General features: G+C 70.0%; 55 protein-coding genes, 1 tRNA gene and 1 riboswitch (1 of these 57 only partly in view). Of the genes, 27 read left to right on the top strand and 29 right to left on the bottom strand.

Annotation, left to right across the window (positions count from 1 at the left end):
• Positions 1–412 precede the first annotated feature (412 nt).
• The 3 genes from FNH21_RS14475 to FNH21_RS14485 all read left to right on the top strand — a co-directional run bounded on the left by FNH21_RS14475 (position 413) and on the right by FNH21_RS14485 (position 2,958).
• Positions 413–979, top strand: a complete 567-nt coding sequence (locus FNH21_RS14475) for an SRPBCC family protein (protein WP_152816796.1) — start codon at positions 413–415, stop codon at positions 977–979.
• Complete coding sequence (locus FNH21_RS14480) at positions 976–2,346, top strand: FAD-binding oxidoreductase (protein ID WP_152816797.1); 1,371 nt, start codon at positions 976–978, stop codon at positions 2,344–2,346. The genes FNH21_RS14475 and FNH21_RS14480 overlap by 4 nt, the downstream gene beginning before the upstream one ends.
• A gap of 99 nt (positions 2,347–2,445) precedes the next feature.
• Positions 2,446–2,958 carry a DUF4190 domain-containing protein gene (locus tag FNH21_RS14485; protein WP_152816798.1) on the top strand — a complete coding sequence of 171 codons (513 nt, stop codon included), beginning with the start codon at positions 2,446–2,448 and terminating at the stop codon, positions 2,956–2,958.
• A gap of 55 nt (positions 2,959–3,013) precedes the next feature.
• Here the strand turns inward: FNH21_RS14485 and FNH21_RS14490 are convergent, their stop codons facing one another.
• The 4 genes from FNH21_RS14490 to FNH21_RS14505 form a co-directional block, all read right to left on the bottom strand.
• Positions 3,014–4,375, bottom strand: coding sequence for a DUF4032 domain-containing protein (locus tag FNH21_RS14490; protein WP_152816799.1), 1,362 nt, complete (start codon positions 4,373–4,375; stop codon positions 3,014–3,016).
• A gap of 140 nt (positions 4,376–4,515) precedes the next feature.
• A complete protein-coding gene (locus tag FNH21_RS14495; protein WP_055769448.1) occupies positions 4,516–5,604 on the bottom strand; it encodes an ABC transporter ATP-binding protein in 1,089 nt (362 codons plus the stop codon).
• 130 nt (positions 5,605–5,734) lie between these two features.
• A complete protein-coding gene (otsB, locus tag FNH21_RS14500) occupies positions 5,735–6,517 on the bottom strand; it encodes a trehalose-phosphatase (RefSeq protein ID WP_152816800.1) in 783 nt (260 codons plus the stop codon).
• Positions 6,507–8,006 (bottom strand): alpha,alpha-trehalose-phosphate synthase (UDP-forming), encoded by a 1,500-nt coding sequence (locus FNH21_RS14505; protein ID WP_152816801.1) that lies wholly within the window; start codon positions 8,004–8,006, stop codon positions 6,507–6,509. The genes otsB and FNH21_RS14505 overlap by 11 nt, the downstream gene beginning before the upstream one ends.
• A gap of 127 nt (positions 8,007–8,133) precedes the next feature.
• On the opposite strand from FNH21_RS14505, the gene FNH21_RS14510 reads away from it, so the two are divergent.
• Both FNH21_RS14510 and FNH21_RS14515 read left to right on the top strand, forming a co-directional pair.
• Positions 8,134–8,994, top strand: coding sequence for a DsbA family protein (locus FNH21_RS14510; RefSeq protein ID WP_241743289.1), 861 nt, complete (start codon positions 8,134–8,136; stop codon positions 8,992–8,994).
• Between the two features lie 90 nt (positions 8,995–9,084).
• Positions 9,085–9,161, top strand: a tRNA-Thr gene (locus FNH21_RS14515).
• Between the two features lie 58 nt (positions 9,162–9,219).
• Here FNH21_RS14515 and rsgA read toward each other — a convergent pair.
• From rsgA to FNH21_RS14535, 4 genes are all read right to left on the bottom strand, one after another.
• Positions 9,220–10,272 carry a ribosome small subunit-dependent GTPase A gene (gene rsgA / locus FNH21_RS14520; RefSeq protein ID WP_152816802.1) on the bottom strand — a complete coding sequence of 351 codons (1,053 nt, stop codon included), beginning with the start codon at positions 10,270–10,272 and terminating at the stop codon, positions 9,220–9,222.
• 206 nt (positions 10,273–10,478) lie between these two features.
• Positions 10,479–10,679 carry a hypothetical protein gene (locus FNH21_RS14525; RefSeq protein WP_206687064.1) on the bottom strand — a complete coding sequence of 67 codons (201 nt, stop codon included), beginning with the start codon at positions 10,677–10,679 and terminating at the stop codon, positions 10,479–10,481.
• A 122-nt stretch (positions 10,680–10,801) separates the two neighbouring features.
• The gene (locus tag FNH21_RS14530; RefSeq protein ID WP_338403299.1) at positions 10,802–12,130 is read right to left on the bottom strand and encodes a multidrug effflux MFS transporter; all 1,329 of its coding nucleotides are present in this window, start codon (positions 12,128–12,130) and stop codon (positions 10,802–10,804) included.
• Between the two features lie 93 nt (positions 12,131–12,223).
• On the bottom strand, positions 12,224–12,727 hold the full coding sequence (locus FNH21_RS14535; protein WP_152816804.1) for a metallophosphoesterase family protein: 504 nt from the start codon (positions 12,725–12,727) through the stop codon (positions 12,224–12,226).
• Positions 12,728–12,844: 117 nt separating this feature from the next.
• Between FNH21_RS14535 and FNH21_RS14540 the strand changes: the two genes are divergently transcribed.
• Genes FNH21_RS14540 through FNH21_RS14550 form a run of 3 tightly spaced genes read left to right on the top strand, consistent with a single transcriptional unit; the run spans position 12,845 to position 14,402 of the window.
• The gene (locus FNH21_RS14540; RefSeq protein ID WP_152816805.1) at positions 12,845–13,036 is read left to right on the top strand and encodes a hypothetical protein; all 192 of its coding nucleotides are present in this window, start codon (positions 12,845–12,847) and stop codon (positions 13,034–13,036) included.
• Between the two features lie 43 nt (positions 13,037–13,079).
• Positions 13,080–13,457, top strand: a complete 378-nt coding sequence (locus FNH21_RS14545; protein WP_152816806.1) for an SPFH domain-containing protein — start codon at positions 13,080–13,082, stop codon at positions 13,455–13,457.
• 24 nt (positions 13,458–13,481) lie between these two features.
• Positions 13,482–14,402, top strand: a complete 921-nt coding sequence (locus tag FNH21_RS14550; RefSeq protein WP_152816807.1) for an SDR family NAD(P)-dependent oxidoreductase — start codon at positions 13,482–13,484, stop codon at positions 14,400–14,402.
• Between the two features lie 133 nt (positions 14,403–14,535).
• Here FNH21_RS14550 and FNH21_RS14555 read toward each other — a convergent pair whose 3' ends face one another.
• From FNH21_RS14555 to FNH21_RS14565, 3 genes are all read right to left on the bottom strand, one after another.
• A complete protein-coding gene (locus tag FNH21_RS14555) occupies positions 14,536–16,197 on the bottom strand; it encodes a catalase (protein WP_152816808.1) in 1,662 nt (553 codons plus the stop codon).
• A gap of 106 nt (positions 16,198–16,303) precedes the next feature.
• Entirely contained in the window at positions 16,304–18,121 is a 1,818-nt protein-coding gene (locus FNH21_RS14560; RefSeq protein WP_152816809.1) for a thiamine pyrophosphate-requiring protein, read from the bottom strand.
• Positions 18,122–18,125: 4 nt separating this feature from the next.
• Positions 18,126–19,280 (bottom strand): baeRF2 domain-containing protein, encoded by a 1,155-nt coding sequence (locus tag FNH21_RS14565; RefSeq protein ID WP_191932023.1) that lies wholly within the window; start codon positions 19,278–19,280, stop codon positions 18,126–18,128.
• Positions 19,281–19,446: 166 nt separating this feature from the next.
• Between FNH21_RS14565 and FNH21_RS14570 the strand changes: the two genes are divergently transcribed.
• Complete coding sequence (locus tag FNH21_RS14570) at positions 19,447–19,656, top strand: hypothetical protein (RefSeq protein ID WP_055769480.1); 210 nt, start codon at positions 19,447–19,449, stop codon at positions 19,654–19,656.
• Positions 19,657–19,787: 131 nt separating this feature from the next.
• Here FNH21_RS14570 and FNH21_RS14575 read toward each other — a convergent pair whose 3' ends face one another.
• Entirely contained in the window at positions 19,788–19,937 is a 150-nt protein-coding gene (locus tag FNH21_RS14575; RefSeq protein WP_191932024.1) for a hypothetical protein, read from the bottom strand.
• A 125-nt stretch (positions 19,938–20,062) separates the two neighbouring features.
• On the opposite strand from FNH21_RS14575, the gene FNH21_RS14580 reads away from it, so the two are divergent.
• Positions 20,063–20,704: a hypothetical protein gene (locus FNH21_RS14580; protein WP_152816810.1), complete on the top strand. Its 642-nt coding sequence runs from the start codon at positions 20,063–20,065 to the stop codon at positions 20,702–20,704.
• Positions 20,705–20,773: 69 nt separating this feature from the next.
• On the opposite strand, the gene FNH21_RS14585 is transcribed toward FNH21_RS14580, so the two are convergent.
• Positions 20,774–21,865 (bottom strand): alkene reductase, encoded by a 1,092-nt coding sequence (locus FNH21_RS14585; protein WP_191932025.1) that lies wholly within the window; start codon positions 21,863–21,865, stop codon positions 20,774–20,776.
• A gap of 324 nt (positions 21,866–22,189) precedes the next feature.
• Between FNH21_RS14585 and FNH21_RS14590 the strand changes: the two genes are divergently transcribed.
• Entirely contained in the window at positions 22,190–23,674 is a 1,485-nt protein-coding gene (locus FNH21_RS14590; RefSeq protein ID WP_152816811.1) for an MFS transporter, read from the top strand.
• A 93-nt stretch (positions 23,675–23,767) separates the two neighbouring features.
• Here FNH21_RS14590 and FNH21_RS14595 read toward each other — a convergent pair whose 3' ends face one another.
• The 3 genes from FNH21_RS14595 to FNH21_RS14605 form a co-directional block, all read right to left on the bottom strand.
• Positions 23,768–24,220: a hypothetical protein gene (locus tag FNH21_RS14595; protein WP_152816812.1), complete on the bottom strand. Its 453-nt coding sequence runs from the start codon at positions 24,218–24,220 to the stop codon at positions 23,768–23,770.
• Positions 24,221–24,322: 102 nt separating this feature from the next.
• Entirely contained in the window at positions 24,323–25,177 is an 855-nt protein-coding gene (locus FNH21_RS14600) for an NAD-dependent epimerase/dehydratase family protein (protein WP_152816813.1), read from the bottom strand.
• On the bottom strand, positions 25,177–26,181 hold the full coding sequence (locus tag FNH21_RS14605; protein ID WP_152816814.1) for an aldo/keto reductase family protein: 1,005 nt from the start codon (positions 26,179–26,181) through the stop codon (positions 25,177–25,179). The genes FNH21_RS14600 and FNH21_RS14605 overlap by 1 nt, the downstream gene beginning before the upstream one ends.
• 148 nt (positions 26,182–26,329) lie before the next feature.
• Between FNH21_RS14605 and FNH21_RS14610 the strand changes: the two genes are divergently transcribed.
• On the top strand, positions 26,330–27,403 hold the full coding sequence (locus tag FNH21_RS14610) for a lipid II:glycine glycyltransferase FemX (protein WP_152816815.1): 1,074 nt from the start codon (positions 26,330–26,332) through the stop codon (positions 27,401–27,403).
• Between the two features lie 45 nt (positions 27,404–27,448).
• Complete coding sequence (locus FNH21_RS14615) at positions 27,449–29,167, top strand: threonine/serine exporter family protein (protein WP_338403300.1); 1,719 nt, start codon at positions 27,449–27,451, stop codon at positions 29,165–29,167.
• Between the two features lie 18 nt (positions 29,168–29,185).
• Here FNH21_RS14615 and FNH21_RS14620 read toward each other — a convergent pair whose 3' ends face one another.
• Positions 29,186–30,010 (bottom strand): uracil-DNA glycosylase, encoded by an 825-nt coding sequence (locus FNH21_RS14620; RefSeq protein WP_152816816.1) that lies wholly within the window; start codon positions 30,008–30,010, stop codon positions 29,186–29,188.
• A gap of 110 nt (positions 30,011–30,120) precedes the next feature.
• On the opposite strand from FNH21_RS14620, the gene FNH21_RS14625 reads away from it, so the two are divergent.
• Positions 30,121–30,423 (top strand): DUF3263 domain-containing protein, encoded by a 303-nt coding sequence (locus tag FNH21_RS14625; protein ID WP_055769498.1) that lies wholly within the window; start codon positions 30,121–30,123, stop codon positions 30,421–30,423.
• Positions 30,424–30,461: 38 nt separating this feature from the next.
• The gene (locus tag FNH21_RS14630; protein ID WP_152816817.1) at positions 30,462–31,112 is read left to right on the top strand and encodes a LytR C-terminal domain-containing protein; all 651 of its coding nucleotides are present in this window, start codon (positions 30,462–30,464) and stop codon (positions 31,110–31,112) included.
• Positions 31,113–31,222: 110 nt separating this feature from the next.
• On the opposite strand, the gene FNH21_RS14635 is transcribed toward FNH21_RS14630, so the two are convergent.
• A complete protein-coding gene (locus FNH21_RS14635; protein WP_191932026.1) occupies positions 31,223–31,456 on the bottom strand; it encodes an NINE protein in 234 nt (77 codons plus the stop codon).
• A gap of 75 nt (positions 31,457–31,531) precedes the next feature.
• Positions 31,532–31,867, bottom strand: coding sequence for a hypothetical protein (locus FNH21_RS14640; protein ID WP_152816818.1), 336 nt, complete (start codon positions 31,865–31,867; stop codon positions 31,532–31,534).
• Between the two features lie 352 nt (positions 31,868–32,219).
• Between FNH21_RS14640 and groL the strand changes: the two genes are divergently transcribed.
• Complete coding sequence (gene groL / locus FNH21_RS14645; protein WP_152816819.1) at positions 32,220–33,854, top strand: chaperonin GroEL; 1,635 nt, start codon at positions 32,220–32,222, stop codon at positions 33,852–33,854.
• A 120-nt stretch (positions 33,855–33,974) separates the two neighbouring features.
• Here groL and FNH21_RS14650 read toward each other — a convergent pair whose 3' ends face one another.
• From FNH21_RS14650 to FNH21_RS14675, 6 genes are all read right to left on the bottom strand, one after another.
• On the bottom strand, positions 33,975–34,265 hold the full coding sequence (locus tag FNH21_RS14650) for a WXG100 family type VII secretion target (RefSeq protein WP_152816820.1): 291 nt from the start codon (positions 34,263–34,265) through the stop codon (positions 33,975–33,977).
• Between the two features lie 63 nt (positions 34,266–34,328).
• Complete coding sequence (locus tag FNH21_RS14655; RefSeq protein WP_338403301.1) at positions 34,329–35,870, bottom strand: sensor histidine kinase; 1,542 nt, start codon at positions 35,868–35,870, stop codon at positions 34,329–34,331.
• Between the two features lie 51 nt (positions 35,871–35,921).
• Positions 35,922–36,632, bottom strand: coding sequence for a response regulator transcription factor (locus FNH21_RS14660; protein ID WP_055769509.1), 711 nt, complete (start codon positions 36,630–36,632; stop codon positions 35,922–35,924).
• Positions 36,633–36,691: 59 nt separating this feature from the next.
• Positions 36,692–38,347, bottom strand: a complete 1,656-nt coding sequence (locus FNH21_RS14665; RefSeq protein ID WP_152816821.1) for a DNA repair helicase XPB — start codon at positions 38,345–38,347, stop codon at positions 36,692–36,694.
• Complete coding sequence (locus FNH21_RS14670) at positions 38,340–40,754, bottom strand: helicase-associated domain-containing protein (RefSeq protein WP_152816822.1); 2,415 nt, start codon at positions 40,752–40,754, stop codon at positions 38,340–38,342. The genes FNH21_RS14665 and FNH21_RS14670 overlap by 8 nt, the downstream gene beginning before the upstream one ends.
• A gap of 105 nt (positions 40,755–40,859) precedes the next feature.
• Positions 40,860–41,159 carry a hypothetical protein gene (locus FNH21_RS14675; protein WP_152816823.1) on the bottom strand — a complete coding sequence of 100 codons (300 nt, stop codon included), beginning with the start codon at positions 41,157–41,159 and terminating at the stop codon, positions 40,860–40,862.
• A gap of 172 nt (positions 41,160–41,331) precedes the next feature.
• Here FNH21_RS14675 and FNH21_RS14680 point away from each other — a divergent pair, with 172 nt between their 5' ends.
• The 3 genes from FNH21_RS14680 to FNH21_RS14690 are packed head-to-tail and all read left to right on the top strand — an operon-like array spanning position 41,332 to position 43,732.
• Positions 41,332–41,715, top strand: a complete 384-nt coding sequence (locus FNH21_RS14680; RefSeq protein WP_055769517.1) for a cold-shock protein — start codon at positions 41,332–41,334, stop codon at positions 41,713–41,715.
• Positions 41,716–41,724: 9 nt separating this feature from the next.
• Positions 41,725–42,420: a DUF3027 domain-containing protein gene (locus FNH21_RS14685; protein ID WP_241743290.1), complete on the top strand. Its 696-nt coding sequence runs from the start codon at positions 41,725–41,727 to the stop codon at positions 42,418–42,420.
• Positions 42,421–42,454: 34 nt separating this feature from the next.
• On the top strand, positions 42,455–43,732 hold the full coding sequence (locus FNH21_RS14690; protein ID WP_152816824.1) for an MFS transporter: 1,278 nt from the start codon (positions 42,455–42,457) through the stop codon (positions 43,730–43,732).
• 67 nt (positions 43,733–43,799) lie between these two features.
• Here FNH21_RS14690 and serC read toward each other — a convergent pair whose 3' ends face one another.
• Positions 43,800–44,924 carry a phosphoserine transaminase gene (serC, locus tag FNH21_RS14695; protein WP_152816825.1) on the bottom strand — a complete coding sequence of 375 codons (1,125 nt, stop codon included), beginning with the start codon at positions 44,922–44,924 and terminating at the stop codon, positions 43,800–43,802.
• Positions 44,925–45,173: 249 nt separating this feature from the next.
• Here serC and FNH21_RS14700 point away from each other — a divergent pair, with 249 nt between their 5' ends.
• The 7 genes from FNH21_RS14700 (at position 45,174) to FNH21_RS14730 (ending at position 51,009) form a co-directional block, all read left to right on the top strand.
• The gene (locus tag FNH21_RS14700; RefSeq protein WP_152816826.1) at positions 45,174–45,872 is read left to right on the top strand and encodes an iron-dependent transcriptional repressor DtxR; all 699 of its coding nucleotides are present in this window, start codon (positions 45,174–45,176) and stop codon (positions 45,870–45,872) included.
• A gap of 280 nt (positions 45,873–46,152) precedes the next feature.
• Positions 46,153–46,321: riboswitch (cyclic di-AMP (ydaO/yuaA leader) on the top strand.
• Between the two features lie 5 nt (positions 46,322–46,326).
• Positions 46,327–47,208 (top strand): NlpC/P60 family protein, encoded by an 882-nt coding sequence (locus FNH21_RS14705; protein ID WP_338403302.1) that lies wholly within the window; start codon positions 46,327–46,329, stop codon positions 47,206–47,208.
• A gap of 23 nt (positions 47,209–47,231) precedes the next feature.
• Positions 47,232–48,125 carry an NlpC/P60 family protein gene (locus FNH21_RS14710; protein ID WP_152816827.1) on the top strand — a complete coding sequence of 298 codons (894 nt, stop codon included), beginning with the start codon at positions 47,232–47,234 and terminating at the stop codon, positions 48,123–48,125.
• A 227-nt stretch (positions 48,126–48,352) separates the two neighbouring features.
• Positions 48,353–48,850, top strand: coding sequence for an HNH endonuclease (locus tag FNH21_RS14715; protein ID WP_152816828.1), 498 nt, complete (start codon positions 48,353–48,355; stop codon positions 48,848–48,850).
• Entirely contained in the window at positions 48,847–49,452 is a 606-nt protein-coding gene (gene mobA, locus FNH21_RS14720) for a molybdenum cofactor guanylyltransferase (RefSeq protein ID WP_152816829.1), read from the top strand. Before FNH21_RS14715 ends, mobA begins: the two co-directional genes overlap by 4 nt.
• Positions 49,453–49,468: 16 nt before the next feature.
• Positions 49,469–49,753 carry a DUF6457 domain-containing protein gene (locus FNH21_RS14725; RefSeq protein WP_152816830.1) on the top strand — a complete coding sequence of 95 codons (285 nt, stop codon included), beginning with the start codon at positions 49,469–49,471 and terminating at the stop codon, positions 49,751–49,753.
• Positions 49,750–51,009 (top strand): molybdopterin molybdotransferase MoeA, encoded by a 1,260-nt coding sequence (locus FNH21_RS14730; RefSeq protein WP_152816831.1) that lies wholly within the window; start codon positions 49,750–49,752, stop codon positions 51,007–51,009. Before FNH21_RS14725 ends, FNH21_RS14730 begins: the two co-directional genes overlap by 4 nt.
• A gap of 75 nt (positions 51,010–51,084) precedes the next feature.
• Here the strand turns inward: FNH21_RS14730 and FNH21_RS14735 are convergent, their stop codons facing one another.
• Positions 51,085–53,409, bottom strand: a complete 2,325-nt coding sequence (locus FNH21_RS14735) for an FdhF/YdeP family oxidoreductase (RefSeq protein WP_191932027.1) — start codon at positions 53,407–53,409, stop codon at positions 51,085–51,087.
• An 88-nt stretch (positions 53,410–53,497) separates the two neighbouring features.
• Between FNH21_RS14735 and fdhD the strand changes: the two genes are divergently transcribed.
• Positions 53,498–54,325 carry a formate dehydrogenase accessory sulfurtransferase FdhD gene (gene fdhD / locus FNH21_RS14740; RefSeq protein WP_152816832.1) on the top strand — a complete coding sequence of 276 codons (828 nt, stop codon included), beginning with the start codon at positions 53,498–53,500 and terminating at the stop codon, positions 54,323–54,325.
• A gap of 353 nt (positions 54,326–54,678) precedes the next feature.
• On the opposite strand, the gene FNH21_RS14745 is transcribed toward fdhD, so the two are convergent.
• Together FNH21_RS14745 and FNH21_RS14750 are read right to left on the bottom strand one after the other, a co-directional pair.
• Positions 54,679–55,443 (bottom strand): amino acid ABC transporter ATP-binding protein, encoded by a 765-nt coding sequence (locus tag FNH21_RS14745; RefSeq protein WP_152816833.1) that lies wholly within the window; start codon positions 55,441–55,443, stop codon positions 54,679–54,681.
• On the bottom strand, positions 55,430–55,698 hold the final stretch of the coding sequence (locus FNH21_RS14750) for an amino acid ABC transporter permease (RefSeq protein ID WP_152816834.1). The gene runs 391 nt beyond the window's last position; the window shows 269 of its 660 coding nt (coding positions 392–660); its start codon lies off the right edge, out of view; the stop codon is at positions 55,430–55,432. The genes FNH21_RS14745 and FNH21_RS14750 overlap by 14 nt, the downstream gene beginning before the upstream one ends.

Below are 55,698 nucleotides of genomic sequence, written 5' to 3' on the forward strand. Positions count from 1 at the left end.
CACAGCGCCGATGGTACTGCACCCGAGAGAGTGTGGGAGAGTAGGACACCGCCGGACAACACTTCACAGGCTGAGGCCCCACACCACCAGGTGCGGGGCCTCACCCCATTAACCCCACAACCCCACCCCCCACCCCACCGCCAGCCACCACGCGCCAAAGGCCAACCCACCAGCCAGGCCCGGCACCGCCGCCGGGCGGCACCGCCAGCGCGGCCAGCACCAGCCCGGGTCAACCCGGGCAGGCCACGAGGCCGGCCAGCACCAACACGGCCAGGCCCAAAGGCCCACGGCCGGCCAAGCACGCATGCCAATGCCGCCGAGCCGGGCAGGATACGGCACTCGCTCCCTCCCGGGCGATGCTGTGCCGCGGGAAGGTGCTGTCGAGGTGGGCGAGCGGCGGTAGGGTCGGGGCATGAGTGGATTGTTCTCGCACGCCTCCGCCGACGGCGATGCGCCCTCGGACCGTCCGGACATCCAGGCGACTGTCTCTGTGCCCGCCTCCGCCGACCACGCCTGGGCGGGACTCGTCGAGCACCTGCACCTCTGGTGGCCGGCGGATCTGTTGAGCCGGTGGGGAACCGACAGCTTCTTCGACCTCGAGGACAACGCGCTCGTGGAGACGTCAGCTGAGGATGATGAGAACGTCTGGGGCGAGGTGACGGACAGTGCTTCCGGGCAGTGGATGCTGCTCAGATGGCGCGCTGCCGGCTCGACGACGATCACGGACCTTCGCCTGGGTGTGAGGGAGGACGCCGGTGTCCTCCATAGGGCGCGTATCGAGGCAGCCGCTGAAGGCACATCCGGGTCCGGCGGAGCTGGGGTCGTCGACCAGGCGGAGGGGAATGGGCCTGTCGAGACGACGCTGGGCCTGACCCACAGTGGATGGACGAGCGCCGATCCGCATGATCTCTACGACTTCTACCGCCAGTTCTGGCCCGAAGCCCTGGCGCGGTACCGCCGCTTCATGGGGGGATCATGATCGATGCATCCGCGCTGCGGGATCTCGAGGACATTCTGCCCGGTCGCGTGTCCACATCTGCCGCCGATCTGACGAGCTACTCGCGCGATCAGGGGCCGGTGCTCGAGCCGGCCCTTCCCGTCGCGGTGGTCCGGGCAGGATCCGTGGCCGACGTGCAGGAGGTGCTGCGGTGGGCCACTCGCCACAGGGTTCCGGTCATCAGCCGTGGAGCCGGGTCGGGCGTGTCAGGCGGCGCCCATGCGACGACAGGGAGTGTCATCCTTTCGCTGGAGCTCATGACGCGCATCCTCGAGATCAATCCCGATGACGAGACCGCCGTCGTCGAACCGGGCGTCGTCAACGCCGCCTTGAACGATGCCGTAGCCGGTCATGGTCTAATGTATGCGCCGGATCCCGCCAGCTATCGGTGGTCGACGATCGGCGGGAATGTCGCCACCAACGCCGGTGGCCTGCGATGCGCCAAGTACGGGGTGACGCGTGACTCGGTCCTCGCACTCGACGTCGTGCTGGCGGACGGGACGCTGGTGAGAACCGGGCACCGGACGTTCAAGGGCGTGGCAGGCTACGATCTGACGGCCTTGATGACGGGCTCCGAAGGAACGCTCGGGGTGATCGTCGGTATCACCGTCCGGCTCCGGTACCTGCCGACGTCCGTCCACACCGTGGCGGCCTTCTTCGAGGACTTCACGAGCGCTGCGGCCGGGGTGCTAGCCATCGGACGAGCCAGGGTGCAGCCTGCGATCCTGGAACTCCTCGACGGCAACACTCTCGAGGCGCTCGACGGCGCCCACGGTTCCGACCTCCGCCGTCGTGGGGGTTCCCTGCTCCTCGCGAGGACGGACGGGTACGGGGCGGCCGCGGAAGCCGAGCAGATCCGCGCAGTGCTTCTCGGGCTGGGTGCCCGCGTGAGCGACGAGGGTTCCGAGGAAGCGGACCGGTTGATCGATCTCCGGCGGCACAGCCGTGGCGACGAGGTCGACGACCTGTACAGGGTGGGGGAGGACGTCGCCGTCCCCAAGTCGCAGCTGGTCGGCTACGTGGCCGCACTGGAGGCGATGGCATCACGTCATCAGGTGCAGCTGAAGGTCGTGGCGCACGCCGGGGACGGCAACCTGCATCCCACCTTCTGGGTGGAACGACGGGAGGGGCCTCAGGCGCAGGAACGGCTGGAGTCGGCGCTGGATGAATCGGTCCGCTGCGCGTTGGACCTGGGCGGCACGATCACGGGGGAGCACGGCGTGGGACAGTACAAGCGACGGTGGCTCGCCTGGGAGCAGGCGCCGAAGATCCTCGCGCTGCAGGCAGAGATCAAGCGGGTCTTCGATCCCCTCGATATCCTGAATCCGGGAAAGGCGATCGTCTCCTGATCGTTGCCTCGGGCTTCCGGAGAGACGCCGGGACGCGGTGATACTGTTCAGGAAATTGGCGGAACACACCGTCATTTTCATCGCGCCACGGGGAGCAGCATGTCTGACAACAATCCAGGATCGCAGGGTAGTTCGCCCTACGGTCAGCAGAACCAGCCGCAGTACGGCCAGAACCAGCCGCAGTACGGTCAGAACGCACCGCAGTACGGTGAACAGAGTCCCACTGCCTACGGGCAGCAGCAGGGACAGTCGCCCTACGGCCAGCAGGGCGGGAACAACTACCCGGGGCAGCAGGGCTACCAGGGGCAGGTCACCGAGAACCCGGGCAGGACTCTCGGCATCGTGGGCTTCATCCTCGCGATCCTGATCGCGCCGGTGGGACTGATCATCAGCATCGTGGCGTTCGTGAAGTCACGGAGGGCCAAGATGGGCAACGGGTTCGCCCTCGCCGGCATCATCATCGGCATCCTCTTCACGATCATCGGTACGATCCTGATCATCGTCATTGCCAGCTTCACGGCCGAGCTGACACAGCAGCTTCTCGACGCGTGCCAGGGCCAGCCCTCAGGTACACCCGTCACCATCCAGGGTCAGTCCACCAGCTGCCCCTGACGAAGAGTGATGAAGGGCCGGCAGCCGATGGCTGCCGGCCCTTCGTCGTTGCAGCCTAGTTGTCCCCGTACTCGGAGTCCTCATCGATGCCGATGGTGCGCGCGTCGGCGGTCAGCATGATCTCCGCCTCGTCACGACGGTGCCGTAGCTCGTCGTCGAGGTAGGACTGCACGGCCTCCGCCATCGGGACATTGCGGTCCTCGCGCTCCGACATGTACCAGCGGTGCTCCAGGACCTCGTGCACCACCTCCGCGGGCTCGAGCTTCCCGCCCAGCTCCCGCGGGACCGCCCGGACGATCGGCTCGAAGACCTCGTTGACCCAGAGGTGGGCGCTGAACTCCTCGTCGAGGGTCGGATTGTTGTCCGCCCGGTAGGCGTCCATGTCGTTGAGCAACCGCCGCGCCTGGTTCTCCTGTGCATCGAGGCCGGTCAGCCGCAGCAGCCGGCGACTGTGGTGCCCGGCGTCCACGACCTTGGGCTGGAGCTGGATCTGCGTCCCGTTGACGGCCGTCTTGATGGCGTACTCCTCGACGTCGAAGCCGAGCTCGTTGAGGCGCCGGATGCGGGCACCCACGCGCCAGCGCTCCCCGAGCTCGAAGGACTCCTTCTCGGTGAGCTCGGTCCACAGGCGGCGGTAGCTGTCCATGATCAGCTCGCTCGTCGCCAGCGGATCCACCTTCTCCTCGATCAGCCCGCCCTCGGCGAGGTCCATCAGCTCACCGGCGATGTTCACGCGGGCGATCTCGAGGTCGTATTCGCGCTGACCCGTCGACAGTTCGGGATACAGTTCGCCGGTCTCCGCGTCGACCAGATACGCGGCGAAGGATCCCGCGTCGCGGCGGAACAGGGTGTTGGACAGGGAGACGTCCCCCCAGTAGAAGCCGATGAGGTGCAGACGGACGAGGAGGAGCGCCTGGGCGTCGATGAGGCGCGTGAGGGTATCGCGGCGAAGCGTCTGGGAGAACAGTGCGCGGTAGGGAAGCGAGAACTTCAGGTGCCGTGTGACGAGGACGGGATCGAGTTCGTCGCCGTCGGGAGTGGTCCGGCCGGAGATGACGGCGACGGGCTCCACGCAGGGAACATCCAGCCGCTGCAGCTTCCGCAGCATGTGGTACTCGTGCCGGGCGATGTGCTCGCTCGTCTCCTTGACGGCTATCACCGATCCCCCCAGGTGTGCGAAGCGCACGATGTGCCGGGAGATCCCTCGGGGAAGGGCTGCCAGTGCACTGGCGGGCCACTGCTCCAGGGCGATGTGCCAGGGCAGGTCGAGCAGTTCGGGATCCGTGGCAGCGGCCGTGATGTTGAGTGACCCGAGGCTCGGGCTCTCCGACGACGCCGGGCGGAGCCTCGGGAGCTTGCCGGCCTGCTCGTAGTCGGTCGGCTCGTCATGCCATTGGGCGTTCGAGGTCTCGCTCATGGTGTTGCCTCCGGGTCGGGGCGGGAAGGGGCCTGCGTCAAGCGTAGTTGCCACCGACGCGACGATGGCGTCCGCCGAGCCCCAGAGGGTACCCGGCGGACGCCACCGTCGTCGTACGTGGTTGCTGGTCCGCGGAGGGACTAGACCGTCTCGGCCAGGCGGAGGCCGCTGCTCGTGTCGAACAGGTGTACGTGTCCCTGCTCGGGGCGGACGAACACGCTGTCACCCTTCATCGGCGGGCGGCGACCGTCGACGCGCACGACCATGTCGTGGTTCTTGCCGTCGAGCGTGGTGTGCCCGTAGATGTAGGCGTCGGCGCCGAGTTCCTCGACGACGTCGACCTCGACGGGCAGCCCCTCACCGGTCGCGGACACCACGAGGTCCTCGGGGCGGACACCCAGCGTGACGGTGTTTCCGGCCGCGGCGTCCAGGACGCTGCCGGGGACCGGGTAGACGATGCCGCCGAAGATGACGCCGCCGTCGGCCACGGGCAGTTCGAGGAGGTTCATCGCGGGAGAGCCGATGAAGCCGGCCACGAACACGTTCTTGGGACGCTCGTAGAGGTTGCGCGGGGTGTCGACCTGCTGCAGGATGCCGTCCTTCAGCACGGCGACGCGGTCACCCATGGTCATGGCCTCGACCTGGTCGTGCGTGACGTAGACCGTGGTGACGCCGAGGCGGCGTGTGAGCGACGCGATCTGCGTGCGGGTCTGCACACGGAGCTTGGCGTCGAGGTTGGAGAGGGGCTCGTCCATGAGGAACACCTGCGGGTTACGCACGATGGCGCGGCCCATGGCGACACGCTGCCGCTGGCCACCGGAGAGTGCCTTCGGCTTGCGGTCCAGGTAGTCCTCGAGGTCGAGGAGCTTGGCGGCCTCGCGGACGCGCTCGGCACGCTCCTCCTTGGAGACGCCCGCGATCTTCAGGGCGAAGCCCATGTTGTCGGCGACCGACATGTGGGGGTAGAGCGCGTAGTTCTGGAAGACCATCGCGATGTCGCGATCCTTCGGGGGGACGTCGGTGACGTCGCGGTCGCCGATGAGGATGCGTCCGGAGTTCACGTCCTCGAGGCCGGCGAGCATGCGCAGCGAGGTGGACTTCCCGCAACCGGAGGGGCCGACAAGGACGAGGAATTCGCCGTCGGCGATGTCGATGTCCAGCTTGTCGACAGCGGGCTTCTCTGTGCCCGGGTACAGGCGCGTGGCCTGGTCAAACGTTACCGTTGCCATGGTGGTGTTTCCTTTTCACGGGCAGGTACGTGCCCGACGATCCGTAGTGAATGGAAGAGTATTCAGTTGTGGTGCGTGACCCGCCAGCAGTACCGGTGACGTTGGTCACGCTGGGAGCAGTATGACACGTTCAGCGGGTCGGCGCACGGGATGTGCGCAAGGACACCAGTTCCTCGAGCACCTGGGAGAAGTCCTCGGGCGTCGCGACGGTGAAGGGCGCGGACGTCCGGCCCGGACCGATCCTGATGCCAACGTCGCCCGGGCGGAGGGTGCGTTGGGCGTGCTCGTCCGTGACGTCGTCGCCGGCGAACAGGAGTGCGGTCGCCCCCGTGGTCTCCCGGAGAAGAGCCAGGCCCTGGCCCTTGTCCGCTCTGATGACGGAGACCTCGAGCACGCGCTTGCCGTCGGTGACGCTGATGTCCCCGAGCGGCGCGAGGCCGGCACGCGCAGCTGCCACGGCAGCATCGGCGACGTCGTCGGCCGCTGTTCTCGTATGGAGGACGACCCCGGCGGGCTTGAACTCGATGCGGGTACCCGGATGCGTTGCGACGGTGTGTTCGACGACGTCGACGGCCCGGGCGAGAAGCTCGGCCTGATCCGCGGTCAGGGCGAGGGCAGCGCCGTCGGGCCCCGTCCAGGTCTCCGCCCCGTGGCTGCCGATCAGCAGCATGTCCTCGGGCGGTTCTGCCACCACGCGCAGGCTGTCGAGGGCGCGGCCCGAGATCAGTGCCGTCGTCGTGCCAGGCAGGCCGGCCAGCGCTCGCAGCGCAGCGGCCGACGCCGGGAGGGCGCGTGCGTCCTCGGCCCGCTCGACCAAGGGTGCGAGGGTCCCGTCGAAGTCGAGGGCGACGAGGAGCCGGGGCGTGGCGGCGAGCGACGCGAGGGCGGAGAGCAGCTCCGGTTCAAGCGCCATGGCCCGCACTTCCCGTGTGCAGGGCGTTGAGGAAGGCCTGCGACCAGCGTTCGACGTCGTTGTGGACCACCTGGCGGCGCATCAGCCGCATGCGCCGCATCGCCTCCGTCTTCGGCATGGAGATCGCCGTGACGATGGCGCTCTTCAGGCCGTCGATGTCGTGCGGATTCACGAGGATGGCCTGGCGGAGCGTGTCCGCGGCGCCCGCGAATTCGCTGAGCACCAGCATGCCGGTGTTGTTCGTGCGTGCCGCCACGTATTCCTTGGCGACGAGGTTCATGCCGTCCCGCAGGGCGGTCACCAGCATGACGTCGGCGGCGAGGTACAGGGCCACCATCTCCTCGACGGGATAGCTGTGGTGCAGGTAGCGGATGGCGGTGTTCTTCATGGTGTCGTGCGTGCCGTTGATGCGGCCGACGGCGCCCTCGATGTCCTCGCGGAGGAGACGGTACTGCTCCACCCGCTCGCGGCTGGGGCTCGCGACCTGGATGAGTGCGGCGTCCTCGACCGTGATCGCGCCGTCCTCGAGCAGCTCGCCGTACGCCTTCAGCCGATGGCCGATGCCCTTCGTGTAGTCGAGGCGGTCCACGCCGAGGAGGATGTGCTGCGGGTCGCCGAGCTCGCGCCGGATCTCGCGGGAGCGTTCGATCACGTCGGGGCGCTGCGCGAGTTCCGTGATCGACGCCGTGTCGATCGAGATGGGGAACGCCTCCGCGCGGGAGACGTAGGCGGGGGTGCCGTCGTCGCCCTCGGGGACCTGTACCTGCTGGGCCTTGATGGTGTGGCCCTTGAAGCGGCGCACGCACCGCAGGAAGTTGCTCGCGTCGCTGGGACGCTGGAAGCCGATGAGGTCGGCGCCGAGGAGACCCTCGATCACCTGTCGGCGCCACGGGAGCTGAGCGTAGATCTCGAGCGGCGGGAACGGGATGTGGTTGAAGAAGCCGATCTTGAGGTCCGGCCGGGCCTGCCTCAGCATCTTGGGTACGAGCTGCAGCTGGTAGTCCTGGACCCAGACGGTGGCGCCCTCGGCCGCGACGGACGCCGTCGCCGCAGCGAAGCGCTCGTTCACCTTCCGGTAGGAGTCCCACCAGGTGCGGTGGAACTCCGGCGAGGCGATGACGTCGTGGTAGAGCGGCCAGAGCGTCGCGTTCGAGAAGCCCTCGTAGTAGAGCTCGACCTCCTCGGCGCTGAGCGGCACGGGCACGAGGCGCATGTTCGCCTCGTCGAAGGGCTCGAGCGTCTCGTCGGACGCACCGTGCCAGCCCACCCAGGCGCCGTCGGCCTTCGCCATGACGGGCGCCAGAGCCGTCACCAGACCCCCGGGGGAGCGGCGCCAGGAGCTTTCCCCGTGCTCGTCCACCACGCGATCCACGGCGAGCCTGTTCGAGACGACGATGAAGTCGAAGTCCCCGAACCGGCCGTCGGTCGGGAAAGAGGGCTTCACGCCGGGTGTCGTGGACGGTTGTGCTGCGCTCAAAACTGGCTCCATCGCAGAAGGGGGATCTCCCGCCCGACTCTATCGGGTCGGGCAGGAGTCGGCCGGGGACGTGAGCTGGGCGGAACCGCTCAGGTGCGGTCGATAGCATGGCCTCCCAGCACACCGACGAAGAGGACCGATGGCGCCCGCACCCAGACACAAGCCGACCAAAGCCCAGCGCACCGCCGCGACCCGTGAGCGGGAGCGGGTGGCCGCCGAGGAGCAGCAGCGGAAGGACCGCCGCAACGGGATGCTCGCGAAGTGGGGTGTCGTGGTCGCGGGACTGATCGTCGTCGCCCTCATCGCGGTGGTGGTCATCAACACTGTGCGCGGCCGGATCCCCGACGCCGGGCCGGCGCCCCAGGGCGGCAACGCCCAGGGTGGCATCACGCTCCTGTCCAGCACCGACACGGCGCCGACGGGGACCGACATGGTGGACGTCGCGACCCTTCCCGCCGAGCCCGCAGCGGAGGGAACAGTCCCGGAGGGCATCACCTCCGTCACCAACGGCCCCCTGCAGGTGGTGGCGTACGTCGACATCAACTGCGTGCACTGCGCGGACTTCGAGGAACGACATTCCGAGCAGATCCTCTCGTGGCTGGACGCCGGCGAGATCACGTTCGAGTACCGCACCGTGGCCTACCTCGACCGCAACAGCAGTACCGAGTACTCCTCCCGCGCCGCGAACGCCGTCGCCTGTGTGGCCGACTCCGCACCCGAGGCGTACTTCGACGTCAACCAGCGCCTGTTCGCACACTACGAGCAGGGAGAGCTCGACGACGACGGCCTCGTGGCGCTCGCCGCGGACGCAGGCGCGGGGGACATCTCCGCGTGCGTGGAGGAGGGGACCTTCCGCCCATGGGCGGCGTTCGCCACGGCTGCGGCTCAGGCGGCAGCTGTCGGCGGCACGCCGACGGTGTTCGTCAACGGTGCCGCGGTCCCGAACGCCGTCGAGGACTTCGAGACGACGGTTCAGGAGGAACTGGACGCCCGCAGCTGATTTCCGGCGGTGGCGGGCCTGGGCTACCCTTATTGAGCGCTCGACTGCCCTCCAGCCAGGGGCGACGGCGCCCGCTGGCCCGGCCAGTTCGCCTCCTTAGCTCAGTTGGCCAGAGCACCGCTCTTGTAAAGCGGGGGTCGTCGGTTCGAATCCGACAGGAGGCTCCATCCACTCTCCTGCTGTTCCTCCCGTGAACGTGACCGATGCGCGGAACGCCGCCGGCTCTCACCCCCAGCCCTGCCGGTGCTCCTTGCCCCGCACGGCGTCGCGGACTGCACGCTTGGGGGACCGGTCATGGGACCGTCGCTCGGGCGGGTTCTGCCGGCGGTGGAGGCTCTCCAGTTCACGCTGCATCTTCCGGTAGCTCCGCCACCGCCGCTCCCCGAGTGCCCCGGACAGGAGGGCGAGCTGGACGGCGCAGCCGGGCTCGGCGTCATGCGCACAGTCACGGAACCTGCAGGAGGCGAACAGGTCCTCGATCTCGCCGAAGACCGCGGCCAGGCCGTCCTCCGCGTCCCAGAGGGCGAACCCCCGGAGCCCCGGTGTGTCCATGAGGACGGCGCCGTCGCCGATCGGTACGAGCTCCCTCGCCGTCGTGGTGTGCCTGCCGCGGCCGTCACCCGCCCGGACCCGACCCGTGTCCTGCATATTCCGGCCGATGAGCGCATTGACGAGGCTCGACTTGCCGGCACCCGATGGCCCGAGGAGGGCGAGTGTCTGCCCCGCACCGACGCGGGCTCGCAGGTCATCGAGGCCGTCCCCCTCCTCGGCAGACGTGGTGAAGACCTCCACACCCCGCGCACGTTCCACCGTGTCCGCGACGACGGCATCGAAGCGGGAGCTGAGGTCGGCCTTGGTGAGCACCACGAGGGGGACGGCGCCAGAATCCCGGGCTGCGACCAGCGTCCGTTCCAGACGGTTCACCGACAGCGCCCGGTCCAACGGGACGACGACGCCCACCAGATCGACATTGGCGCCGAGCAGTTGCGCCTCCGGGAGCGGATCGTGGGCGCGTTTGCGCTGCAGGACCGCCCAGCGCGGAAGGACGCCGACGATGCGCGGATCCTCCCCGCCGGTGACCGCGACCCAGTCGCCGGTCACGAGGACCTCGTGCGACCGCACCCGGAGCAGGCCCTGTTCAGTGGCCAGGAGCAGTCGCGTGCGGTCCGCGCGGACCACCCGGGCGGGAGAGGCGGCCGGTGCAGCTGTGGTCGGGGGATGGAGGGAGAAGAGACGGGCGACACGGTCCGTGTAGCCGTACTGCTGAAGAGGGTTCAACGGAGGTCCTCCAGGGAAGCCTCCCGGGCGCGGCTCGCCTCAGGGCTGGGGCGCAGGAACCGGGGAGGTGACGACGAGGGGGGTGGGGGCGGTGGTCGACACGCCGACAGTGACGTTCTCCATGACCCACCTCCTGTCGTTCCCGAGGGACCCGTCCGGGCCCGCAAGAGCCCAGTGTAATCCGTTGCCGATCCGGACGACAGACGTCAGGCCGGTGTCCTGTCGGTCTTCTCCACCGACCGGCGCGCGGTCCTGCGCCTCGCGTCGCCGAGGTCCCGCCGGAACTTCTCCTCGTCCACGGCGGCGTTGCGGCTCATACCCATGACCCAGACGACGATGACGACGGTGGCGAGCAGCCACACGGCCGCACCGGCGGCGACGAGGAGGGCGATCTGCAGGACAGTCATCATGCTCCTCTCGTCATCGGACAGCGGGCGTCGCTTCGTCGCGGGTGCTCCATTGTCCCAGAGTGGCGCCGGACTGTCAGGTCGGTACCCCCGGCGGTGGATACCTGACGGCAGAGGTGGGATCAGCTGCGCTGGTCGGGGCCCTGCGCCTGGACCTGCTCGGCCTCGCGCTCCTCGGTCCCGGTGGCCGTCGTCGTGGGCCCGGGTTCCATGCCGTCCCGTTCCCGCCACCCGCCTGCGCGGTAGGCCGGGGTGCCGGTGGCCAGGACCAGCAGTGTGAGGGCCGCTGCGGCGAGCATCACGCACACCATCGCCACCGGGCCTCCGCCGAGCAGGCCGACGAAGGGGCTGACGAGACCGGCCACGCCGGACTGCAGGGCGCCGATGACCGCCGCCGCCGTTCCCGCCATGTGACCGTAGTGGTGCAGCGCGAGCACGGAGGCGTTGGCCGGGATCATGCCCTGTGTGCCGAGGACCAGCCACAGGCCGGCGACGAGGCCGACGATCCCGCCGAAGCCTGTCAGCACGATGCAGAGCAGGACGAGGGCGCAGCACACCTGGACGACCACGGCGATGCGCAGGACACGGACCGGGGCCGCGCGCCGCACGAGGGCGGCGTTCAACTGCGCGGACCCGACGATCGCCGCGCCGTTGATGGCGAAGACCGCCGCGAACTGCCCCTGGCTGAGGCCGTACCGGTCCTGGAACACGAACGGTGATCCGACGACATAGCTCATGATGACGGCGAGGCCGAGCCCGGGGATCACGGCGAGGGCCATGAAGTGCCGGTCACGCAGCAGGGCCGCGTAGCCGCCCGCCACCTGTCGTGGATCACCCGGGCGGCGTTGCTCGGGGGGCAGCGATTCAGGCATGAAGCGCCACACGACGACGACGAGGAGCAGTCTGATCAGGGCGAGGGCGTAGAAGACGGCGCGCCACTGCCATGCTCCGGCGATCGCCTGGCCCAGGGTGGGCGCGAAGAGCGGTGCGACGCCGATCACCAGCATCAGCCGTGAGAGCAGGCGAGCTGCCTCCGATCCGACGAACCGGTCGCGGATGACGGCGATCGCCACCACCGAGGCGGCAGCGTTGAAGAACCCCTGGGCCACCCTGAGCCAGATCAGGGTGCCGATGTCAGGCGTGATGGAGCACAGCAGCGAGGTGACGACGTGCAGCGAGATGCCGATCAGCAGGGGCAGCCGGCGGCCGTAGCGGTCGGAGAAGGGCCCGATCACGAGCTGGCCCACTCCGGCCCCGATGAGCATGCCGGACATCGTGAACTGGGTGGCCGCCTGTGAGGCCTGGAGGTCCTCGGCGACCGCCGGCAGGGACGGAAGGTAGACGTCCGTGGAGATCGCGGGCAGGGCGGCGAGGGCGCCGAGCATCAGGATCCAGCCGATGGTCGAGCGGCGGCCGGTCGGAGTCGGTCGGGTGGGTCTCGTCGTGCTCACCCAGACACCGTAGGCGGGCGGTCGACCTGCCGAACAGCTGCGGTGGGCGCAGATCGCAACGGTCGAAAAGGTGGACAGCAGGGGTGCGGCGCGTTAGCGCGGCGGCAGGCGGTGCGTCGTCACGCTGACTGCGCCGTCATCGACGACGGCGGTCATGTAGGTGCAGAACGGTTGGCGACGGCGGTCGGTGGGCGAGCCCGGGTTGAGGAGCCGGAGACCGCCCGGCGCCGTGGTGTCCCACGGGATGTGGCTGTGGCCGAACACCAGGACATCGGTGTCCGGATGGAGCGCCGCCATGCGGGCTTCCCGGCCCTGGCTCTGGCCGGTCTCATGGACGACGGCGAGCCGCACGCCCTCGAGCTCCGCCCGGGCGACGAGGGGGAGGCGCGAGCGCAGGTCCGCGCCGTCGTTGTTGCCGTAGCAGGCGATGAGTCGTCGGGCCCCCTCCTCCAGTTCGTCCAGCAGCCCCGTCCCGGTCCAGTCCCCTGCATGGACGACGACGTCGGCCGAGCCGACGGCGTCCCACACCTCGTCGGGCAGCACCTTGGCCCGCTTCGGCAGGTGGGTGTCGGCGAGGAGCGTCAGGCGGAGGACCATGGTGCCAAGTCTGCCGCGGAATCCGGCAGTAAGGCACCCGTGACAAGCCGGTGACCCTATGGCATGCTTCCGTAAGCACGCTTACTAATCACGGTCCGGACCACGAGGAGGCAGACCATGCGGATCGACAGGCAGCAGATCATCGACCTGCTGAAGAGCCAGGGCAAGGACGACCACGCCGATCAGGCACAGTCCGATCTGCCGGATCAGGTGGACCCGGAACAGCACGCGGACCTGCTCGCCAGGTTCGGCATCAACCCGACGGACCTGCTGGGCAAGATCCCGGGTCTCGGCGGTTTCGGAGGCTAGGTCGGCGCGGTGAACCGTCACCGCCACGAGGCAGGAGACAGTGATGGAAACAGGACAAGTGGTATGGATCATCGTCGCGATCGTGGTCCTTCTGGCGGTCATCGCCGTCGTCGCCGTTCTGGCGCGGAAGCGGGGGCATGCCCAGCGGAAGCGGCAGCAGGACAAGGACCGCCACAGGGCGGCCGAGATGCGCGAGCAGGCGAAGGCCACGGAATTGGACGCCCGTGAGCGCGAGGCCAAGGCGTCGATGGCGGAGGCCGAGGCGCAGCGCGCCGAGGTCGAGGCGGAACGGCTGCGGCAGCAGGCGCAGGAGCGACAGGCCGACGCCCACGGACTGCGTGAGAAGGTCACCCATCACAGCCAGGAGGCCGACGCACTGGACCCCGATGTGCCGACGGACAAGGATCGGCGCGGCCACTGAGCCGACCATCGGGAGGGAAGATTCATGACGGATACGCTGCGCGTGGTCATCACCGGTGCATCGAGCGGGATCGGGCGGGCAACAGCCCGGCTGTTCGCGGAGGAGGATGCCCGGCTGGTCCTCGCCGGGCGTGACGCCTCGACGCTCGAGGACGTCGCGGCAGAGTGTCGCGCCCTGGGGGCGACGGCGATCACCCTCCGCACGGACGTCTCCTCCGCCGAGGAGGTCGACCGCCTTGCCGACGCCGCCGTCGAGCGGTTCGGCGGAATCGACGTCTGGGTGGGTAATGCCTCCCTGTACAGCTTCGGCACGTTCGAGCAGACACCGCCCGATGTCTTCGACCGGCTCCTGTCCGTCAACCTCTCCGGACAGGTGTACGGGGCGCGGGCGGCGCTGCGCGTCTTCCGGCGCCAGGAGCGCGGGGTGCTGGTCTCGGTGGCCTCCATCTACTCGAGGATCACGTCACCGCTCGTCAGCCCCTACGTCACCAGCAAGTTCGGCCTGCTCGGCTTCCTCGAGGTGCTGCGGATGGAACTGGCGAGCGCACCTGACATCCATGTCTGCGCCGTCCTCCCCGCAACCATCGACACGCCGATCCACCAGCACGCCGCGAACCATACCGGCCGGGCGGTCCGGCCGCTTCCGCCGGTCACCGATCCCTTCCGGGTGGCACGGGCGATCGTGCGGGTCTCGCACGCACCACGCCGGCTGACCCAGGTGGGTCGGGTGCAGTCGCTGTTCGTCCACGCCCGCGCCCTGGCCCCCTCGGCCTACCAGGCCGTCGTGGCCCGCGCCTACCCTGCCCTCGCGCTCACGCGGGACGCGGCCCCCGTCTCGGACGGCAATGTGTTCCATCCGGATCGTCGCTCCACCGGCGTGACCGGGGGGTGGCGCTGGTTCCCCCGGCTGCGGCGCATCCCCGGCGGGGCCGCCCGACGACGCTGAGGGCGGGCCGCCCGCCCCCGGATCGCCTCGCCGCTGCGGTCCCGCACCACCCGCCCGCGCAGCAGCAGGGGAGGCGCCGGCGGGATGGGGCGACGCCTCCCTCCGCGGTGTCCACCTGTGTCACTGACGACGGTCAGCGGCTCACCACCACGTGCTCGTTCGGGACGCAATGTGTCATGGTCAGCCCCGTGACGTCACGGGGCCCGTTGTTCCCGAGGTTCTTCAGGCGGGCGAGTTCGTCCTCCGAGAGGGTCTGGTTCGCGAGCGGAGGCAGGTCCTTCACCTCGTCCAGGCCGATGCCGAGCCCTTCTCCGACACGGGCACCCAGTTCATCGTCCACCAGGTGGAAGTGCCACACCATGCGTTCCTGCACGGCGCGCGCGGCCTGCCCGATCAGGGTCACGAAGTTGCCGACCAGGTCATCCTTCTCCCACTGCTCGAGCAGCTGGTAGCGCTGACCGGCCTGCAGGTAGTCGTTGGTCAGCGGGATCCGCTTGCGCGTCAGCCGACCGGTGATCTCGGGGCCCTGGTCGTCGTGCGTGGGGTACTCGCCCTCGCGGAGTCCACCGGTGATCGAAGGCTCGTAGGTGACGTGCGGATTCTGGCCGGGCGCGAGATCCGTCCCGTAGGACATCTGGCCGCCGCGCTGATTCGTGTGCGCCGCTGCATTCCTCGCCGAGTTCACGGGCAGCTGCAGGTAGTTCGGTCCCACGCGGTAACGCTGGGCGTCGCTGTAGCTGAAGGTCCGCCCCACCAGCATCTTGTCGTCGGAGAAGTCGAGTCCGTCGACCAGCACGCCGGTGCCGAAGGACAGCTGCTCGTTCTCGTTGTGGTGATCGGCCACGTTCCGGTTGAGCGTCATGGTGCCCACGAGCTTCGGCTCGAAATCCTGCTCGGGCCAGGTCTTGGTGTCGTCGAGCGGGTCGAAGTCGAGTTCCGGGTGGTCGCCGTCGTCCATGAGCTGGACGTACAAGTCCCACTTCGGGTAGTCGCCGCGCTCGATGGCCTCGTAGAGGTCTTTCGACGCATGCCCGAGATCGGTCGCCTGGATGTTGGCGGCGTCCTCCTCGGTGAGGCTCTGCACCCCCTGGTGCGGCTGCCAGGTGTACTTCACGAGCTTCGTCCCGCCCCTGGCGTCCACCCACTTGTACGTGTTGACGCCGAATCCCTGCATGTGGCGGTAGTCCGCCGGGATGCCGCGCGGGCTGAAGAGGTTGACGAGCATGTGCATGGACTCCGGGGTCTGCGACATGAAGTCGAAGATGCGGCCCGGCTCCTGCCGGAAGGTGATGGGGTCCGGCTTCAGGGAGTGGATGACGTCCGGGAACTTGATGGCGTCACGGATGAAGAACACCGCGAGGTTGTTCCCCACCAGGTCCCAGTTGCCGTCCTCCGTGTAGAACTTGACGGCGAACCCGCGGGGGTCCCGCGCGGCTTCCGAGGAGTCACGGCCACCGATGACGGTGGAGAAGCGGATGGCGACGTCGGTCTTCTTGCCGGGCTCGGAGAAGAGCTTCGCGCGGGTGTACGAGGCGATCGGCTCGTCACCCCACCGGCCGGTGGCCTCGAACGCACCGTAGGCGACGGCGCCGCGGGCGTGGACCACACGCTCCGGGATGCGCTCGCGGTCGAAGTGGCTGATCTTCTCGAGGAAGTGGTAGTTCTCGAGGGTGGCGGGGCCCCGCGCGCCCACCGTGCGGGAGTTCTGGTTGTCGTAGACCTGGTGGCCCTGGCGGTTCGTCAGGACGGCACGGTCATCGCCCTCGGCGGGCGGCTGGCTGGCGACATCGGTCATGGGGTTCTCCTCACAGCGGGCTCTGGTCGTTTCGAGCAGCGTGGATGCCCTGCCGGGTCCCCACGTCCGCTCCCGACGCTACCCAAGCCGCTGATGCACAGCAACCTTAGTAATTGTCCGCTCCGCCCTCGATCTCGGCGTATCGACGGAGGAGGGCAGCGGCGCCGCCGCCGGGCTCGGCATCGACCGCCCGGTGCATGGACGCGAGCTTCGACGCGCCCGCCGGGAACGGCGGCAGCAGGGGGACGTCCGGATCCGTCACGACGTCGATGACGTAGGGCCGGTCCGCGGTGAAGGCCCGTTGCCACGCGTCAGCGAGGTCCTCCGGATCGTCGACCCGCACGCCGTCGAGTCCCAGCAGCTTCGCGTGGGCGGCAGCGTCGACCGCGGGCAGGGCCTGGCTGTCCTCGAAGCGGGGTTCAGCTTCCATCTCGCGCTGTTCCCACGAGACCTCCGAGAGATCCCGGTTCGAGAGCACGCAGACGACGAAGCGCGGGTCCGCCCAGCCGCGCCACAACCGCGCGACGGTGACGAGTTCGGCGAGCCCCGCCATCTGCAGTGCCCCGTCGCCGAGGAGCACGACAACGGGGCGCTCGGGGCGTGCGAGCTTCGCGGCGATGCCGTAGGGCATGCCCGCACCCATGCAGCCGAGGGTGCTCGACAGATGTGCGGGCACGCCGCGGGGGAGGCGCAGCTGGCGCGCGTACCAGTAGACGCAGCTGCCGACGTCGACCGCCACCTGCGCATCGCCGGGCAGTGCATCGCTGAGTTCGCGGACGACGCGCTCGGGGTTGACGGGCCGGGCGGGGGTCAGGGCACGTTCCAGCGCTATCCGGTGCCACCTCTCCACCTGCTCCTCGACCTCGGCACGGTAGGAGTGGTCCTGCTGGCCGTGCAGGAGGATCAGCAGGGCCCCGAGTGTCTCGGCCGCGTCCCCGTGGAGTGCCACCTCCACGGGGTAACGGTTCCCGATCGCCTTCGGGTCGATGTCGATCTGAACCGCGCGTGCCTGCCCCGGAGCCGGGTAGTACTCCGTCCAGGGGTCGTTGGAGCCGATGATGAGCAGCGTGTCGCACGTGTCCATGAGGTGCGCGCTCGCCGTGGTGCCGAGATGGCCCATCGTGCCGGTCGCGAACGGGAGCGACTCGTCGACGAAGGGCTTGCCGAGGAGGCTCGTGGTGATGCCCGCTGCGAGGCGTTCGGCGACGGCGACCACCTCCTGCTGAGCGTGCGCGGCGCCCTGCCCCACCAGGAGGGCGATCTTCCGGCCGGCGTTCAGGACCGCGGCGGCGTCGAGCAGGTCCGCCTCGCGCGGCGAGACGCACCCGAGGGACCACACCGGCGACGACGGGACCACGCCGTGCTCGTGCGGCGTGGACGGTGCTGCCTCCTGCTGGAGGTCGTGCGGCAGGATCACGACGGCGGGTGACCGGTTGGCGAGCGCGGCCTTGAACGCACGGTCGAGGACCATGGGCAGCTGCTCGGCGTCCGTGACCTGCTGGAGGAAGTCCGAGGCGACGTCCTTGAACAGGCTGGGCAGGTCAATCTCCTGCTGGTAGGCCGAGCCGAGGACGGTGCGGCTCTGCTGGCCGACCAGTGCGACGACGGGGGCGCTGTCCATCCGGGCGTCGTACAGGCCGTTGAGCAGATGCACCGCCCCCGGTCCCTGCGTCGCGGTGACGACGCCCACCCGGCCGGTGTACTTCGCGTGCGCCACAGCCATGAAGGCGGCCGCCTCCTCGTGGCGGGCCTGGACGAAGGCGGGGCCCCCTGCCCGGCGCAGTGCGCCGAGCAGGGGATTGATACCGTCTCCGCTGTAGCCGAAGATCCTGTCGACGTGCCAGTCCTCGAGCCGGCGCACCACGAGGTCGGCGACCGACCCGGACGTCTCCGTCCCGGCCCTCTGTGCGGAAGTATCCGCCATGGTGTCAGGCCGCTGTCGGTGCGGCGGGTCCGGTGGGCCAGCGCAGGAGCGCGGCGATGGGCTTCTCCTCGAGCGCGCCGGACGGGTACATCGTCACCTGCGCATCGGTGAGCGCGGCGGCCCGGAGGAGCCCGGCGACCGCCGGCACCTCGCCCAGCACGCCCGCTCCGGCGGTGTCGGCCTCGGAGGTCGCGACCCAGGGTGCTGCGTCGAGCGCGAGGAGGGTCTCGCCGTCCCAGGCCGTGGTCTCGAGGAGGAGGGCTTCGACCTGCGCCTGCTGCAGGGCCGTGATCACGGCCCCACGGCCGACGGCGGACGTCCGTGTCCCCTGGCCCTCCTTCTCGGCGAGGCGTTCGAGGAGCGAGTGCTGGCGATCCGCCATGGTGCGTGCCACGAGCTGCTGGACCTGCTCCAGGAATGTCTCCTCATCGGCTCCGTCCGCGCGGGTGTTGCTGTCGATGACGCCGAGTTTCGCGGCGGACTCCTGCGACACCTCGTCGGCCACCAGTTGGCGTGCCCGGATGTCACCGGCCACCACGATCAACTGTGCATCGTGCTCCGCGGCGATCCGGTCGATCTCGGCGGCGACCTCACGGGAGTTCATCTTCCAGACCTTCTCCGCATGCTGCTGCATGCGGCGATGCCCCCAGCCTCCGCTCCCCAGCTTGCGGGTGTGCATCGTGTCACCCTCCACCTCGGACGTGGGGGCCCCGGAGGTGATGTGCTGCTCGTCGCCGTCGGCATACCGCAGATAGATCTCGCCGCCGTGGTGCCCCACCTCCGCCACCAGGTAGGCGAAGTCCTCGGGGGTGTGGCGGACGAGGGGCGTGAGATCGGGTACGGGGCCGGTGGCGGTCACTGTGAGGCCGACGAGGTCGCCGGGCAGGAACTCGTTGACGACGGCTTTCCCGCCGTTGACGAGGAGGTAGCGCGTCACCGGGTCCGGCAGTCCTTTCGCCGTCGTGCCGAGTGCGGCGACGGCGGCGTCGATGTCCTCGGGAGGTGCTCCCGCAGCCTTCATCTCCTGGGCGATGCTGCGTGGAAGGATCTCGTCGTTCGCCAGGCCGTCCACTGTCCCGGTGCTGCCGTCCACATAGATGGTGGTCCAGGGACCGGGCAGTTCGAACAGATGGGCATGGTCTTTGAGTACGTGCGTCACGAAGGTCCCCTGTCGTGTCGGTATCGGGCCGGCGGCCGAGCGCCGGAAATACTAAGGACACTTATGGTCTATCACTCCGTCCGATCGGTGAGAAGGGTCGGTTCGTCCTCGGAGGGGCTTGAAATTGCCTCGGCACTCGTGGGTGGCGGCGGGTAGCGTGGAGGACATGCTGACAGTTCCCGAGAATTTCCCGCCCGCCTACATCCGCTTCCTCGAGGCCCAGGACGAGGGCTTCGCCGAGACCGTGCTGATGGTCATGAAGCAGTCCGTCGCTGAGGGCAAGCACGGCATCCTCATCAGCGACCAGGCTGTCGACCGCGGCGCCGAGACGTCCAAGGAGATCCCGTTCGGCGAGATCGTCGTCGGGACCCGCTGACAGCAGGGTTCCGGGCGCGGCTGCCCAGGGCGGAGCACAGCGGGCCTGACGGCTGCAGCTCCGGCCACAGATGGAGGAAGCGCCGGTCGATGACCGGCGCTTCCTCCATCTGCTGTTCGTCGTCGGAGCCCCTAGCTGCCCCCGCCGGTCTTCTCGTCGGTGTCCGCGCCCTCGGCGGGCTCCTCGGGATGCACGCGGATGTCCGCCGTATCGGCGTCCGGGTCGCCCTCGGCAGGTGCTTCGTTGTGGATGCGGTCGTCGTCGCTCGGCTTCTCTGACATGCACTCGTCCTCTCGGTTCGGGGGGAAGATCAGCTCCCTTACCGTCAGTGTACGGACCTGAGCGGGCCGGTATCACCGGCAGGAATGCCGTGGCGGGATGTGATCAGCATGCTTACGATCAGACCATGGATTCGCACACCGTCACGGACACCGACGTGGTCATCGGCACGGAGGGCGGAGGGGCCAGCGGTGCGGCTGCGGGGCCGCCGACCGCGGGAACGGCCGCCGGGGTGGCCGGATCGCGGACCGCCGATGCTCCCGGCATCGTGCACCGTCGCGTCCGGATCGCGGGAGCCGCAGCCGCAGGGCTCGGCTCCGTCGCCCTCGGGATCGTGGCGCATGCCGCGTCCGGCGGCGTCCTGCCGAGTCCACCCATCCTCGCCGGGCTGGCGTCGCTCGCGGTGCTGGCTGCCACCCTCGTGGTGCTCGGGCGCCTCCCGGGCTGGGCCCTGCTGCTCCTGCTGGGAGCCGGCCAGCAGATCCTGCACTGGCTGCTCGAGGGGCTTGCGGTTGCGCCGTCGTCGACCGTCGCGGGACCGGCCGGTCATCACGGAGCCGATGTGCCGGTGGGGGCCGGAGGCTCCGGTGGCCATTCTCCGGAGGTGATGCTCCTGCTGCACACCCATCTGGCAGCGGCGCTGCTCGTGGGCTGGCTGGTCCTGCGTCAACGGGCCGTCGGTGCCTGGCTCCGGCAGCGGGCGCTCACCAGGCAGCGGGGCCCACGCGCAGGAGGCGCCCCCGCGGCGGGCGGGAGTGCCTCCTCCTGATCACGCCGTCACCGAGGGCCGTAGCGAAGGTGCTTGCGACGCCTCCGGCGCGACCCGCCGTGCCGGTACCTAGTTGGCGTTCACCGAACCGTCGTAGAACGGGTAGTCGGTGTAGCCCTCGGCGCCCGTCGAGTAGAACGTCGAGGGGTCGGGCTCGTTCTCCGGCAGGTTCTCCCGCCAGCGACGGGCGAGGTCCGGATTGGCGATCGCGGGTCGACCGACGACGACGGCGTCACCGATGTCGTCCTCCATGATGGAGATCGCCTCCTCGCGGTTCGTGATGACACCGAATCCGCTGTTGATGAGGAACGGACCGCCGAAGCGCGTCCGCAGGTCCTGGACGAACGCACCGGTGGGCTCGGCGTGCAGGATGCTGAGATAGGCCAGGCCGAGTGGGGCGAGCGCGTCGACGACCGTCCCGTAGGTCGCATGCACGTCGGCGGCCTCCGTCTCGAGTGCGTCCTGGATGTTGTGCTCCGGCGAGATGCGCAGGCCCACCTTCTCGGCGCCGACCGCCTCGGCGACCGCGGTGACGAGGTCGATGACGAACTGCGCCCGCTTCTCCGGCGAGCCGCCGTAGGCATCGTCCCGCTGGTTCGATCCCGGTGAGAGGAATTCGTGGAGGAGGTAGCCGTTGGCGCCGTGCAGTTCGACGCCGTCGAACCCTGCGACCTCGATCGCCCGCCGTGACGCGGTCACGAATTCCTCGATGATGCCCGGAAGCTCCGCGGTGGTCAGGGCGTGGGGAACGGGATAGGGCTGCTTGCCGGTGCTCGTGCGCGTGGTGCCCTCGATGGCGATCGCGCTCGGCGCCACCACCTCGTACCCGCCGTTGGTGTCGGGGTGGGTGACGCGGCCGGCGTGCATGACCTGGGCCACGATGCGTCCGCCGTCGGCATGGACGGCGTCGGTGACGCGCCGCCACCCGGCGAGCTGCTCGTCCTCGACGAGGCCGGGCTGGCCCGGGAAGCCTTGGCCGGCGTGGCTGGGGTAGGTGCCCTCGCTGACGATCAGTCCCAGCGAGGCACGCTGGCGGTAGTGCTCGACGACGATGTCGCCGGGGATGCCGGCGTCGCCCGAGCGGACGCGGGTCAGCGGTGCCATGACGACGCGGTTGGGAAGTTCGAGCGTGCCGAGGGTGAGCGGGGAGAACAGCTTCACGGGTCCTGCTTTCTGCGGGGGGGGGGGGGGGGGGGGGGGGGGGGGGGGGGGGGGGGGGGGGGGGGGTGGGGGGGGGGGGGGGGGTGGCGCCGGGGGGGTGGGTGGGGGGGGGGGGGGGGGGGGGGGGGATGTCCTACCCGTCGGTAACCGGGCGTCGCCGGGTGCTATTCCATCTGTGGTGCTCGTCACGGCGGGCAGGCGGGCCTCGCCGGCCCCGACCGTTCGACCGGCAGAGGGGTGATGGTGCCGGGGCGACGACGGTGCGACACTGTGCGTGTTCCCGCGGCCCGGCGGGACATGAGGTCGGTGAGGCGTTGATGCGACATGAGTGAGATCCGGATGAAGACGGCCGCGGGTCGGTGGATCCTGCTCGCCACGGTCCTCGGGTCCGGCATCGCGGGCATCGACGCGACGGTCGTCAACGTCGCGCTCCCGACCATCGGCGCCGAACTCGGCACGGATTTCGCCGCCCTGCAGTGGATCGTGACGGGCTACACGCTGACGCTCGCCTCGTTCATCCTGCTCGGCGGATCCCTCGGCGACAGGTTCGGGCGCCGGCGCATCTTCGTCGTCGGGGTCATCTGGTTCGCCGTCGCCTCCCTGCTCTGCGGGCTGGCGCCCGACGCCGGCCTGCTCATCGCTGCCCGGGCGCTGCAGGGGGTGGGCGGTGCCCTGCTCACCCCGGGCAGCCTCGCGATCATCCAGGCGAGCTTCTCGGGTGAGGACCGGGCGCGGGCCATCGGAGCATGGTCGGGCCTCGGCGGGGTCGCGACGGCGATCGGTCCGTTCCTCGGCGGCTGGCTCGTCGAGAGCGTGTCCTGGCGCTGGATCTTCCTCATCAACGTGCCCATCGCGGCAGCGGTCGTCTGGATCGCCGCACGCCACGTGCCGGAGACGCGCGACGCCGACGCGACCGGCGGTCTCGACGTGGCCGGGGCGGCGCTCGGCGCGATCGCGCTCGCAGGGACCACCTACGCCCTGATCGAGGCGCCCACGCAGGGAGCAGGAGCCCCGGCGGTCCTCGCCTCGGGCGTGCTGGGGCTCGTCGCCGCCGTCGCGTTCCTCGTCGTCGAATGGCGTGCCGAGCACCCCATGCTGCCGCTGCGCATCTTCGCCAACCAGCAGTTCAGCGCGGCCAACGCGGTCACGTTCCTCATCTACGCGGTGTTCGGTGGGATCTTCTTCCTGCTCGTGGTCCACCTGCAGGTCGTCGCCGGATTCAGCCCGGTCGCATCGGGGACGGCGATGCTGCCCATCACGGCGCTGATGCTGGTGCTCTCGCCCCGCGCGGGGGAGCTCAGCTCACGCATCGGACCGAGGATACCGATGGCGGTCGGGCCGCTGGTGTGCGCGGTGGCTCTCGTGCTCATGCTGCGGATCGGCCCCGGGGCGTCCTACCTCGTGGACGTCCTGCCACCGGTCCTCGTCCTTGGACTCGGGCTGTCACTCCTCGTGGCCCCCCTGACGTCCACGGCACTGTCAGCAGTGCCGGAACGCCAGGCAGGCCTCGCCTCGGGCGTGAACAATGCCGTCGCCCGGGCAGCCGGCCTGATCGCGATCGCCGTCCTGCCCGCCGCCGCCGGCCTGACGGGTGACGCCTACAGCAACCCTGCGGTCTTCGAGGCGGGCTTCGACACCGCCTGCATCATCGGGGCCGTGGTGCTCGTCGCAGGCGGTGTCCTCGCGGCGCTCACCATTCGGAACACGCACACCCCGGAGACCGAGCATCCGAGCCACTGCGCCGTGGACGGACCGCCGGCCGCCCCTGCCGCCCTGCACGCCGGACGCACCGGGGTCAGCGAGGGCTGAGCCGTATCCCGACCCGGATGCGGGACGACGAAGCCCCGGACAGGTGTCCTGTCCGGGGCTTCGTCCGTGGTGCTGGTGCGACGGGACCGTCCGCTACCGGATGTCCTCCTGGTCCATCGCGTTGAGCGGTGAACCGCCGCGGTTGGCGGGGTCGTCGCTCGCGTCGACGTCGTCGTCCTCCATCATGCCGAAGTCGACATCCGCCGCTGCCTCGCCGAGCATGGGCTCCTCCGGCGGGTACTGCTCGTCCCCGTGCTCGTAGCGTGCCTCGGCGGTCTCCTCGCGCAGCGTCTGGTCACTGAGCGTGCCCTCCTCGCCCACTCCGGACACGCCGTTCTCGTCGGCTCCGGACTCCGTGACTCCGGGCTCGTCCTGCAGGAGCGGATCCTCCTGCCAGCGGTCCGGGTTCAGCTCCGCCGCGTCCTGGTAGGCGTCCGGCTGGCCCTCGAGGACCGGGTCGAAGGCCTCGGGCGCCAGCGAATCGTTCGGCACCTCGGGCTCTTCGCCCACGATGGTCAGTTCCTCATCGGGAAGGTTCTCTGTCATCTTCTCTGCCTTTCGTCGGTGCTGCGCATCGTTCGATCATCAGCCTACTGATGGAGTGGCCAGGGCGACAGTTGGTGCAGCAGCCCGGACCGCCGCGAGACCTCAGGCGTGATCGCGCCAGCTGTGCCGCGGGGCGTATCCCAGGACCCGCCGGGCCTTGTCGATCGACAGGAGTGTCTCGTTGCCGACCACCTCCCGGGTCACCTCGACACCGGGGAAGACCTCGGCGGCGAGGTCGGCGCTCGGCCGTCCCATGACGGTGTCCGCGGCCGCGATGATGAAGCGGTCGAAGCCCGGCGCCGCATTCTCGAGCGCCCTCTGCACCGCCTGCGCGCCGTCACGGCCGTCGATGTACCCCCAGAGGTTCCACTTCCGGCCCGACGGGTCCGCGTCGAATGACGGGAACTCGGCGTAGTCCTCGGGATCCATCACGTTGGAGAACCGCAGGGCCGTGATGCTGAGCGCCGGGTCCCAGCGCGTCAGTTCGATGGCGAGCTGTTCCTCCAGGTGCTTGACGAGGGAGTAGGTGCTCTCGGGGCGCGCCGGGTATTCCTCGTCGACCGGGATGTACGGAGGAGGGGTGTCGAACGGCAGGCCGAGCACCGTCTCGCTGGAGGCGTAGACGATCCGCTTGATGCCGGCCCGACGGCACGCCTGGAAGACGTTGTACGTGGCCGTCATGTTGTTGTGGAACGTCGCGGCGTCGGCCTGCAGCCCGGGTGCAGGGATCGCGCCGAGGTGGACCACGGCATCCAGTGCGTCGTACTTGTCGTCGACCCCGTGGAGGGCATCGGCGACCTGCCCGTAGTCGCGGAGGTCGATCCGGAGGAAGGACGGGCTGCGCTCCCCGTGCTGGTCCAGTTCGACGACGGTGTGCCCGGCCTCGCGGAGGCCGCGCACCACGCTGCGTCCGAGCTTGCCGTTGGACCCGGTGACGGCGACCGTGAGGGGCGCCATCAGACCGGTCTGGTCTCGGGTGACTGCGTCCTGGCGACGTCGCTCTCCGCGAGGCCGCCGATGGCGTCGTCGATGGCCTTCAGGACGTCGTCCTCGAGCTTCACGCCCGCGGCGACGGCGTTCGATTCGACCTGCTCGGGACGCGACGCGCCGATGATCGCGGAGGCGACGTTCTTGTTCTGCAGCACCCAGGCGATCGCGAGCTGCGCCATCGTGAGGCCCACGCCGTCGGCGATCGGGGCGAGCTCCTGCACTCCCGTCAGGACCTCGTCACTCATCCAGCGCTTGATCATGTCGGCGCCGCCCTTGTCGTCCGAGGCGCGGGTGCCCTGCTCGGGCTGCCGGCCGGGCTGGTACTTGCCGGTGAGGACGCCCTGCGCCACGGGGGACCAGACGATCTGCGAGATGCCGAGCTCCTCCGACGTCGGGACGACCTCGCCCTCGATGACGCGCCACAGCATCGAGTACTGGGGCTGGTTCGAGATGAGCTGGAAACCGAGGTCCTTCGCGAGGGCGTGTCCGTCGCGCAGCTGCTGCGCATTCCATTCGCTGACGCCGATGTAGAGGGCCTTGCCCTGCCGGACGATGTCCGCGAACGCCTGCATCGTCTCCTCGAGGGGGGTCTCGTAGTCGTAGCGGTGGGCCTGGTAGAGGTCCACGTAGTCCGTCTGCAGGCGCTGCAGCGAACTGTCGATCGACTCCATGATGTGCTTGCGCGAGAGTCCGACGTCGTTGTGGCCCTTCGGCCCGGTGGGCCCCCAGACCTTGGTGAAGATCTCCAGGGACTGGCGCCGCTCGCCCTTCAGCGCCTCGCCGAGCACGGTCTCCGCCGCCGTGTTGGCGTAGACGTCCGCGGTGTCGAAGGTGGTGATGCCGACGTCGAGCGCGGCGCGCACGCACTGCGTCGCGACGTCGTTCTCCACCTGCGAGCCGTGCGTGAGCCAGTTTCCGTACGTGATTTCCGAGATCTTGAAGCCGCTGTTTCCGAGGTATCTGAAGTCCATGGTCCTGATGCTAACCACCCTGATCACCCGCCGTACAGGCTTAACCGTTTACCGAGGCAACTTCTCGTCACGTGACGGGGACGCGGGGTTCCCAGCCGGTAGACTTGGGGCCGTCCTTTGCTAGCCGCCCACCCGTGAATGAGGAATCTTGACAGACTTCAGCGCCCGCTTCGCCACCGGAGCAGAGCAGCGGGACTGGGATTCCCTCGTCATGGCGAATCCGGGCGGGGGCAACATGCTGCAGTCCATGGCGTTCGCGGAGGTGAAGTCCCACCACGGGTGGCGACCTCGCTTCGTGGTCCTCGACGGGGCCGGCTCCACGAGCCACGTGCTCGTCCTGGAGAAGAGGGTGCCGGTGGTCGGGGCGCTCTGGTACCTCATCAAGGGGCCCGCGGTCGCGCAGCCGGAGCACGTCCCGGCGGCGGCACGGGCTGTCGCGGAGCTGGCGCGTCGCGAGAAGCACCCCGTCTTCGCGATCAAGGTGGAGCCGGACCTCGTCGACGGCCCTGAGCTGCGGGAGGCCTTCCGGTCCGCCGGTCTCGTGAAGACCTTCAACCTGCAGCCCAATGACAGCACCGCCGTCCTCGACACCACGCCGGAGCCCAACCAGCTGCTGAGGAACCTGCATTCACGCGGGCGCAACGCGGTGCGCCGTGCCCTGCGCGAGGGCGTCGAGGTGCAGCGCATGGAGCCCACGGAGGACACCTTCCGGGCCATGTACTCCCTCATGTCGCACGTCGAGGACAGGTCGGCGGCGCGCATGCGGTCCTTCGAGTACTACAGCCGGTTCTGGCAGAACTTCGTGGATGCCGGGCAGGGCCGCTTCTATTTCGTCCACGAGGACGGCGAACCCTCGGTGGGAGCCTTCGTCATCAACTACGGCTCGAAGGGCACCTACAAGGACGGCGGATCACGTCCCGGCCGGACGCAGTACGGTGACTCGCACCTCGTCCAGTGGACGGCCATCAACGACCTCAAGGACGAGTACGGGATCGTCGAGTACGACTTCTGCGGCACCCCGCCGAGTGACCGGCTCAAGGACACGACCCACCCGCACCACGGACTGGGGCTCTTCAAGACGAGCTTCACCAAGACGGTCACGGACTACGCCGGCTGCTACGACCTGGTGGTCAGCGGCTGGAAGTATCGTGTGTGGAACACGATCGCGGAGCGCGCGGCCCGCCAGATCCACTGGCGCCGCACCCACCAACCCTTCTACTGAGGAGTCCCGCGGACCACCGCGGCACAGCATGCATGAAAGGCGGCCGTGAAAGACGGTTCCACCCCCGGGGACGGCCGATCGCCGGCCACCAATCCTTCGCCCGTGGCGGAGGCCCTGCCCGTGATCCGGCGCCCCTTCGACCCGACGGACGAGGAGAAGCGGAAGCTGGGCCGTGCGGCCGGAGAGGCTGCAGCAGCAGGTTCACAGGGGGCATCGCAGGGCGGCGGTTCCAAGGGTGTCAAGGGCCGGACGCGCGCACCGTCGGACGGCAGGACCGGGCGGCAGGGGCGCCAGCGTCCGCCGGCCACCCGTCCCACGGACGCTCTCCCCGCCACGCCCCAGAACCTCCCGCCGTCGAGCCGGTCGAACGCCGCTGCCCGCAGCATGCTGCGCCGACTGGTGCAGGGCGAGGCCCCGCCCACGCAGGCCATGAGCATCGTCGAGCGCCTGGCCGGGAGTCCGTACGCGAACCCCATGATCCAGGCCGGCGGCCCGGATGCGAGCGCGCGGAAGGCTCTGGACTTCGCGCTCAACCTGGCCGAGACCATGTTCCGGTACGGGGCCGGAGCGCTCGAGGTCGAGACCAGCATCATCGCGGTCACGGCCACCTTCGGCCTCGACAACATCGAGGTGGACATCACCAACCAGTCGGTGGTGCTCAACTACTCCGCCGAGGGCCAGACGCCCACCACCGTGCTGCGCGTGGTCAGGTCCTGGACCAACAACTACGCGGGGCTGACAGCCATCCACCAGCTCGTGTCCGACATCGCGGACGGCGGTGTCTCCCGCACCGAGGCCGCCCAGCGCCTCGACGAGATCACGCACCGGCCCAAGCCGTTCCCCCGCTGGATGGTGACAGCCGCCTTCGGGATCTTCTCCGCAGCCATCGTCGCGTTCGTGGGCGGTACGCTCCTGGGCTCCCTCGTCGGCTTCGTCAGCTGCATCCTGGTCGATCTCGTGAGTCGCAGACTCGGCGAGTGGCGCGTGCCCGAGTTCTTCTCGGTCGCCACGTCCTCGGCGCTGGTGACGCTCATCGCCATGCTGTTCTGGTGGCTGCAGGTTCCCATCTCCCCGGCGTTCGTGGTGGTGGGAGGTATTCTGCTGCTCCTGCCGACGGGCCGGCTCGTCTCCGCCACCCAGGACGCCATCAACGGGTTCCCCGTCACGGCTGCCGGCCGGTTCCTCTCGGCCGTCCTCGTGTTCGCGGCCCTCGTCGCCGGGATCGCCGTCGCGCTCGTCGCCGGGAGCGCCCTGGGGATCCCCCCGCTCGAGGTCCTCGAATCCTCCGGCTCGCAGTATCCCTGGCCCGTGGTGGCGGTCCTGACCTTCGTGGCGGTGGCGATGATCTGCATCGCCGAGCAGACGGACGTCAAGCTCGTGATCCCGACCTCGCTCGTGGCGGTCGCCGGTTATCTCCTGCTGATCGGGGCGACGTCCGCAGGTGTCGGGTACCGGCTCGCCCCCGCACTCGCCGCCGTGCTCATCGGGGCGCTCTCGCGCGTCGTCGCGCTCCGGCTCGGGGCGCCGCAACTGGTGGTGGCCGTTCCTGCCGTCCTGTTCCTGTATCCCGGGCTGACCATCTTCCGGTCCATGTACATGCTCACGCTGGACGCCGATATGGTGAACGACGGCGCCCTCGGGCTCTTCAACGCCCTCACCGTGGTGCTCGCGATCGCGGCCGGCGTGGTCCTCGGCGACAACCTGGCGCGTCCGTTCACCCGCAAGCTCGGGTCCAACGAACGCCAGCGGAACCGGCGGCGCTGAGCGGTTCTCCCTCGCCTTTCAGATCCCGCCGCGGGCGCCCGCGGTGCGGGACCAGTCGATGGGTCCGGCGCCCTGCTGCGCCAGGAGCTCGTTGACGCGGGTGAAGGGGCGGGAGCCGAAGAAGCCGCGCGACGCCGAGAGCGGGCTCGGGTGCACGGACTCGACCGTCGGCGTCGGGCCCAGGAGGGGCTTCAGCCGGAGCGCGTCCTTCCCCCACAGGATCGCCACCAGCGGCCCGCCCCGCGCCGCGAGGGCACGGACGGCGGCGTCCGTCACGTGTTCCCATCCAAGCCCCCGGTGGGACGCCGGTTCACCCGCGCGGACGGTCAGGACGCGGTTCAGCAGGAGCACACCCTGCTCCGCCCACCCCGAGAGGTCCCCGGACGCCGGCACCCGGGCTCCGGTATCGGAGGAGAGCTCACGGTAGATGTTGACGAGACTGCGCGGGATCGGCCGTGTCGCAGGATCGACGGCGAAGCTGAGGCCGACGGCGTGCCCCGCCGTCGGGTAGGGGTCCTGGCCCACGATGACCACCCGGACGGTGTCGAGCGGGGTGGTGAAGGCTCGGAGGATGTCCCGCGGTTCCGGCAGGACGCGCTGCCCCGCGTCCAGATCGGCGGCGAGGGAGGCCGCGAGTGCGTGGAGTACCGGCTCCACGGGTTCTAGAGCCGCGGCCCACCCGGGATCCACGAGCTCGCGGACCGGCGTGGGCGCCCGGAAGGGGAAGGCGGCCTCGTGGGGGGAGGGGGAGTGAACGGGCGCAGCCGGATCCGTCCGACGGCCGCGGCGGGGGGCCGGATCCAGGGGAGGGAGGTCGAACAGGGCGCCGTCGTCGTGGGTCATGGGTCCATTCTGGCCCGCCCCACCGGCGCCTCCGGCTCGAATGACACCGGTGTAATTGCCTACTACCATGGGGTGATGCATGTGCACTGTGACGGAAGGCGGTAGCTGGCATGGCCGAGCCGCAGCGGCACGTCGATGACGGACCCACCGAGGGCCGCACACTCGAACTGGGGGATCGTGAGCAGCGCATGCTCGCCCTCGAGCGCGAATGGTGGAAGTACGCCGGCGCCAAGGAGCAGGCCATCCGCGACCTCTTCACCATGTCCGCCACGCACTACTACCAGCTGCTCAACGCACTCATCGACACCGAGGCCGCGCTGGCCCACGATCCGATGCTCGTGAAGCGGCTCCGCCGCCTGCGATCGACCCGCCAGAAGACCCGGTCGGCACGCCGCCTGGGCGCGGACATCTAGACCGCACCGGTCTCCACGAGCGAAGGACCCTCCCGCCCATGACAGAGCACCCGCGCGACGAGTTCGACAGGGTCTCGGAGACGTCGGAGCGCCAGGGTGTTCATCGTGAACGGCTCATCCCCGCCGGGTCGAGCGGTCTCGCCCTGAAGATCACCGTCGGGATCCTGGCCCTGCTGATCGGCCTCGGCGCCTACTTCATCCTGCCGAGACTCGGGATCGTCGGTGGCGACACGGCTGCACCTCCGGCAGCTGCCGGGAGCCCCTCGCAGGAGTCCGGAGCCCCCTCCGCATCCGCAGCCCCGGCGGGTTCCGCCACACCTGGCGACGGTGCGACGGACGGCAGCTCGCCGACGGCTGCCGCCGGCGCATCGGCCTCGCCGACGGACAACGACGAGGTGGACGGGGTCGACGGCGTCGACCGGACCCAGACCGTCAACATCCTCAACGGCACCGGCTCGCCGGGACTCGCCTCGGTCGCCGCCGGTCGCCTGGCCGAGGAGGGGTGGGGCTCGGTCCTCCCCGGGAACTGGGCGGGAGCCCCCGTGGACACGTCCGTGGTCTTCTACAACGGCGAGGAGCAGCGGGTGGTAGCCGAAGCCGTGGCGAAGGACCTCGGGATCACGGACCTCGTCGACAGCGCCGACGTCTCGCCGGACGTCTCCGAGGTGCTCGGCCCCGAGTTCCAGTAGATCCGCCGGGCGAACCTCGACGGCACGCTCATCCGGGGATCCCCGTATATGGCGGTCTCGTCCTCGGGACCACCCGCTCCGAGCGGCTGCGCCGCCCGGAGCCGTGAGGGTCAGTCCTTCAGCGGGATGCCCTGCGCGTCCCGACGGAACTGCTCGGAGCCGACCAGTATCATGATGCCTTCGATGAGCCCCCAGATCCCTGCAGCGATGGCACTGAGCCCGAAGGTGAACACTGCCCCGACGGTGGACATCAGGATCTGGATGATGCCGATCGTCGTAAAGCCGAGGTAGAAGCGGTGGATCCCGAGCGATCCGAGCAGGATGCCGAGCACGCCTGCCACCACGCGGGACTTCTGCGGTGCGTAGGGCTGGCCGAAGGGCCCCTGGTTGTAGCCGCCCTGGCCGTAGGGTGCCTGCGCCTAGGGCGACTGCTGGTACTGGCCCTGGGGATACGGTCCCTGCTGCTGCGCGGACGGGTACGGTGACGGGGCCTGGCCGTAGCCCGGCGAGGTGGTGCCGCCGTCGTAGCCCGGTCGCGCGTCATCGCTCTGGCCGCGACCGCGCGAGGTGGTGCCGCCGTCGTAGCCCGGTCGCGCATCATTGCTCTGGCCGTAACCGGGGTAGGGCGGCGTATAGGGCCGGCCGGACTGTGCCGGATCTACCGGTGTCGGCACGCCGGCAGACTCGCCCCCCGTGCTTCCTGCGCCCTGCTCGTTGTGCTCCCCGTTGTCCGGGCCGGTTGCTGACGTCGACACGATGCCTCCCATGGCTTGTTGTCCGCCCAACCTATGCCCTGAGGTGAATCCGCGCTACGGCAGGCGCTGCCACCGGCGCGGCAGGTCGGCAGGGGAGCATCCGGGAGGCCCTGCGCGGGCCCCTCGACAGGTTGCACTCGGGGGGTGGGAGTGCTAATTATTGAGTTAGCACTCGCGCGCGCAGACTGCTAAGGATGCGCGTGGTGGGTGAAGCAGGCAAACCTCTGTGGTGGGGGTGGTGCCCCGGGCGTGAAAGAGATCGTCCGAGTACTGCCCGGCCGTCGCGGGCACCACACGCAGGCACGCATTCATGTGCTGAAATGCAACCGTCCCCGAAAGGACCTACGCCATTATGGCCAAGATCATTTCTTTTGATGAAGAGGCCCGCCGCGGCCTCGAGCGAGGCCTCAACATCCTCGCTGATGCCGTCAAGGTAACGCTCGGCCCCCGTGGCCGCAACGTCGTCCTCGAGAAGAAGTGGGGCGCCCCCACCATCACGAACGACGGCGTCTCCATCGCCAAGGAGATCGAACTCGACGACCCGTTCGAGAAGATCGGCGCGGAGCTCGTCAAGGAAGTTGCCAAGAAGACGGATGACGTCGCCGGCGACGGAACCACCACCGCCACGGTGCTCGCCCAGGCACTCGTCAAGGAAGGCCTGCGCAACGTCGCAGCCGGAGCGGACCCCCTGAGCCTCAAGCGCGGCATCGAGAAGGCCGTCAAGGCCGTCACCGATGAGCTCCTCGCCTCCGCCAAGGAAATCGAGACCAAGGAGCAGATCGCTGCCACCGCCTCCATCTCGGCCGGTGACAAGCAGATCGGCGACCTGATCGCCGAGGCGCTCGACAAGGTGGGCAAGGAAGGCGTCATCACCGTCGAGGAGTCGAACACCTTCGGCCTCGAGCTGGAGCTCACCGAGGGCATGCGCTTCGACAAGGGCTACATCTCGGGCTACTTCGTCACCGACGCAGAGCGCCAGGAGACGGTCCTCGAAGACCCCTACATCCTGATCGTCAACTCGAAGATCAGCAACGTGAAGGACCTCGTCGCTGTCCTCGAGAAGGTCATGCAGTCCGGCAAGCCGCTGCTGATCATCGCCGAGGACATCGAAGGCGAAGCCCTCGCGACCCTCGTGGTCAACAAGATCCGCGGCACCTTCAAGTCCGTCGCCGTCAAGGCCCCGGGCTTCGGTGACCGCCGCAAGGCCCAGCTGGCCGATATCGCCATCCTCACGGGTGGCCAGGTCATCGCCGAGGAGGTCGGCCTCAAGCTCGAGACCGCCACGCTCGACCTGCTCGGTACCGCGCGCAAGGTCGTCGTGACCAAGGACGAGACCACCATCGTCGAGGGTGCCGGCGATGCCGACGCCATCGCCGGCCGCGTGGCCCAGATCCGTGCCGAGATCGAGAACTCCGACTCCGACTACGACCGCGAGAAGCTGCAGGAGCGCCTGGCCAAGCTGGCCGGCGGCGTTGCGGTCATCAAGGCCGGAGCGGCAACGGAGGTCGAGCTCAAGGAGCGCAAGCACCGCATCGAGGACGCCGTCCGCAACGCGAAGGCAGCCGTCGAGGAAGGCATCGTCGCCGGTGGCGGCGTGGCCCTCATCCAGGCCGGCGCCAAGGCGTTCGCCAACCTCGAGCTCACGGGCGACGAGGCGACCGGCGCGAACATCGTCCGCGTGGCCATCGACGCCCCGCTGAAGCAGATCGCCTTCAACGCGGGCCTCGAGCCCGGCGTCGTGGTCGACAAGGTCCGCGGCCTGCCCGCGGGTCACGGCCTCAACGCAGCGACCGGCGAGTACGAGGACCTGCTGGCCGCCGGGGTCAACGACCCGGTGAAGGTCACCCGCTCGGCCCTGCAGAACGCAGCGTCGATCGCAGGACTGTTCCTCACCACCGAGGCCGTCGTGGCCGACAAGCCGGAGAAGGCAGCTCCTGCCGGCGGCGGCGACGACATGGGCGGCATGGGTGGGATGGGCGGCTTCTAGCCCCCACCCGCCGCTGACCGCACCTGCGCAGCACGAGAGGGCGGCACTCCCGGAAGGGGGTGCCGCCCTCTCTCGTTGGCGGCGCTGCGCCGTCGTGCCCCCCGCGTGGAACGGGCGGCGTCAGCTCATGAACATCCGTGCATTGCTCAGTTCCGCCTCCACGTACTGCTGTGTCGCCACGTTCAGTGCCTCGTTGATCCCGGTGAGAGACTCCTCGACCTGCTGCTGGGTGGCCCGCCACTGCATGATCAGCTGCTGGAAGTTGGTGGCGGCCTGGCCCGTCCAGAGGCCCTCGAGCTCCCGCAGGCCGGCCTGCATGGAGTTGACCTCTGCCTGGAGCCTGGAGATGGTGCCCTGGACCTGGCTGCTCTTCGCGGCCAGGCTGTCGGTGTCTACGTTGAAGAATGCCATGCTGTGCTCCCGTGTGCTCGCGCTTCCTTGACCCCCACGACGCTAGGGCAGGACGCTCCGGGATCAGGGGCCGTCGGGCCTCTTGTGGACAACCGGTCCGACGGGCGGCTGCTGTGGAGGAGAGAACGCGTGCCGCTCGGCGGGTGCCTCCGTGAGGCCGGCCCGCAGTCCATTGCCCGCCACGCCACCGGGGAGTTCCTGCCCATGGTCCTCGGCGGGACCGGCCGGTGTGTGGGGCAGTCGGATGCTCAGCGTGGCGCCGCCGCCGGCCGTCTCCTCCAGCCGCACCGTCCCGTCGTGCTGCGCGACCAGGGCCGCGACGATGGCGAGCCCGAGACCCGTTCCGCCCGTCTCCCTGTACCGCGAGGAATCGGCGCGGTAGAAGCGTTCGAAGACCTTCGCGGCGTCGTCCTCCGAGATGCCCGGACCGTGGTCGCGCACCTCGATGACGGAGTCGCTGTGTCCGTGCAGGACGGGCGCCACCCCGACGGCGATCTCGATCGGTGATCCCTCGGGCGTGTAGCGCAGCGCGTTGGTCATGAGGTTGGCGATGACCTGGCGCAGGCGGGCCTCGTCCCCTGCGGTCGGAGCCGATCGGGGGGTGCCGCCGTCGAGCCCGATCACCGTGATGGAACGGTCGTGGGCCGTGGCACGGGCATCGAAGGCGGCGTCGTGGGCGAGCACCTTGAGATCCACGGGCCTGACCTCGAGGGGGCGCTGTTCGTCGATCCGCGCGAGGGTGAGGAGGTCCTCCACGAGTTGGCCCATGCGGATGGCCTCGCTCTCGATCCGGCCCATCGCTGCGGCGATGTCCTCGTCCTTCTGCAGGGCGCCGTGCCGGTACAGCTCCGAATAGCCGCGGATCGTCACGAGGGGGGTGCGCAGCTCGTGGGACGCGTCGGAGACGAAACGCCGCATCTTCGTCTCGGACGCCGTGCGTGCGGCGAAGGCCCGTTCGATGTGCGAGAGCATGGCGTTCAGGGAGCGGGAGAGGCGGCCGATCTCCGTGGCGGGCCGCTCGACGGCGACGCGCCGCGAGAGGTCCCCGGCCGCGATCGCCGCGGCCGTCCGCTCGACGCGCGCCAGCGGGGCGAACTGGCGGGTCACCGCGACGAACGCGATCAGGGAGGCGAGGGCCGTGGTGACGAGGCCGGAGGTGAAGATGATCTCCGTCGCCTCCTGCAGTGAGTCGTTGACCGTGGTCAGACGCGTGGCGATCGCGACGTAGTTGTCCGCGTTGCTGAAGGGGAAGACGCGCACGCGCCAGTCCTGGCTCCCCTGCTCGGTGCTCGGTACGTCGAAGCCGTCCTGGTCGAGGTCGGCGATGCGCTCCCGGGTCAGGCCGGTGAGGTCGGGCAGGTCGCCGCTGACGTCCGGCTGGTTCTCCGCGATGACCTGCCCGTCCGCGTCGAGCAGGGCGCCGTAGTACCGCAGCACGGCGCCGTCCGACGTCTGCTCGGGAAGGTAGAGCTGGGCGGTGACGAGCCGGATGTTGTTGCCGAGTTCCTGGTCGAGGCGGTTCACGAGCCCGTCACGGAGGAGCGACACCGTGGCGAGGCCCGTGATGCCCACCGTGACGATCATGAGCAGCATGATGATCGCCACCAGCTGGGATCTGAGCGACGCCGCGTTCCACCGCTTACCCAAGGGGCAGCGCTACCGCTTGTCGGCGGTGCGGAGCAGGTAGCCCACGCCCCGCTTGGTCTGGATCAGGGCGACGGCGTCCGGGTTCCTGTCGATCTTGCGACGCAGGTAGGAGATGTAGGACTCGACGATCGAGGCGTCGCCGTTGAAGTCGTACTCCCAGACGTGGTCGAGGATCTGCGCCTTCGACAGGACGCGGTTCGGGTTCATCATGAGGTAGCGCAGCAGCTTGAACTCGGTGGGGGAGAGGTCGATGACCTCGCCCCCGCGCCTGACCTCGTGCGCGTCGTCGTCGAGTTCGAGGTCGTCGACGCGGATCACGGCGTCGTCGTCCTCGAGGGGATGCGTGCGGCGCAGGACGGCGCGGATGCGCGCGACGACCTCGTCCAGGCTGAAGGGCTTGGTCACGTAGTCGTCGCCGCCGACCGTCAGTCCGGTGACCTTGTCCTCGGTGTCGTCGCGCGCCGTCAGGAAGACGACGGGGAAATGCCGGCCGGCGGCGCGCAGGCGCCGGGTGACGGTGAAGCCGTCCATGTCCGGCAGCATGACGTCGAGGACGGCGAGGTCCGGGTTGTGCAGTTCGGCGGCGGCGAGGGCATCGCGACCATTACCGGCGGCGACGACCTCGAAACCCGCGAACCGCAGGGAGGTCGAGAGGAGTTCGCGGATGTTCGGTTCGTCGTCGACGACCAGCAGTTTCGCTTCGGGGCCAGTTTTCTTCACGCACACAGTATCCGCAGGTTCCCTGTGAGTTGTCTGGACCCATCCTGCGAACAACCTGCTCACTCACTGGGCTTGGTGTCACCGATCGACGCCGCATCGAGGATGCGGTAGGCATAACCCTGCTCCGCCAGGAAGCGCTGGCGCTTCGCGGCGAAATCCTGGTCGAGGGTGTCGCGGGCGACGACGGTGTAGAACCGTGCCGCACGGCCGTCCGCCTTCGGCCGCAGGAGCCGCCCGAGCCGCTGGGCCTCCTCCTGCCGGGAGCCGAAGGACCCCGAGACCTGGATGGCGACCGACGCCTCGGGGAGGTCGATGGAGAAGTTCGCGACCTTGGACACGACGAGCACATGGATCTCCCCGGACCGGAAGGCGTCGAACAACCGCTGCCGCTCCCTGACGGTGGTCTCGCCCTTGATGACGGGCGCGTCGAGGCGTGCGCCGAGGTCGTCCAGCTGGTCGATGTACTGCCCGATCACGAGCAGCTGCTCACCCTCGTGCGCGGCGACGAGGCGCTCCACGACGTCGGACTTCGTGTCCGACGTCGCGCACAGCCTGTACTTGTCGCCGTCCTCCGCCATCGCGTACGCGACGCGCTCGTCGCGCGGCAGGTCGACCCGGACCTCGACGCAGTCGGCGGGTGCGATGTAGCCCTGGGCCTCGATGTCCTTCCACGGTGCGTCGTAGCGCTTCGGCCCGATGAGCGAGAAGACCTCCCCCTCCCGGCCGTCCTCGCGTACGAGCGTCGCCGTGAGGCCCAGCCTGCGGCGGGCCTGCAGGTCCGCCGTCATCTTGAAGATCGGTGCGGGCAGGAGGTGGACCTCGTCGTACACGATCAGCCCCCAGTCATTGGCGTCGAGGAGCTCGAGATGCGGGTACAGCCCGCCCCGCTTCGTCGTGAGCACCTGGTAGGTGGCGATCGTGACCGGTCGCACCTCCTTGACGGCGCCCGAGTACTCGCCGATCTCCTCCTCCGTCAGGGACGTCCGCTTGAGCAGCTCGTCCTTCCACTGCCGCGCGGAGACGGTGTTGGTGACCAGGATCAGGGTGGTGGTCTGGCTCGTGGCCATCGCGGCGGCGCCGACGAGGGTCTTGCCGGCACCGCACGGCAGGACGACGACGCCCGACCCGCCCGCCCAGAAGTTCTCGACCGCGAGCTTCTGGTAGGGGCGGAGCGTCCAGCCGTCCTCGGCAAGGACGATCGGGTGCGGTGTGCCGTCGACATAGCCTGCGAAGTCCTCGGCCGGCCAGCCCAGCTTGAGCAGCAACTGCTTCAGCTGGCCACGCTGGGAGGAGTGCACGACGACGGTCTCGCCGTCGATGCGCGGGCCGAGCAGCGGCTGGATCTTCTTCGCATGCAGCACCTCCTCGAGGACGGGGTAGTCCGTGGTGCGCAGGACCAGTCCGTGCTGGGGGTCCTTCTCGAGGCGCAGGCGGCCGTACCGGGACATCGTGTCCTCGATGTCGATGAGGAGGGCATGGGGGACCGGGAAACGTGAGTACTTCAGGAGGGTGTCGAGCACGCGTTCGGCATCGAGTCCGGCAGCCCGGGCGTTCCACAGGCCGAGCGGGGTGAGGCGGTAGCTGTGCACGTGCTCGGGCGCGCGCTCCAGTTCCGCGAAGGCAGCGATCGCATGGCGCGCCTCGGTGGCCTGCTCGTGGTCCACCTCGAGCAGGATGGTCTTGTCGCTCTGGACGATCAGCGGGCCGTCAACCATCGGATGGGCTCCCTTCGAGGATCTCCACGTCCATGACGCGGTGTACGGATACGACTTTCTCCACCTGGTTCTCGGGATCGAACACGCGCAGGCGGCCTCCCGAGACGGAGAGGGGAACGAGGATCTGGCGCACGTGGTTCCCCTCGCTGTCCGCCGTGCCGAGCCGGATACGGCTGCGGGACCTGATGGCGGCCCGCAGCGTCTCCAGGCCGAGCAGCGTCTCGCTGTCCGACGCCGCGGGGTGGTCCGCGGATCCCGGCCGGGCCGAACGGAGCGTCGCCAGCTGAGCTGCGACCTCCTCCTCGGCGACCGACCAGGGGTTGAGTCGCGAACGCAGCTGCTCCGGTGGCATACGGTACTGGCCGGGCTCCCGGTCGGTATCGGTACGCGCGGAGGTGGTGGGCACGGAGCCGGTGGCATCCGTGGCGGGGGAGAACCCGAGATCACGCAGGAGTGCGACCAGTTCCTGCGGTGACGCGGCCGAGACCAGCACTGTCGGGGCGATCTGCACGACCCCCAGCACCGCGGCGCGCGGATCGGCGAGGACAGTGGCCGCGACGGCGTCGTCCTCGGTCCTCACGTAGCTGCCGGCACGCCCGACCCGGAGGCTCCCGTACCGGGATGCGGTGTCCTCGACGAGGTAGGTCAGCGCCTGCGGGATCTCGGTGGCCGAGTGCAGGGCGAGGAAGGCGAGGATGGAGGGTGCGTCCTCACCGGCGTCGAGTGCTCCGCGGATGGAGTCGGCGGAGAAGCGGTAGGTGGTGGCCGGCCCCTGACCCTCCGGGGTGGACATCCGCAGGAGCCCTCGCGCGACGTCGGGCTCCAGGTAGCCGGGCGCGACCGCGGTGAGGTCGGCCTGCAGGACCACGTGGGAGACAGGGGTGGGCAGGGCCTCGCGCACGGAACGGGCGGCCTCCTCGAGCCGACCCTCCGCGACGAGCCGACCGGCGTCCGTGAGTGCGCCGCCGCCGGTGAGGCCGAGCGATTGCGCCTCGGCGAGCATGCCGGGGAGAAGGCGGGTGAACCGACGCTGCAGGCGGGGCTGGTGCCAGGTCGCGAGGGCGATGACGGCCTGGTCCGTGAGCACGGGCAGCTGGGGACCGGACGGTTCCGCGCCGCCCGCCGGCGACAGCTCGGTGGCCACGGACAGCAATCGCTGGCGCACCATGGGTGCGTCGGGCCGCGACGCCTCGGCGGCGAGCGTGTTGATACCCGTTCCGTCCGGCAGACGTGATCCGACGAGCGCCGGTGCACGGTCGACGGCGAGCCACCCCTCGACCAGCAGGAGCCACTGCGCGTCCCGTCCGAGCGCCTCCCACGCGTCGAGCCGTGACGCCTTCCATCTCGAGTCGTCCGGGTCCAGGGTCAGGAGACCGACGGCGGCGGCGAGTTCCAGCAGCCACGCGGCGTCGGCCTCGCTCACGCGCAGGGCCTCCCGCACCCGGCGCAGTTCGCGGACGCCGACCCCGCCGGACCGCAGGGTGGTGACGGGGGCGGCCGCCACCGAACCGAGGAGCGCGGTCATGAGCCGGAGCGTCTCGGCGATGGCCCCGAAGGAGGCGTTGTCCCGCAGCGCCGGCCGCGTGGTGCGCTCGATCTCGAGGGGTGGTGCGACGTCGAGCGCGGTGAAGACGGTGTGGCCCCGCAGGGCGATCCCCACGCCGCGCGGCAGCTCGACGTGCAGCGCGTCCAGGGGCGCGAGGAGGCAGCGATCCAGCAGCCACCGCACGGCCGGCGTGACCCCGCCGTTGGAGGCGGTGTCGGTCGCCGTCGAACCCACGGGTGCGTCCCGCAACCTGGCCAGCAGCGCCGAGGCTCCTTCGGGTGCGCCGGCGAGGACATCCTGCCAGGCCGCGGGCTGCGACGTGATGCTGTCGATGATCCGTGCCGCGGCGGCTGACGTCAGGGCCTCGCTCGAGGACCCGGGTGCGAGCAACGGCACGGCATCGACGAGCGCCGGACCGAAACGGGGGACGGTACGGGCGAGGGTGCGGAACGGGCGCCCGAGCCCTGCCGGGTATGGACCGAGGGCGTCCGCCAGGGCACCCACCGGGAGCAGCCCGCCCTCGGGAGCCACGGCCAGGAGGGCGCGTTCCACCAGCCTGGACAGGATGACCTTCAGCACGTCGCCGTCGGAGCCGGGCAGCGCAGCGGCCAGGCGGGCGCGGTCGACGGCGCCGCCGTCGTCCTCGCTGAGGACCGTGACGGTCTCCAGGACCTGCAGCTCCGGCCGGTTGACGTTGTCCAGGGCACGCTGCAGGCTGGCACGCGTGGAGGCCCGAGCCGCGAGCGCGGCGAAATCGGGCACCGCGGGAAGGATGAGGTCGGGCCGGAGCGTGAGCAGTCGGCGCAGGTCGTCATCGCTCCGGCGGGCCAGCTGATCGGCCAGTGCTCGGATTGCGGACATCCCTCCAAGGCTACCCGGCGCCTCCGACAGAGCCGGGCCGGGGGAGCAGGCCCGATGCGTGCGCGGAGACCGGGACCGGCGCCGGGACCCGTGCCCACACCGGTGTCAGGACCGGCGTCGCGCCAGGGCGGACAGCACCACGAGGGCAGCCATGAGGAGGAACGCGATGGGCAGGCAGAAGTAGGACGCCAGGACGAAGCCGGGCCACACCGTTCCGCCCAGGAGGGCGGTGAGGAGGATCGCCGCGAGCGCGATCAGGCCGATCACGGCGCAGGCGACTGCGGCCACGGAGAGGACCAGCCGGCCACGACCTGCGGGTCCGCCGGGAACCTCGCCGTCGCGCTCGGCAGGGGCGCCGACCGACCGCCGCGAGGGGGCATCCGGGGCTGGTTCGTCAGGGATCATAGCCGTCCAAGACTACAAGAACCACGGCCGGGGAGCTGCCGGGGAAGCTATATCCTAGGAGACACAGACTTCCCCGGAGGCGGCAGCCCGCCCCGGCACCAGGCGGTGCACGGACCCGGGACCACCACCGCAGGCGCTGGCCGCCCGGTTCAGTTAAGAAGAGGTAGACGACGTGCCCATCGGCAAAGTCAAGTGGTTCGACGTGGACAAGGGCTTCGGTTTCGTGGCCACGGACGACGGCAAGGAAGTGTTCCTGCACGCCTCGGCCCTGCCGGCCGGCGTCAGCGAGGTGAAGGTCGGCACCAAGCTCGAGTTCGGCGTCGCCGACGGCCGCCGCGGACTGCAGGCGCTCTCCGCGCGGATCCTGGAGCAGGCGCCGTCGGTCGTGAAGGCGACCCGCAAGAGCGCGGACGACATGGCGGTCATCACCGAGGACCTCATCAAGCTGCTCGACGCCGTGTCCAACGGACTCCGCAAGGGGCGCTACCCGGAGAAGGCCCACGCGACGAAGGTGGCCGCGGTTCTCCGAGCGGTGGCCGACGACCTCGACGCGTAGGCTTCGACCATGACCACGACCAACCCGGACACCGCCGGCGGCGACGCCCCGGCCGGCGACACCACGATGCTCGACGACGGCGACGCCGTCGTCGAGGTGCTCGCGGAGGCGCCCAGGAAGCCGCGTGCCTCTCGCCGCATCCCGAAGTCTGACGCCGTGCTCGAGGCCGCGGTCGAGCGTGCTCGCGCGGCTGTGCTCGAGGTGGCCCCGGAGTCCCAGATCGGCCGGCACGTATCCGCCGTGATCGAGGGCGAGCGCCTCGTGACGCACCGCTTCGAGGCGTTCCTGCCGGGATACGGCGGGTGGCAGTGGTACGCGAGCGTGGCACGCGTCGCGAGGAGCAAGGACGTCACCGTGTGCGAGGTGGGACTGCTGCCGTCCGCGGCGTCGCTCCTGGCGCCCGAGTGGCTGCCCTGGTCCGAGCGGGTGCGTCCGGAGGACTCCGCGACGGATGACGCCGGCCTGCCGGACGGAGCAGCTCCCGCTGCGGCACCGCAGGCGGGCGTGGCAGGGACGGACGAGGCAGCGGAGGACTCGATGGGCGGGGTCACAGATGCATCGGGTCCCGCTCCGTCGGCCCAGCGCGGGGACGACGACGACGCCGTTCCCGAGGCCGGACCCGCACCGACCGACGCCGCAGCCGGAGAACCCCCGGCCACGGAGGACGGATCTGCCGCCTCCACGGGACAGCCCGACGACGAGTGACCGCCGTGGGTCGCCGGGGCGGGAAGGAAGGAGCATGAGCACCTTCCGCTCGCTCGGCATCCACAACTACAGGCTCTGGTTCATCGGCGCGCTGATCTCCAACATCGGTACCTGGATGCAGCGGACCGCCCAGGACTGGCTGGTCTACGACATCCTCACACCCCAGAACGCCTCGGCGCTCGGGATCGTGATGGCCCTCCAGCTGGGGCCGCAGCTCGTCATCGCGCCGTGGGCCGGACTGATCGCCGATACCGTCGACCGCAGGAAGCTCCTCGCCACCACGCAGATCGCCATGGCGCTGCTCGGCATCGGACTCGGCCTCATGGTCCTCCTCGACGTCGCCGTCCTCTGGCACGTGTATGCGTTCGCGCTGGCACTCGGCGTCGTCTCCGCCTTCGACGCCCCGGCACGGCAGGCGTTCGTCTCGGACCTGGTGCGTGACGACTACCTCCCGAACGCCGTCGCCCTCAACAGCGCATCCTTCAACGGCGCCCGCCTCATCGGTCCCGCCGTCGCCGGGCTGCTCACGGCGGGGGTCGGACCGGGCTGGGTCTTCATGATCAACGCCCTGACGTTCGGCGCGATGGTCTACGTCCTCCTGGTGATGCGGGCCTCCGAGCTCAACAGCCAGCCACGGCAGGCGCCCGGCAAGGGCCGGATCCGCGAGGGGTTCCGCTACGTGCGGCACCGCCCGGACCTGATGATCGTGATGCTGGCGATCTTCATCGTCGGCACCTTCGGGCTCAATTTCGCCGTGTTCATCGCGGCGATGGCGAGGACCGAATTCGGGCAGGACGCCGGTGTCTTCGGGGTCCTCTCGTCGGTGATGGCCGTCGGTTCGGTGGCCGGCGCCCTGCTCTCCGCCCGGCGGGAACGGCCGCGGCTCAGGTTCGTCTTCGGGGCCTCTGCGGCCTTCGGCCTGGCCTGCGTACTGGCGGCGCTGGCCCCGAATCTCTGGCTCTTCGGGCTGGCCCTGGTGCCGGTGGGACTATTCGCGCTGACCCTGATGACCAGTGCCAACGCCTATGTCCAGACGACCACGGACCCCGGCATGCGGGGGCGCGTCATGGCCCTGTACTTCGCGATCTTCCTCGGTGGCACGCCCCTCGGCGCGCCCGTCGTCGGCTGGGTGTCCGACACGTTCGGACCCCGCTGGAGCCTCGGCGTGGCCGCTGCATCCGGCCTGCTCGCCGCCGCGGTCGGCATCTACTGGGCGTGGCGGTACCACGAGGTGCGGTTGCGGTACGACCGCTCGGCGCCGCGGCGCCTGCGCCTCGACCACGAGGCGGGCGCTGCGGACCCCTCCCCGTAGGCGGAAGGTCCCTGCCGCCGTCCTGCAGGCGCCGTCCTGCAGCTGCTGGAACGGCGGCACCGCCGGTCTAGAGGAGGTGCTCCACGACGTGGTCGATGCAGGCGATCAGGGCGGAGACGTCGTCGGGCTCGATCGAGACGAAGGTGGCGATGCGCAGCTGGTTCCGGCCCAGCTTCCGGTAGGGCTCGACGTCGACGACGCCGTTGGCGCGGAGGATCGCGGCGATCCGCGACGCGTCGACCGCGTCGTCGAAGTCCACGGTCACGATGACGTTCGAGCGGTCCTCGGCCCGGGCGACATAGGGCTCGGCGATCGGGGAGGCCTCCGCCCAGGCGTAGAGCCGGCCGGCCGAGTCCGCGGTGCGGGCCGCGGCGAAGGGCAGGCCGCCCTGGCCGTTCAGCCAGGCCACCTGGGAGTCGAGCGTCACGAGGGTCGAGAGGGACGGCGTGTTGTACGTCTGGTTCAGCCGCGAGTTGTCGATGGCCGTCTGCAGATTCAGGAAATCCGGGACCCAGCGGTCGCCCGCCGCGATGCGTGCGGCGCGCTCCAGGGCGGCGGGCGAGAAGAGCCCGAGCCAGAGTCCGCCGTCCGAGGCGAAGTTCTTCTGCGGGGCGAAGTAGTAGACGTCCGCCTGCGAGACGTCGACGTCGAGCCCGCCGGCGGCGGACGTGGCATCGACGACCACGAGCGCACCGTCGTCCGCTCCCGCCACCCGGCGGACGGGCGCGGCCACACCCGTGGAGGTCTCGTTCTGCGGCCACGCGTAGGTGTCCACGCCGGCCTCGGCCACGGGATCGGGACGGCTGCCCGGCGAGGACGTGATGACACTCGATTCCTGCAGGAACGGTGCCCTGGTGGTGGCCGAGGCGAACTTCGACCCGAATTCCCCGAAGGAGAGGTGCTGTGCCCTCGCGTCGACCAGGCCGAACGTCGCCACGTCCCAGAACGCCGTCGAGCCGCCGACGCCGAGGACAACCTCGTAGCCGTCCGGGGCGCCGAAGAAGGAGGACAGTCCCTCGCGCACGCGCCCGACCAGGTCGCGCACCGGCGCCTGGCGGTGTGAGGTGCCGAGGAGCGACGGTCCGGCGGCGACGAGCGCATCGATCTGGCCGCTGCGCACCTTCGACGGGCCGGCGCCGAAGCGGCCATCGGCGGGCAGGAGGTGGTCGGGGATGCGGGGCGCTTCGCTCATGGGGTGCTCCAGCTGATCGGCGTGGGTATCGCCCTCATTCTGCCCCAGCGGCGGGTGGCCCTCCATTTGTGAACGGGTGCCCTGAGTCCCGCCGCACCCGCCGGGGACCCCCTCTGCGGGAATCACCGGAGCGGCCGCATGGGTTAACCTTGGGAGGCGTGGGGCGGAACCGGCTGTGGCGGCCGCGGTGCCCCACCCGCGTGAGGCATTCCAGCCGCGCACCCGCACCGCACCAAGGAGCTGACCCGCATGACGGACCTCATCGACACCACCGAGATGTATCTGCGGACCATTCTCGAGCTCGAGGAGGAGAACATCGTGGCGCTCCGTGCGAGGATCGCCGAACGGCTGCGCCACTCCGGTCCGACCGTCTCCCAGACCATCGGGCGGATGGAGCGCGATGGCCTCGTGGTCGTCTCCGGTGACCGCCATCTCGAACTCACCGAACTCGGGCGGCACCGGGCCACCGGCGTGATGCGGAAGCACCGCCTGGCCGAGCGCCTGCTCAGCGACGTGATCGGCCTCGACTGGGCGTACGTCCATGACGAGGCCTGCCGCTGGGAGCACGTCATGAGCGAGCGTGTCGAGCGGCGGCTGTACGAACTGCTCGGCCAGCCCTCGGAGTCGCCGTACGGCAATCCGATCCCCGGTCTCGAGGCCATCGGTGGCACGCGGTCGGAGCTGTTCACGGACGGCGTCGTCACCCTGCTCTCGGCCATGGGTACCTACTCACCGGACAAGCGCGTGACGCTCGTCCGTCTCGCCGAGCCCATCCAGGTCGATCCCGAACTCCTCACCCAGCTCGACGAGGGCGGCTTGCGCCCCGGTGCGGATCTCGCTCTGGAGTCCGTGGGCGGGTACGTCTCCGTGCGTGTCCCGGGCGTCGAGGGAGCCCTCGAGCTGCCACCCGAGGTCGCGTCGCACGTCTTCGTGTCCGTCGCTGCCTGACGGCTCGACCGCCGCTCCCTGACGGTGCTCGACCGCCGCTGCCTGACGGTGCTCGACCGCCGCTGCCTGACGGCTCGACCGCCGCTCCCTGACGGTGCTCGACCCGGGTCTATGCGGCGCCGGCACGGCGCAGACTTCGCGCCCGGGCAGACCATGGATGGTCGCCGTCACCAAGAACATACCGTTCCGTGACCGGAACGTGACATAGGGCGCTTTCTGTTGTAGCCTTCATCTCGTGCCAAATTCGCTCTAGATCCGGCACCCTCCTGCAAATCGCCTAGCTCTGCCATTGCCGGAGGTCCGTCCGCACCATCGCATGGCAGAGGCGGGGGAACCAATTTCGGGTTTCTACACAGAAATCCTTGGGGTTAAGTCGCTTGCTCACGCAGCGGCCGGGTGACTCCCATCCGAATCCGACAGCTCACCTCGCAGGCGTTGGGAGAGGCAATCCAACGTGTCCACCAGCTCTTCGCTGGGCCGCCACCGCGCGCCCAAGACGGTCAGCCCGCTGACCACCCTGTCGACAGCAGTCGCATCCAACGCCGGTTTCGTCGGCCGCCAGGCAGCCGTCATCGTCGCCGCCTCCGGCCTCGTCCTCACGGCGGGCCTGCCGGCCCACGGCGTCACCACCGCGGACCGTGAGGTCCAGTCCTCCACAGCCCTGACCGTCAGTCGCGTCGTCTCCGCCGAGGTCACGGTCCCGGCCACGGCGAAGGTCAGCTTCGAGCGGGTCGCCGTCGAGGTCACCCCCGCTCCCGAGCCCGTCGAGGAAGCCCCGGTCGTCGAGGCTCCCGCACCGGTCGCCGCCGTCGAGGCTCCCGCACCGGTCGCCGCCGTCGAGGCACCAGCGCCGGTCGTTCCCGCTGTGGAGGTCCCGGCCGCCGCGCCCGTCGCCGCCGTCGTCGCTCCGGTTGCCGTCGTCGCCGCTCCGGCCGCCGTCGTCGCCCCGGTCGCAGCAGCGCCTGTAGCCGCACCCGCGGCCCCGGCTCCGGCGCCCGCCGCCCCCGTGGAGCAGCCCGCCCCCGCATCCGGTGTCGCCGCCGGACTCGTGGCCTCCGCCTACGGCCAGATCGGCATCGCGCAGGACTGCACCGCCATGGTCGAGACCGCCCTGCGCTCCGTCGGCAAGTCCGTCGGAGACCTGGCCCCGGGCCAGTTCTTCCAGTTCGGCGACGTCGTCGGCACGCCCGCCGCAGGCGATCTCGTCATCACCGGCGGCCACGTCGCGATCTACGTCGGCAACGGCCAGGTCATCAGCGGTGGCCTCAACGGACTGAACACCGACATCCACAACCTGTCAGACCTTCCCGGCGCAAGCTTCGTCCGCGTCCGCTGAACACCACACACGGAGAATTCCCCATGACCTCACGCACCACGATCGCCCGCCACCGCTCAGAAGCGCAGACCACTGCCGGCTTCTCCGCCCTCGCCAAAGCAGTCACCACCAACGCCGGTGGCATGGGCCGCCAGGCCGCCGTCATCGCCGCGGCCTCCGGCCTCGTCCTCACCAGCGGTGTCGCGGCCAACGCCGCCGACCTGCAGCCGCAGCGTGAGGTAGCCACCTCCAACGTCTCGGTCTCGTCGGCCCGCACGGCCGTCGTCGCCTCGACCTCGACCGTCGTGTCCTTCAACATGACGCCGGTCAAGGTCAACGCCAAGCCCGTCGTCAAGGCCCCGAAGGCCCCCGTCGTCGCTGCTCCCGTCGTCGAGGAGGTCACCGCCCCCGTCGTCGAGGCCGCACCGGTCGTCGAGGCTGCACCGGCCGCCGTGGCAGCGCCCGCCGTCGCCGTGGCAGCCGCTCCGGCGCCGGCTCCCCAAGCCGCAGCCGTCGCCGCTCCCGCCGTGGCCCCGGCACCTGTCGCGGCACCGGCCCCCGTGGTCGCCCCGGCACCGACCCCCGCCCCGGCCCCTGCAGCGTCCTCCGACGTCGCCGCGACCATCGCGGCCGCAGCGAAGGGCCAGCTCGGCGTCATGCAGGACTGCACCCGCCTCGCGAGCAACGCCCTCGCCGCTGCCGGCATCAACTTCCACGGCTGGCCGGCCGGGTACCTCTCCCTCGGCCGCACGGTCAGTGCCGGCGAGGCCATCCCGGGCGACCTCATCTACTACGCCGACGGAGGCATGGGCATGGCCCACATCGCCGTGTACATCGGCGGCGGTCAGGCCGTCCATGGCGGATTCAACGGAAACACCACGGTGATCGCGCCCGCCGAGCTCGGCTCGGGCGGCGTGTACATCCGGGTCGGCGGCTGATCGCCCACCGAGCAGGACGGAAGGACCGGCGCATCGCGCCGGTCCTTCCGTGTATCCGGCACAGGACAGCCGGAACCACCAGCTCGCGACACGTCACATGCCGTTCGGCGCCGATTAGTCCCCGTCCTGTCTCCGGCTTACCCTTGCAGTGTCAATCCGAAGCTCTTCTCCCGTACCCCGGGATGGCACCCGGTTGCGGGGAACAGGTCAGCAAAGAGGAACGTGCCATGCGCACTCTTGTTCTGAATGCAGGGTATGAACCACTGGCGGTGGTCACGTTCCGCCGGGCGCTGGTGCTCGTGCTCACGGGGAAGGCCAGCGTGGTGGCCGAGGACGACGAGCCGATCGTGGGCCCCACGGAGATCCTCGGCCGGCCCTCCGTGATCCTCCTCAACCGGTACGTGAAGGTCCCGTACCGCTACGACGTCTCGGCCACGCGGCGCGGGGTCCTCCGCCGTGACAACCACCTCTGCGCCTACTGCGCGCGGCCGGCGTCGACGATAGACCACGTGATGCCGCGCTCGCGCGGGGGCCAGGACACGTGGGAGAACCTCGTGGCATGCTGCCTGACCTGCAACAACGCCAAGGGCGACAAGACCCTCGCCAGTCTCGGCTGGAGCCTGCGGATCGTCCCCCTCCCGCCGCGGGGGCCGCAGTGGCAGATCCGCGAGCTGGAGAAGCCGGCCCCGCAGTGGAACGAGTTCCTGTCCCAGCGGGCCGCATGACGCCCGCTCCCGTGCGGTTCGACGCGATCGTCCTCGCGGGCGGCAGGTCCTCCCGCCTGGGCGGCGTGGCGAAGGCGGGACTGCTCCTGGGCGGCCGGACCCTGCTCCAGCACGCCTGCTCGGCGCTGGTGGACGCGGACCGCCTGGTCGTCGTCGGCCCGGACGCGGAGCCCGGCGCCCTGGCCGGTGCGCCGACCATCGTCCGGGAGGATCCGCCCTTCGCAGGGCCGGCCGCCGGCCTCGTGGCCGGTTTCACTTCGTGGAGCGCGCCGCACGCGCCCTGGTGCGCCGTCGTCGCGTGTGACATGCCGAGGGTGGCGGACCTCCTCACGCTCCTGCTGGCCGAGGCACGGGCAGAGGACGGGCAGTCCTCCCTCGTCGCGCTCGACGGCGGCCGCGACCAGCCGCTCGCGGCCCTCTACCGGAGCGCGGACCTTGCGGCGGCGATCGACGGCGTGCTGGCGCACGGTACTGCGCAGGATCTCTCGATGCGCAGCCTCCTTGCTAGTGTGAGGACCAGACCGGTCCCGGTTCCACCGGGCACGACGCACGACGTCGACACCTGGAGTGATGCACGAGCGCTGGGCGTCGAGGTCCCCTGAACCGCCCGGAGGGCTGATGGACGATCGCCAGAGACTGCTGCAGGAATGGACGGAGACGCTGCTCGCCGCGTTCGAGATCGACGGGACGCGGGTCGACATTGACGCCGTCCTGGAGCTCGCCGGCAAAGCGGCCCACGGCGTGGTCCGTCCCGCGGCTCCGTTGACGACCTTCGTGGTGGGGTACGCAGCAGGCCTGGCCGTGGGGAGCGGACAGGCCGAGGAGCAGCTGGCCATCAGCTCCGCGATGGCGGTGGCCGATTCCCTCTGCACGGATGCGGCTGCGGACGGCGGGACCGCATGAGCGAGGCCGTCGGAGCACACGACGTCGACTGGAGGGAGGCGCGTCGCCTGGCGCACGGTGCGGGGATGCCGCTGCCTTTCCAGACGATCCCCCTTGCGGACGCCCTCGGGCAGACGCTGGCCGAACCCGTCCATGCGCTCCAGGCCATCCCGCACTACGCGTCCTCCGCCATGGACGGATGGGCCGTGAACGGCGACGCCCCCTGGACGCTCGTGAGCCACGCGCCGCCCGAGGAGCACCCCCGCGGCAGGCCCGCACCGCACGCGGATTCCGGGGAGGTGTCCCTGGCGCCGGGCGAGGCCACCTTCATCCTCACGGGGGGCGTGGTGCCGCAGAACGCGAGGGGCATCCTCCGCACCGAGCACGGATCCATCCGGGGTGACGTCCTGGACCGCAATGACGCCGCGCGGGCCGACGAGCCCTCGCAGCACGAGCACGTCCGGCCGGCGGGGGAGGAGGCCGAGGAGGGCTCCGAGGCCATCCCCGCAGGGGTGGTCCTCAACCCGGCGCAGATCGCCCTCGCCGCGGTGTGCGGGCATGACACCCTCGCGGTGCTGAGGGCGCCGCGCGTGTCCCTGCTCATGACGGGTGACGAGGTGATCGAGCACGGACTGCCGCACGCCGGGCAGGTACGCGACACCTTCGGGCCGCAGCTGCCCGGCTTCGTCGCGATGCTGGGCGGCCATGTCGACGTGGCGGGCCGAGCGAAGGACGACCTCGACGACGTCATCGCCGCCATCAGCGCCGAGGCGACCGACGAGTTCTCCCTCGCGCGTGCTTCCGGGGACGTACTCATCACCACGGGTGGGACCGGGAGCTCCTCCGCGGACCACATCCGCCGTGCCCTCACCGAGCTGGGCGCCGAGCTGATCATCGACGGCATCGCGATGCGTCCCGGCCACCCGACGCTCCTCGCGCGCCTGCCGGACGGCCGTTTCCTCGTGGGTCTGCCGGGCAATCCGCTCGCCGCGATGATGGCCATGCTCACCGTGGCCGGGCCGTTGCTCGCAGGCCTGCGGGGCTCACCGCTGCAAGAGCCGGTCACGGTGACCAGCGCCGACGCCTTCGGACCCCTGCGGGGCAGGAGCCGCCTCGTGCCGTACCGGCTCGAGGGTGGCCGCGCGGTGCCGAGTACCCACCAGCGCTCGGGCATGCTGCGCGGACTCGCCGCGGCCGACGGCGTCCTCGTGGTTCCCGCGGAGGGGTGCTCGGCGGGCGACGCAGTCCCCGCCCTGTCCCTGCCCTGGCTGGCCTGAGGCCGAACCGGGGCCGGGGTCGTCAGGCCGATACGCGGTCGGACCGGGCTCGCCCGCCCCGGTCCGACCCGCCCGTCAGGCGGCCTTCTCGACCCTGATGATCACGGACTTGGAGGTCGGCGTCCCGCTGATGTCCGCCGTCGAGTCCAGCGGTACGAGGACGTTCGTCTCCGGATAGTACGCCGCCGCGCACCCCTTCGGCGTCGAGTAGGCCACCACGCGGAAGTCCTCCGCGCGCCGCTCCACGCCGTCCGACCACTCGGAGACGAGGTGCACCATGTCGCCGTCGTCGAGCCCGGCCTCCGCGATGTCCTGCGGGCTCAGGAACACGACGCGGCGCCCGTCGTGGATGCCGCGGTAGCGGTCGTCCTTGCCGTAGATCGTGGTGTTGTACTGGTCGTGCGAGCGCAGCGTCTGCAGGACGAGCCTGCCCGCGGGCACCTTCGGATACTCCAGCAGGTTCGCGGTGAAGTTGGCCTTGCCCGTGGCGGTGGTGAAGGTGCGGCTGTCGCGGGGACCGTTCGGCAGCACGAAGCCACCGGGCTTGTCGATGCGGTCCTCGAAGTCGTCGAAGCCGGGCACCACGGCGCTGATGTGCTTCCGGATGACGCTGTAGTCCGCCTGCGCGGCCCGCCAGTCCAGCTGCGGGGCGTTGTCGCGGAACGGGCTGTCCTCGCGGGCGAACAGGCGGTCAGCAAGCTCGCAGACGATGGCGATCTCCGACCGCATCTCGGAACTCGACGGCTTCAGGCGGCCCGTCGACGCGTGGACCGCACTCATGGAGTCCTCGACGGTGACCCGCTGGTCGCCACCCGACTGCGTGTCCCGGTCCGTGCGGCCGAGCGCCGGGAGGATCAGGGCCCGGGTGCCGGTCACGAGGTGCGAGCGGTTCAGCTTGGTGGAGACCTGTACGGTGAGCCGCGTGTTCCGCAGCGCCTGCTCCGTGACGTTGGTGTCCGGCGTCGCCCGGACGAAGTTGCCGCCCATGCCCATGAAGACCCGCGCCTTGCCGTCGCGCATCGCCCGGATGGCGGCCACGGTGTCGAAGCCGTGCCGGCGGGGGGAGGCGAAGTGGAAGCGCTTGTCGAGGGCGTCGTGGAAGGCCTCGGGCATGCGCTCGAAGATCCCCATGGTGCGGTCGCCCTGCACGTTGGAGTGGCCGCGGACCGGGCAGACCCCGGCTCCGGGCTTGCCGACGTTGCCCTGCAGCAGCAGTACGTTGACGACGTCGCGCAGCGTGGACACCGAGTGCTTGTGCTGTGTCAGGCCCATGGCCCAGCAGACGATGGTGCCGGGGGAGGCGATCATGCGGTCGCCGACCTTCGTGATCTCGGCCCTGGTGATGCCGCTCGCCGTCGTGATCTCCTCCCAACTGGTCTCCCGGAGGCTCGCCAGGTAGTCCTCCAGTCCCAGGGTGTGCTCGGCGATGAAGGCATGGTCGAACACCGTGCCGGTCGCCTCCTCGCGCTCGAGGAGGTGCTTGCCGAGGCCACGGAACAGCGCCTGGTCCCCGCCGATGCGGATCTGCAGGAAGTCGTCCGCCAGGGCCGTGCCGCCGCCGAAGCGCGTGCCCAGCAGCCCCATGGGGTTCTGCGGGTTCTCGAAGCGCATCAGTCCGGCCTCAGGAAGCGGATTGATCGCGACGATCGCCCCGCCGTTCTTCTTGGCCTTCTCCAGGGACGTGAGCATGCGGGGGTGGTTGGTGCCCGGATTCTGCCCCGCGATGATGATCAGCGGCGCCGTGTCGAGGTCCAGCAGGGACACGGTGCCCTTGCCGACACCGAGCGTCTCGTTCAGCGCCGAGCCCGAGGACTCGTGGCACATGTTCGAGCAGTCGGGCAGGTTGTTGGTGCCGATGCCGCGCACCATCAGCTGGTACAGGAAGGCAGCCTCGTTCGAGGTGCGTCCGGAAGTGTAGAAGACGGCCTCGTCCGGGCTGTCGAGCGCCGCGAGCTCGTCGACGATGACCTGGTTCGCCTCGTCCCAGGACACGGCGCGGTAGTGGGTGCCGCCGTCGTCGAGCAGCATGGGGTGCGTGAGGCGCCCCTGCTGGCCGAGCCAGTAGTCGTCCCGCGTCATGAGGTCCTCGACGGAGTGCTCCGCGAAGAACGACGGCGGGACGGTGCGGCGCGTCGCCTCCTCGGCGACGGCCTTGGCCCCGTTCTCGCAGAACTCGGCGGTGTGCCGCTTGTCCCCCTCGGGCCAGGCGCAGCCCATGCAGTCGAAGCCCTTGACCTGGTTCACCGCGAGAAGGGTCTGCGCACTGCGCACCGGACCCATCTGGTCGATCGAGATCTTGAGGGAGTTGATGACGGCGGGAAGTCCCACCGCCCGCGTCTTCCGAGCTCCCACGGTCAGCTGGGACTCGTCGATATTGTCCTTCGGGGCCTTTGTTGCCACGTGTGCACATCCTCGTGTCGTCGTCGACACACCATGTGGTGTCTGGGGTCAACTAACCTCATCATAGGGCCGAGGTAAGGAGAGCCGAATGAACCGGGTCACACAGCGCCGCCGCATCACGAAGTTCCGCATCGGGGCACCGACCGGTCGCCGCGAGGATGTCCTCGCCGGGGAGGAACCCCTGGAGATCAGACTCGGGGGCAGCGCCTTCACCGTCACCATGCGGACCCCGGGGGACGACTTCGACCTCGTGGCCGGCTTCCTGGTCTCCGAGGGCGTGGTCTGGGAGCCGGGCCAGCTGCCCAGCCTGCGGTACTGCGCGGGCGTGGACGACGACGGCCGGCAGACCTTCAACGTGGTCGAAGCGCAGCTGCGTCCCGGCGTGGAACTCCCGGACACGGCGATGGAACGCCATGTCTACACCTCCAGTTCCTGCGGCATCTGCGGGACGGCGTCGATCGACGCGGTCCGGAAGTCCTCGCGGTTCGACCTGCACGAGGACACCGCGCCGGTGGACCTCGGGATCCTCGCGTCCCTGCCCGACCGCCTGCGGGAGAACCAGAAGCTGTTCGACCGCACGGGAGGCGTACACGCTGCCGGACTCTTCACCGCCGAGGGCGAGCTCCTGTGCCTGCGCGAGGACGTGGGGCGCCACAACGCCGTCGACAAGGTGGTGGGCTGGGCGCTCCGCGAAGGCATGCTGCCGCTGCGGGGCACCGTCCTGCAGGTCTCCGGCCGGGCCTCCTTCGAACTCGTCCAGAAGGCGCAGCTCGCGGGCATCCCGGTGCTGGCGGCCGTCAGTGCGCCGTCGTCCCTCGCCGCGGACCTGGCCGACGACGCCGGACTGACGCTCGTGGGCTTCAGCCGCGGGACGTCGCTGAACTGCTACTCACACCCGGACCGCATCGCGGCCTGACCGGGCCGCTCGCGCTCGACGGGCCTGTGTCGGCCCAACGGGAGCAGGGCGTCGTGCAGGTCGTCGCCCAGAAGTCCGGCCCCGGCTGCGTTCTCGTCCGTGGTCCGGTAAGGATCGGGCGCCGTCGACAGCCGGGTCGGCACCGACCGCGGAGGGCATGCGGGTTCGTGCACGGGGTTCTGCCGGACAAGAGGGTGTCGCGGAGCGACACGCCGTGGCACATCCAGCCCGAGCGCGAAGGACGCGCACGACGCCGCGGCAGCTGCACGAACAAGGACGCAGAGGGTCGTTCAGTGGGGCTGGGACGCGGGGGCCGAGGCCGGCCCCGACACGGGGAGGCCGGCCTCGGCCCCCTAGAACGGGTTCAGCAGGCGCTGCACGAAGCGCCGCGTCCGTTCCTCACGCGGGTTGCGGAGCACCTGGTCGGGATGGCCGTGCTCGACGACGACGCCGCCGTCCATGAACACCACCTCGTCCGCGACCTCGCGGGCGAAGGCCAGCTCGTGCGTCACGATCACCATGGTCCACTTCTCCTCCGCGAGCTCCTTGATGACCGTCAGCACCTCACCCACCAGCTCTGGATCCAGGGCGGACGTCGGCTCGTCGAAGAGCAGCAGGTCCGGCTGCAGGGCGAGGGCGCGGACGATTCCGACGCGCTGCTGCTGTCCGCCGGACAGGTTGAAGGGGTGGTCGTTCCGCTTGTCGGCGAGGCCCACGCGGTCCAGCAGCCGTTCGGCGTCCGAGACGGCGTCCTTGCGGGCACGCTTCTGCACCCGGACCGGACCCTCGATGATGTTCTCGAGCACCGTCATGTGCGGGAAGAGGTTGTAGGTCTGGAAGACCATGGCACTGCGATCGCGGAGCGAGAGTGCCTCCTTCCGTGACACCTTCGCGCCGAAGTCCACCGACGGCCCGCCGCGGAAGGCGACCGTGCCGCCGTCGGGCGTCTCGAGGCCGTTGAGGCACCGCAGCACGGTGGTCTTGCCGGACCCGGACGGTCCTACGAGTGCTGTCACCTGCCCGTCCGCCAGGTCGAGGTCGATGGACCTCAGCACCTGGTTGCCGCCGAAGGACTTCTGCAGGCCGGTGACCGTCAGCAGGGCATCAGTGGGCGACATAGCGGTCCAATCTCTTCTCGAGGGCGGACTGGCCGCTGGACAGGACGAGGCAGAACACCCAGTAGATGGCTGCGGCCTCCATGTAGAGCAGGAGGAACTCCTGCGAGAAGGAGGCGATCTGCTGGGCTTCGCGGAACAGCTCCGTCACGAGGATCAGCGAGGCCAGGGACGTGTCCTTGACGAGGCTGATGAACGTGTTGGACAGCGGCGGCACGGAGACCCGCGCGGCCTGCGGGAGGATGATCCGCCGCAGGG

The sequence above is a fragment of the Arthrobacter bussei genome, from assembly GCF_009377195.2.
Classification (GTDB): domain Bacteria; phylum Actinomycetota; class Actinomycetes; order Actinomycetales; family Micrococcaceae; genus Arthrobacter_D; species Arthrobacter_D bussei.

Bases quoted from the DNA above. Each gene is read 5' to 3' on its own strand.
- FNH21_RS14725 (WP_152816830.1), top strand. From the start codon at position 49,469: ATGGACGATCGCCAGAGACTGCTGCAGGAATGGACGGAGACGCTGCTC.
- FNH21_RS14580 (WP_152816810.1), top strand. From the start codon at position 20,063: ATGGATTCGCACACCGTCACGGACACCGACGTGGTCATCGGCACGGAG.
- FNH21_RS14545 (WP_152816806.1), top strand. From the start codon at position 13,080: ATGGAAACAGGACAAGTGGTATGGATCATCGTCGCGATCGTGGTCCTT.
- FNH21_RS14690 (WP_152816824.1), top strand. From the start codon at position 42,455: ATGAGCACCTTCCGCTCGCTCGGCATCCACAACTACAGGCTCTGGTTC.
- FNH21_RS14490 (WP_152816799.1), bottom strand. From the start codon at position 4,375: ATGAGCGAGACCTCGAACGCCCAATGGCATGACGAGCCGACCGACTAC.
- FNH21_RS14650 (WP_152816820.1), bottom strand. From the start codon at position 34,265: ATGGCATTCTTCAACGTAGACACCGACAGCCTGGCCGCGAAGAGCAGC.
- fdhD (WP_152816832.1), top strand. From the start codon at position 53,498: ATGAACCGGGTCACACAGCGCCGCCGCATCACGAAGTTCCGCATCGGG.
- FNH21_RS14665 (WP_152816821.1), bottom strand. From the start codon at position 38,347: ATGGTTGACGGCCCGCTGATCGTCCAGAGCGACAAGACCATCCTGCTC.
- FNH21_RS14485 (WP_152816798.1), top strand. From the start codon at position 2,446: ATGTCTGACAACAATCCAGGATCGCAGGGTAGTTCGCCCTACGGTCAG.
- FNH21_RS14505 (WP_152816801.1), bottom strand. From the start codon at position 8,006: ATGGAGCCAGTTTTGAGCGCAGCACAACCGTCCACGACACCCGGCGTG.
- FNH21_RS14540 (WP_152816805.1), top strand. From the start codon at position 12,845: ATGCGGATCGACAGGCAGCAGATCATCGACCTGCTGAAGAGCCAGGGC.
- FNH21_RS14670 (WP_152816822.1), bottom strand. From the start codon at position 40,754: ATGTCCGCAATCCGAGCACTGGCCGATCAGCTGGCCCGCCGGAGCGAT.
- serC (WP_152816825.1), bottom strand. From the start codon at position 44,924: ATGAGCGAAGCGCCCCGCATCCCCGACCACCTCCTGCCCGCCGATGGC.
- FNH21_RS14510 (WP_241743289.1), top strand. From the start codon at position 8,134: ATGGCGCCCGCACCCAGACACAAGCCGACCAAAGCCCAGCGCACCGCC.
- FNH21_RS14600 (WP_152816813.1), bottom strand. From the start codon at position 25,177: ATGGCGCCCCTCACGGTCGCCGTCACCGGGTCCAACGGCAAGCTCGGA.
- FNH21_RS14745 (WP_152816833.1), bottom strand. From the start codon at position 55,443: ATGTCGCCCACTGATGCCCTGCTGACGGTCACCGGCCTGCAGAAGTCC.
- FNH21_RS14480 (WP_152816797.1), top strand. From the start codon at position 976: ATGATCGATGCATCCGCGCTGCGGGATCTCGAGGACATTCTGCCCGGT.
- FNH21_RS14595 (WP_152816812.1), bottom strand. From the start codon at position 24,220: ATGACAGAGAACCTTCCCGATGAGGAACTGACCATCGTGGGCGAAGAG.
- FNH21_RS14675 (WP_152816823.1), bottom strand. From the start codon at position 41,159: ATGATCCCTGACGAACCAGCCCCGGATGCCCCCTCGCGGCGGTCGGTC.
- FNH21_RS14475 (WP_152816796.1), top strand. From the start codon at position 413: ATGAGTGGATTGTTCTCGCACGCCTCCGCCGACGGCGATGCGCCCTCG.
- FNH21_RS14575 (WP_191932024.1), bottom strand. From the start codon at position 19,937: ATGTCAGAGAAGCCGAGCGACGACGACCGCATCCACAACGAAGCACCT.
- FNH21_RS14555 (WP_152816808.1), bottom strand. From the start codon at position 16,197: ATGACCGATGTCGCCAGCCAGCCGCCCGCCGAGGGCGATGACCGTGCC.
- mobA (WP_152816829.1), top strand. From the start codon at position 48,847: ATGACGCCCGCTCCCGTGCGGTTCGACGCGATCGTCCTCGCGGGCGGC.
- FNH21_RS14605 (WP_152816814.1), bottom strand. From the start codon at position 26,181: ATGGACTTCAGATACCTCGGAAACAGCGGCTTCAAGATCTCGGAAATC.
- FNH21_RS14550 (WP_152816807.1), top strand. From the start codon at position 13,482: ATGACGGATACGCTGCGCGTGGTCATCACCGGTGCATCGAGCGGGATC.
- FNH21_RS14495 (WP_055769448.1), bottom strand. From the start codon at position 5,604: ATGGCAACGGTAACGTTTGACCAGGCCACGCGCCTGTACCCGGGCACA.
- FNH21_RS14535 (WP_152816804.1), bottom strand. From the start codon at position 12,727: ATGGTCCTCCGCCTGACGCTCCTCGCCGACACCCACCTGCCGAAGCGG.
- FNH21_RS14525 (WP_206687064.1), bottom strand. From the start codon at position 10,679: ATGACTGTCCTGCAGATCGCCCTCCTCGTCGCCGCCGGTGCGGCCGTG.
- FNH21_RS14620 (WP_152816816.1), bottom strand. From the start codon at position 30,010: ATGACCCACGACGACGGCGCCCTGTTCGACCTCCCTCCCCTGGATCCG.
- FNH21_RS14570 (WP_055769480.1), top strand. From the start codon at position 19,447: ATGCTGACAGTTCCCGAGAATTTCCCGCCCGCCTACATCCGCTTCCTC.
- FNH21_RS14625 (WP_055769498.1), top strand. From the start codon at position 30,121: ATGGCCGAGCCGCAGCGGCACGTCGATGACGGACCCACCGAGGGCCGC.
- FNH21_RS14700 (WP_152816826.1), top strand. From the start codon at position 45,174: ATGACGGACCTCATCGACACCACCGAGATGTATCTGCGGACCATTCTC.
- FNH21_RS14710 (WP_152816827.1), top strand. From the start codon at position 47,232: ATGACCTCACGCACCACGATCGCCCGCCACCGCTCAGAAGCGCAGACC.
- FNH21_RS14730 (WP_152816831.1), top strand. From the start codon at position 49,750: ATGAGCGAGGCCGTCGGAGCACACGACGTCGACTGGAGGGAGGCGCGT.
- groL (WP_152816819.1), top strand. From the start codon at position 32,220: ATGGCCAAGATCATTTCTTTTGATGAAGAGGCCCGCCGCGGCCTCGAG.
- FNH21_RS14590 (WP_152816811.1), top strand. From the start codon at position 22,190: ATGAGTGAGATCCGGATGAAGACGGCCGCGGGTCGGTGGATCCTGCTC.
- otsB (WP_152816800.1), bottom strand. From the start codon at position 6,517: ATGGCGCTTGAACCGGAGCTGCTCTCCGCCCTCGCGTCGCTCGCCGCC.
- FNH21_RS14715 (WP_152816828.1), top strand. From the start codon at position 48,353: ATGCGCACTCTTGTTCTGAATGCAGGGTATGAACCACTGGCGGTGGTC.
- FNH21_RS14685 (WP_241743290.1), top strand. From the start codon at position 41,725: ATGACCACGACCAACCCGGACACCGCCGGCGGCGACGCCCCGGCCGGC.
- FNH21_RS14560 (WP_152816809.1), bottom strand. From the start codon at position 18,121: ATGGCGGATACTTCCGCACAGAGGGCCGGGACGGAGACGTCCGGGTCG.
- FNH21_RS14630 (WP_152816817.1), top strand. From the start codon at position 30,462: ATGACAGAGCACCCGCGCGACGAGTTCGACAGGGTCTCGGAGACGTCG.